Raw genomic sequence first — 57,671 nt, 5'->3', positions numbered from 1 at the left:
TCGAGGGACAGGGCGTCCGGCGCGGACCGGGTCAGGCGTACGCGCAGCACGGCGGCACCGGCCGCGTGCAGGCGCAGCCCGTTCCAGCCGAACGGGAGGTGGACGCCGGTGCCGTCGTCGGTGCGGTTCTCGCCCTCGGGGTCGGCGAGCGCCACATCCAGCATCGCGGGGTGCAGCGCGGCGTCGAGCAGGGCCGGATGGATGCCGAAGCGGGCGGCACCGGCCCGCTGGTCCTCGGGCAGCGCGACCTCGGCGAAGAGATCGTCACCGCGTCGCCACAGGGCTCGTACGCCCTGGAACACCGGCCCGTAGCCGTAACCGGCAGCGGCCAGCAGCTCGTAGCCGCCGGCGACGTCCACCTCTCGCGCGCCGGTGGGCGGCCACACGGCGAGGTCGGGGTCCGGCTCGGCCGAGTCGGCCGGGGCCGGTGCGGTGAGCGTGCCGGTGGCGTGCCGGGTCCAGGCGTCGGCGCCCACGTCTCCGGTGGCGTCGTCGGGCGCCGAGTACACGGCGACCGTCCGGGCCCCCGTCTCCTCCGGTCCGCCGACGGCGACCTGGACGCGCACCCCGCCCTGCTCCGGCAGCACCAGCGGGGCCTCGATGACCAGCTCGTCCAGGACTCCGCAGCCCACTTCGTCACCGGCCCGCACGGCCAGCTCCACGAGCCCGGTGCCGGGAACCAGCACCGCCCCGCCCACCGCATGGTCCGCCAGCCAGGCATGCGTGCGCAAGGACAGCCGGGAGGTGCACAGCACCCCGCCGGTCTCCGGCACTTCGACGACCGCGCCGAGCAGGGGGTGGTCGGCCCCGGCCTGTCCGAGGGCGGTGGCGTCGGTCGCGGGAGCGGTCTTCAGCCAGTAGTGACGGTGGTCGAAGGCGTACGTCGGCAGCTCAAGCCGCACGTCTTCGACACCCTCGGGAAGCACACCCGTCCAGTCGACGGCAACGCCCCGGACGAACACCTCGGCCATCGACGTCAGCAGCCGCCGCAGTCCGCCCTCATCACGCCGCAACGAACCGCTGACAACCGCCTCGGACTCCCTCTCGTCCACGATCTCGTTGATCGGCTGAACGAGCACCGGGTGCGCACTGGACTCGATGAACACCGAGTGCCCCTCGGCGAGGAGAGAAGCGATGGCCGGGCCGAAACGCACCTGACCGCGCAGGTTGCGATACCAGTACCCGCCGTCCAGAACACCCGCCTCACGCACCCACTCACCGGTCACCGTCGAGAAGAACGGCACCACCGGCGCCTGACTGCCAATCTCCGCGAACGCCTCGGCCAACGACGACTCGATCGCCTCGACATGACGCGTATGAGAGGCGTAATCCACCGCCACCCGCCGCACCCGCACCCCATCGGCCCCCAGAGCGGCCAGCGCCTCGTCCAGCGCCTGAGCGTCACCGGCGATCACCACCGACGAAGGACCGTTCACCGCAGCGACCTCAACCCGCCCAGCCCACGCGGCGATCCGTGCGGACGCGTCGGCCTCGGACAGCGCCACCGAGGCCATACCACCCCGACCCGCCAACCCACCGGCGATCACCCGACTGCGCACCGCAACGATCCGCGCCGCGTCCTCCAACGACAACGCACCCGCCACACACGCAGCGGCGATCTCACCCTGCGAGTGCCCGACCACCGCGTCCGGTACGACCCCCACGGACGCCCACACAGCGGCCACACCGACCATCACCGCGAAGCTCGCCGGCTGCACGACATCCACCCGGGCGACGAGATCGGCGTCGGCGTCCCCGCGCAGCACCGCCGTCAGGTCCCAGTCCACCCAGGGTTCGAGGGCGCGGGCGCACTCCGCGATCCGCTCCGCGAACACCGGTGACGTCTCCAGCAGTTCGCGGCCCATACCGGTCCACTGCGAACCCTGTCCCGGGAACACCAACACCGTCCGACCGGAGGAACCCGCGGCACCACTCACCACACCAGCCCCGGCCTCGCCCCGAGCCAGCCCCGCGAGCCCCGCCACCGCCTCCGCACGCGAACCCGCGACCACCACGGCCCGCTCCGACAACACCGCCCGCCGAGCCGACAGCACACCCGCGGCCTCGACGAGCGACACAGCCGCGTCACCGACGAACGCAGCCAGCCGCTCCGCCTGACCCGCAAGCGACCCCGCCGACGCAGCCGACACCACCACCGGCACCACACCGTCGTACGCCTCAGAAGCCGTGGCCGGCTCCTCGGGTGCCTGTTCGAAGATGAGGTGGGCGTTGGTGCCGCTCAGTCCGAAGGAGGAGACGCCGACCCGGCGCGGCCGGCCGGTCTCGGGCCATTGGCGAGCTTCGGTGAGCAGTTCGACGGCACCGACCGACCAGTCGACCTGGGGGGTGGGCTCCGCCACATGCAGGGTCGGGGGCAGCACACCGTGGCGCAGTGCCTCGACCATCTTGATGACACCGGCGACACCGGCCGCGGCCTGCGTGTGACCGATGTTGGACTTCACCGAGCCCAGCCACAGCGGCACTTCGCGGTCGCGGCCGTAGGTGGCGAGGAGCGCCTGGGCCTCGATCGGGTCGCCGAGGGCCGTGCCGGTGCCGTGCGCCTCCACGGCGTCCACGTCCGACGCGGTCAGCCCGGAGGCCGCCAGGGCCCGGCGGATCACCCGCTGCTGCGAGGGGCCGTTCGGGGCGGTCAGGCCGTTGGAGGCGCCGTCCTGGTTGATGGCGCTGCCGCGCAGCACGGCGAGGACGTGATGCCCCTTGCGGCGCGCCTCCGAGAGACGCTCCAGGACGATCACGCCGACGCCCTCGGCCCAGCCGGTGCCGTCCGCTGTCGAGGAGAAGGCCTTGCAGCGGCCGTCGGGGGCGAGGGCCCGCTGCCGGGAGAACTCCACGAAGGTGCCCGGGGTGGCCATGACGGTCGCGCCGCCCGCGAGGGCGAGGGAGCACTCGCCGTTGCGCAGGGCCTGGGCCGCGAGGTGCATCGCGACCAGGGACGAGGAGCAGGCGGTGTCGATGGTGACCGCCGGGCCCTCGAAGCCGAAGACGTACGAGACGCGGCCCGAGGCCACGCTCACCGCGGATCCGGTGGCCGTGAAGCCGCCCAGCTCGGGCGGGATGTCGCCGCCGATGCCGTAGCCCTGGGTCATCACGCCGGAGAAGACACCGACGTCGGTGCCGTGCAGCGCGGCCGGGTTCACGCCGGCCCGCTCCAGGGCCTCCCAGGACGTTTCCAGGAGCAGGCGCTGCTGCGGGTCCATCGCCAGGGCCTCGCGCGGCGAGATACCGAAGAAGCCAGCGTCGAACTGGCCTGCCTCGTGCAGGAAGCCGCCCTGGTCGACGTAGGACGTGCCGATGTTGTCGGGGTCGTGGTCGAAGAGGTCGTCCACGTCCCAGCCGCGGTCGGCGGGAAAACCGGAGATGGCGTCGCGGCCCTCGGACACCAACTGCCACAGTTCCTCGGGGCTGTTGACGCCGCCCGGGAGCCGACAGGCCATGCCGACTACGGCGATCGGCTCGTCCGGGTCGGCCAGGACGACCGTGGGTGCGACCGCGCCGGTGGCGTCCCCGCTCAGCCCGTCCAGCTCGGCGCGCAGGAAGCGGGCGAGCGCGAGCGGGGTGGGGTAGTCGTAGACGAGGGTCGCGGGGAGGCTCAGCCGGGTGGCCTCGCGGAGCCGGTTGCGCAGCTGTACGGCGGTGAGGGAGTCGAAGCCGGCGTCCTTGAACGCCTTCTCGGCCTTGACCTTCTCGGGGCCGGCGTGACCGAGCACGGTCGCGACATGGGTGCGGACCAGGTCCAGGAGCAGGGCGTCCTGCTCGGCCGGGGTCAGACCGGCGAGCCGGCCGGCCAGGCCGCTGCCGCGGCCCGCGGCGATGCGGGCGGCGGCGCGGCGGCTGTGCGGGATCAGGGTGCGCAGCAGGGACGGTATGTCACCGCCGGCCGCGGCCTCGGCGCGTATGGCGCGCAGGTCCAGTTTGATCGGGACGAGCAGGGGGTCGCCGGTGTGCAGGGCCGCGTCGAAGAGGGCCAGGCCCTCGTCGGAGCCGATCGCCTGGAATCCGCCGCGGTTGATGCGGGCTTGGTCCACGGTGTCGAGGTGGGCGGTCATGCCGGTGGCCTGCTCCCACAGGCCCCAGGCCAGCGAGACACCCGACAGCCCGGCCGCCCGCCTGCGCTGCACCACCGCGTCCAGATACGCGTTCGCCGCCGCATAGTTGCCCTGACCGGCCGACCCGAACACCCCGGCAGCCGACGAGAACACCACGAACGCGGCCAGTTCCGGGGCCAGTTCACGGGTCAGCTCATCCAGGTGCGCGATCGCGCCGGCTTTGGGTGCGAACACACCCGCCAGCCGCCCGGGCGTCAGCGCGCCGATCACACCGTCGTCCAGAACACCAGCCGTGTGCACCACACCCGTGAGCGGACGCTCCCGCGACACCGCCCCCAGCAACTCCGCCACAGCACTTCGGTCAGAGACATCACAAGCCACGACGGACACGGACTCCGCACCAAGACCCGACAGTTCAGCCGCCAACTCCGCGGCACCCTCCGCCGCCGAACCCCGACGACTGGCCAACACCAGATGCCGCACCCCGTACCGCACCACCAGATGCCGCGCCACCAACGCGCCCAGCGCACCCGTACCACCCGTGACCAGCACCGACCCCTGCGGGTCGAAGACGGCGGGCGCGGCGGCCGGTTCGGGACGGGCGGGGCGGGCAGGGCGGGTGAGGCGCGGCGCGGACAGTGTCGTGCCGCGGGCGGCCAGCTGCGGTTCGCCGGTCGCGAGGGCGGCGGCGAGCAGGGAGGCGAAGGTCTCGTCGTCCTGCGGCCCGTCCGTGTCGAGCAGGACGATCCGGTCGGGGTTCTCCGCCTGGGCGACCCGGACCAGACCCCAGACGGCAGCCGCCGCCGGGTCCGTCACCGCCCCCTCACCACCGGCGGGCACCGCACCCCGCGTACGCACGACGAGGCGCGTTGCTTCGAGCCCAGGTTCAGCGAGCCAGGACTGGAGGATGTGCAGGGCCGTGCCGGTCAGGGTGAGCGCCGCCGAGTCGTCAGCGCCGTCAGCGCCGTCGGCGCGGCAGTCGAACACGGCGACGGCCGGCGGTGCGGCGCCGGCCGCGAGGGCCGTGACACCGCTCGGGTCGGACAGTGTGACCCACTCCGGTGCCGCCGCTGCCTGCCGGGGCGTGGGCAGCTCGGTCCACTCCACCTGGAACAGTGCGTCGGCCGCACCCGGTGCGGTGTCCCCCGTCGCCAGGCGGTCGGCGGAGACGGGCCGCAGGGTCACGGCGTCGGCCGTCAGAACGGGGCCGCCGGTCTCGTCGGCGGCCTCGATCGACAGGACGCCGGGGGCGGACCGGACGAGCCGGGCGCGCAGCACGCTGGCGCCCGTGGCGTGCAGGACGACCCGGTTCCACTCCAGCGGCTGCCACACCTCGGCGTCGTCACCCGCGACGGCCTCCCGGACGGCCGGGTGCAGGACGGCGTCCAGCAGCGCCGGGTGCACGCCGTACCGGTCGGCCTCGGCCTGGTCCTCCTCCGCGAGAGCCGCCTCGGCGAACAGCTCGTCGCCGCGCCGCCACAGCCCGCGCAGGCCCTGGAAGAGCGGGCCGTAGGCGTGGCCGTGGGCGATCAGATCGGCGTACAGATCATCCGTGCCGGCCCGCTGCGCTCCGGCCGGGGGCCAGGCGGTGAAGTCGAAGGCGCCGGTGCCGAGCGCTCCGGTCACGGCCTCGCCGGTCGCCGGCGCGAGGATGCCGGTGGCGTGCCGGGCCCAGGCGGCCTGACCGCCCTCGGTGTCGTCGGGGGCCGCGTACACCTCCACGCTGCGGGATCCGGTCTCGTCCGGCCCGCCGACGGTGATCTGCACACGTACGGCGCCCTGCTCGGGCAGGATGAGCGGAGCCTCGATGACGAGTTCGTCCAGCACTCCGCAGCCGACCTCGTCACCGGCGCGGACGGCGAGTTCGACCAGTCCGGCACCGGGCACGACGACCGCGCCGCCGACGGCGTGGTCGGCCAGCCAGGGGTGGGTGCGCAGGGAGAGCCGGGAGGTGAGGACAAGGCCGTCCGACTGCGGCAACTGGACCACAGCGCCGAGCAGCGGATGCCCGGCACCGACCAGCCCCAGGGCCGCCGCGTCGACGACCGACTCCGACATGCGGAGCCAGTAGTGCTGGTGGTCGAAGGCGTACGTCGGCAGGTCCACATGAGCCTCGGTGACGCCCTCGGGGAGAACAGCCGCCCAGTCGACCTTCGCCCCGCGCACGAACAGCTCCGCCACGGAGAGCAGCAGCGTCTGCACCTCGCCACGCTCGTCCCGCAGAGCCGGGACACTCACCGCGTCCTCGGCGGCCGACTCAGCGATCGCACCGGTCAGCGCACCACCGGGGCCCAGTTCCACGAACACAGACCCCTCGGACGCCGCGATGCCCTCGGCGAAACGGACGGGACGGCGGACGTGGTCCACCCAGTAGGCGGGGTCGGTCAACTGGCCCGGCTCGGCGAGCCGGCCCGTCACGTTCGACACCACCGGAATCGACGGCTCGTTCCAGGCCAGCCCCGACAGAGCAGCCGCGAAGTCGGCCAACATCGGCTCCATCAACGCCGAATGGAAGGCATGCGAGACCGTCAATCGCTTGACCCGGCGGCCCTGCTCACGCAGCTTCTCCGCCACAGCCAGAACGGCCATTTCCTCCCCGGACAGGACGACCGAACCAGGCGCGTTCACCGCGGCCAAGTCCACCCCATCACCGAGGTGTTCAGCGATCTCCGCCTCGGTCGCCGCGACCGCGACCATGGCGCCACCCGAGGGCAGCGCCTGCATCAACCGACCACGCGCGGCCACCAACGCCGCCGCATCCTCCAGCGACAACACACCAGCCACATACGCGGCAACTACCTCGCCGATGGAGTGCCCGGCCACCACATCCGGCCGTACGCCCCAGGACTCCACCAGCCGGAACAGAGCCGACTCCACCGCGAACAGTCCGGCCTGGGTGAACACCGTCTGATCAAGCAGACCGTCACCCTCACCCCCGCCGAAGATCACATCCTTCACCGAGTGCTCCACCGAGCCGCTCAGCCGCGCGTCCAACGCCGCGCACGCCTCGTCCAACGCCCGCGCGAACACCGGATACCGGCCATACAACTCCCGGCCCATCCCCACCCGCTGCGAACCCTGACCCGGAAACACGAACACCGTCCTGCCCCCGGCATCCGACCCCGAGACCACGACCGGGGACGACTCCCCCGCCGACAACGCCTCAAGACCCGCCACCGCCTCCTCACGCGAACCAGCGACCACCACAGCACGCTCAGAAAGCACCGCCCGCCGGGCAATGAGCGCCCCCGAGACAACCGTCAACGGTGCCTCGGTCCCACCGACGAAAGCGGCCAGCCGCCCGGCCTGCCCGGCCAACGCGCCCTTGCTCCGCGCCGACACCAGCACCGGCACCACCCCGTCGACCAAAACCACCGGCTCGACAGCGGACTCCTCCGGCGCCTGCTCCAGGATCAGATGGGCGTTGGTGCCGCTGACTCCGAAGCCGGACACGCCGGCCCGGCGCGGGCGGTCGGTCTCCGGCCAGGGGCCGGTGTGGTGGAGGAGCCGGATCGCGCCCGCGTCCCAGTCGACGCGGGTGCTGGGCTCTTCGGCGTGCAGGGTGGCGGGCAGGATGCCGTGGCGCAGTGCCTGCACCATCTTGATCACGCCGGACACGCCGGCGGCGGCCTGGGTGTGGCCGACGTTGGATTTCAACGAGCCCAGCCACAAAGGCTGTTCGCGGTTCTGGCCGTAGGTGGCGAGGAGGGCCTGCGCTTCGATGGGGTCGCCGAGGACCGTGCCGGTGCCATGGCCCTCGACCACGTCCACGTCGGCGGGGGTGAGACCGGCCGCGGCCAGGGCCTTGCGGATCACCCGCTGCTGCGAGGGGCCGTTCGGCGCGGTCAGGCCGTTGGAGGCGCCGTCCTGGTTGACCGCGCTGCCCCGCACCACCGCGAGCACGCGGTGGCCCTTGCGCTGTGCCTCCGAGAGACGTTCGAGGACGACGACACCCGCGCCCTCGGCCCAGCCGGTGCCGTCGGCGGAGTCGGCGTAGGACTTGCAGCGGCCGTCCGAGGCCAGGCCCCGCTGCCGGGAGAAGTCCACGAAGGTGTGCGGGGTGGCCATGACGGTCGCGCCGCCGGCCAGGGCCATCGAGCACTCGCCGCGCCGCAGGGCCTGCGCGGCGAGGTGGATGGCGACCAGGGAGGAGGAGCAGGCCGTGTCCACGGTGACGGCCGGGCCCTCGAAGCCGAAGACGTAGGAGATGCGGCCGGAGGCGACGCTGGAGGCGCCGCCCGTTCCGGCGTAGCCCTCCAGTTCCGGCGGGAGGTTGCCGCCGATGAAGTAGTCGACGCCCATGATGCCGTTGAAGACGCCGACGTCCGCGCCCTTCAGCGAGAGCGGGTCGATGCCGGCCTGTTCGAGCGCTTCCCACGAGGTCTCCAGCAGCAGCCGCTGCTGGGGGTCCATCGCCAGCGCCTCACGCGGCGAGACACCGAAGAACTCGGCGTCGAACAGGCCGGCATCGCGCAGGAATCCGCCCTGGCGGGCGTAGGTGGTGCCGGTCTTGTCCGGGTCGTCGTCGAACAGCGCGTCCAGGTCCCAGCCACGGTCGGCGGGGAAGTCGGACACGGCGTCCCGGCCCTCGGCGACCAGACGCCACAGCTCCTCCGGCGTCGTCACGCCGCCGGGCAGCCGGCAGGCCATGCCGACGATCGCGACCGGCTCGTCCGCGCTCCGCCGGACCTGCTGGCGCAGGTCGTGCAGTTCGGTCGTGACGCGCTTGAGGTACTTGAGGAGTTCCTGCTCTGTGGCCATCTTCCATTCCTCACCGAAGGTGTGACGGTCCGCGAAACGTGACGGTCAGGAGATTCCGAGTTCGTCGTTGATGAAGTCGAGGACCTCATCGGCGGAGGCGGATTCCAGTTGGTCCGCGACGGCGGAACCCTGGGTCTCCTCGACGGTTCCGTTGCACTTCGCGACCAGGCCCTGGAGGCGAAGCACGATGTCGGCCTTCTTGGACTCGTCGGCAAGCAGTCCGGCGATCAGCGACTCGATGTCTTCGATCTTTTCGTGCACCAGTGTCAGGGCATCGTTGGTGGTGCCCAGTTCCGCGTGGAGGTGGCGGGCCAGGGCGAGCGGGTTCGGGTAGTCGAACACGACCGTCGCGGCCAGCTTGAGTCCGGTGGTCTCGCGGAGCCGGTTGCGCAGTTCCACGGAGGTGAGCGAGTCGAAACCGGTGTCCTTGAACGCCGTCTCGGGGCCGACGTTCTCCGCGCCCGCGTGGCCGAGGACGGTGGCGACATGGCCGCGTACGAGGTCCAGGAGCAGGGCCTCCTGCTCGGCCTGGTCGAGCCCGGCGAGCCGGCGGGTGAGTCCGCCGGTGCCGTCCCCCGCTGTGGCGCGGACCGGCTGGCGGCCGGTGCGGACCAGTCCGCGCAGCAGGGGCTGCACGGGGCGTCCCGCTGCCGCGTCGGCGCGCAGGGCGCGCAGGTCCAGCTTGATGGGGACGAGCAGGGCCGCACCGGTGTCCAGGGCCGAGTCGAGGAGCCGCATGCCCTCGTCGGGGCCGATCGGCAGGACGCCGCCCCGGCTCATCCGGGCCTGGTCGGCCGCGCCCAGGTGGGCGGTCATGCCGCTGGACTGCTCCCACAGGCCCCAGGCCAGCGAGGTGGCGGGCAGGCCGGCCGCGCGGCGCTGGTGGGCGACCGCGTCCAGGTAGGCGTTGGCGGCGGCGTAGTTGCCCTGGCCCGCCGAGCCGAACAGGCCGGCGCCGGAGGAGAAGACGGCGAAGGCCGTCAGGTCCAGGTTCCGGGTCAGTTCGTCCAGGTGCCGTACGGCGCTCACCTTGGGTGCGAACACTCCGCTGAGACGCTCGGGGGTGAGGGCGCTGATCACGCCGTCGTCCAGGACACCGGCCGTGTGGATGACACCCGTGAGGGGGTGTTCGGCCGGGACCGAGTCCAGCAGCTCGGCCACCGCCGCACGGTCCGAGACATCACAGGCCACGAGGGACACCGACTCGGCACCCAGAGCGGACAGTTCCGACGCCAGCTCCGCGGCACCCTCCGCCGCCGGACCCCGACGGCCGGCCAGCACCAGATGCCGCACACCGTGCCGCACCACCAGATGCCGCGCCACCAGCGCGCCCAGCGAACCGGTACCACCCGTGACCAGCACCGTCCCCCCAGCCCTGAACTCCACCGCGGGACCGCCCTCGGCCGCCCGCACCAGACGCGGCACCGACAGCACCGGCCCCCGCACCGCCACCTGGGCCTCGTCGGAGGCGAGGACCGTGGCGACGAGGTCGTCGACGGGTTCATCGGCGGCCGGGTCCAGGTCGATCAGGACGATCCGGCCGGGGTTCTCGGCCTGGGCCGCCCTGACCAGACCCCAGACGGCCGCACCGGCCGCGTCGGTCACCGCGCTGTCGCCGCCCGCGGGCACCGCGCCCCGGGTGACCACCAGCAGCCGCGCGTCCTCGAACGCCTCGTCGGCGAGCCACGCCTGGACGACCTCCAGTGCCGTGGTGGTCCGGGCGAGCGCCTCCGTGTCTCCGTCGGCGTCGCCCCGCAGCTCCAGGACGGCCGCCTCGGGCACCTGGTCGCGCAGCGCGGTGACCTCGGCGGCGGTGGCGACCGGCGTCCAGGCGGGTGCCGTGCCGGTTGCCCGGGCGGGTGCGGGCAGTTCGGTCCAGTCGACGGCGAACAGCGCGTCGCGGTCCCCGTCGGCCGTCGCCGCGGCGTCCAGCCGCTCGACGTCGACCGGGCGGAAGGTCACCGAGTCGACGCTGAGGACGAGATCGCCGCCCGCGTCGGCGGCGACGAGGGAGAGCGCGTCGGTGCCGCGCGGTGCGATGCGCAGCCGGAGGGCGGCGGCGCCCGCCGCGTGCAGGACCAGTCCGTTCCAGGAGAACGGCAGGACGTTGTGTCCGTCGTCGGGCTGGGCGAAGGCGTCGGTGTGCAGGGCCGCGTCCAGCAGGGCGGGGTGGAGGCCGAACCGGGACGCCTCGTCGCGCTGCTCGTCCGGCAGGGCGACCTCGGCGAAGATCTCCTCGCCGCGCCGCCACACCGCGCGCAGGCCCTGGAACGCGGGGCCGTAGGCGTAGCCGTGGCTCAGCAGATCCGCGTAGAAGGAGCTGATGTCGAGGTCGACCGGTTCGGCGCCGGCCGGCGGCCAGACCGCGGTGTCGAAGGCGGGGGCTTCGGCCGCGGCCGCGGTCAGGGTGCCGGTGGCGTGGCGGGTCCAGGAGTCGGTGCCGATCTCGCCCGCGGTGTTCTCGCGGGCCGAGTAGACGGCCACGGTGCGCAGGCCGTCCTCGTCCGGTCCGCCGACGGCGACCTGGACCCGGACACCGCCCTGCTCGGGTACGACCAGGGGTGCCTCGATGACCAGTTCGTCGAGTGCCGCGCAGCCGGCCTCGTCGCCGGCCCGGACGGCGAGTTCGACCAGGCCGGTGCCGGGTACCAGGACGACTCCGCCGATGGTGTGGTCGGCGAGCCAGGGGTGGGTGCGCAGGGAGAGCCGGGAGGTGAAGAGCACTCCGCCGGTCTCGGGCACCTCCACCACCGCGCCGAGCAGCGGGTGGTCCGCCGTGCTCTGGCCGAGGGCGACCGCGTCCGTGGTGGCGGCCGTCCGCAGCCAGTAGTGCTGGTGCTCGAAGGCGTACGTCGGCAGGTCCACAGGGGTCTTCGTGGCGCCCTCGGGGAGAACAGCCGCCCAGTCGACCTTCGCCCCGCGCACGAACAGCTCCGCCACGGAGAGCAGCAGCGTCTGTGCTTCGCCGCGCTCGTCCCGCAGGGCCGGGACGCTCACCGCGTCCTCGGCGGCGGACTCGGCGATCGCACCGGTCAGCGCACCACCGGGGCCCAGCTCCAGGAACACAGACCCCTCGGACGCCGCGATGCCCTCGGCGAAGCGGACCGGACGGCGGACGTGGTCCACCCAGTAGGCGGGGTCGGTCAGCTGGCCCGGCTCGGCGAGCCGGCCCGTCACGTTCGACACCACCGGGATCGACGGCTCGTTCCAGGCCAGCCCCGACAGGGCAGCGGCGAAGTCGGCCAGCATCGGCTCCATCAACGCCGAGTGGAAGGCGTGCGAGACGGTGAGCCGCTTGGTCCTGCGGCCCTGCTCGGCGAGCTTCTCCGCGACGGCCTGGACGGCTCCCTCGTCACCCGAGAGGACCACCGAGCCGGGCGCGTTGACCGCGGCGAGGTCGACGCCGGCGCCGAGGTACTCCGCGATCTCCGCCTCGGTGGCGGCGACCGCGACCATCGTCCCGTCCGGCGCCAGGGCCTGCATCAGCCGGCCGCGGGCCGCGACCAGCGCCGCCGCGTCCGCCAGGGACAGCACCCCGGCGACATGGGCGGCGACGACCTCGCCGATGGAGTGTCCGGCCACGACGTCGGGCCGTACGCCCCAGGACTCGACGAGCCGGTACAGGGCCGACTCCACGGCGAACAGCCCGGCCTGGGTGAAGACCGTCTGGTCCAGCAGGCCGGCGCCCGCGTTGCCGACGTCGCCGAAGACCACGTCCTTGACGGGGTGGTCCGCCCAGCCGGCCAGCCGCGCGTCCAGTGCGGCGCAGGCGTCGTCCAGCGCGCGGGCGAAGACCGGGTAGCGGTCGTACAGTTCACGGCCCATGCCCAGGCGCTGCGAGCCCTGGCCGGGGAAGACGAACACCGTGCCGCCGGTGCTCTCGGAGCCGGTGACGACGACCGGCGACGGCTCGCCGGCGGCCAGCGCCGCGAGTCCCGCCACCGTCTCCTCCCGGGTCTCGGCGACGACCACGGCCCGCTCGGGCAGCACCGCGCGCCGGGCGACGAGGGCGCCCGCGACGGCCGCCGGCGACGCGCCGGTCCCGCCGACGAAGGCGGCGAGCCGTCCCGCCTGTCCGGCCAGCGCGCCCGTGCTGCGCGCCGACACGACCACCGGCAGCACCCCGTCGGCCGAAGGCACCGGCTCGACAGCGGGCTCCTGCGGGGCCTGTTCCAGGATCACGTGGGCGTTGGTGCCGCTGACGCCGAAGGCGGAGACACCGGCGCGGCGCGGGCGACCGGTCTCCGGCCAGGGCCGGGCCTCGGTGAGCACCTCCACCGCGCCCGCCGACCAGTCCACTTCGGTCGACGGCTGGTCGACGTGGAGGGTGGGGGGCAGGGTCGCGTGCCGCATCGCCTCGACCGTCTTGATGACACCGGCGACACCGGCGGCGGCCTGGGCATGGCCGATGTTGGACTTCACCGAGCCGATCCACAGCGGCTCTTCACGGTCCTGGCCGTAGGTGGCGAGCAGGGCCTGGGCCTCGATCGGGTCGCCGAGGACCGTGCCGGTGCCGTGCGCCTCGACCGCGTCGACGTCGCCCACCGCGAGCCCCGCGCTCGCCAGCGCCTTGCGGATCACCCGCTGCTGGGAGGGGCCGTTGGGGGCGGTCAGGCCGTTGGAGGCGCCGTCCTGGTTGACCGCGCTGCCCCGGACCACCGCCAGCACCTGGTGGCCCTTGCGCCGCGCCTCGGAGAGGCGTTCGAGGACGATGACGCCGGCGCCCTCGGCCCAGCCGGTGCCGTCGGCGGACGAGGAGAACGCCTTGCACCGGCCGTCGGGCGAGAGGGCCTGCTGCCGGGAGAACTCCACGAAGGTGTACGGGTTGGCGAGGATGGTCGCGCCGCCGGCCAGGGCCATGGAGCACTCGCCGTTGCGCAGGGCCTGCGCGGCGAGGTGGATGGCGACCAGGGAGGAGGAGCAGGCCGTGTCCACGGTCACCGCGGGGCCTTCCAGGCCGAAGACGTACGACACCCGGCCGGAGGCCACGCTGCCGGCGGAGCCGGTCGCCGTGAACCCGGCGAGTTCCGGCGGGAGTTCGCCGCCGAACCCGTAGCCCTGGGTCATCACGCCGGAGAACACGCCGACATCGGTGCCCTTCAGCGTCAGCGGGTCGATGCCCGCCCGCTCCAGCGCCTCCCAGGACGTCTCCAGCAGCAGCCGCTGCTGGGGGTCCATCGCCAGCGCCTCGCGCGGCGAGATCCCGAAGAAGGCCGCGTCGAACAGGCCGGCGTCGTAGAGGAAGCCGCCCTGGTCCACGTAGGAGGTCCCGACGCGTGCGGGGTCGGAGTCGAAGAGGCCCTCCAGGTCCCAGCCGCGGTCGGACGGGAAGCCGGACATCGCGTCGCGGCCCTCGGACACCAGTGTCCAGAGGCCCTCGGGGCTGGTGACGCCGCCGGGCAGCCGGCAGGCCATGCCGACGATCGCGATCGGCTCGCCGGGGTCGGCGGTGGCGAGGGCCGGTTCCGGCGCGGCCGGTGCGGCGGTCACCTGGCCGAAGTGGGTGTGCAGATGGCGGGCGAGGGCGAGCGGGGTCGGGTAGTCGAAGACGACGGTCGTCGGCAGGCTGAGGCCGGTGGCCTCTCGGATGCGGTTGCGCAGTTCGACGGAGGTGAGGGAGTCGAAGCCGGCGTCCTTGAACGCCTTGTCCGCCCTGACCTGGTCGGCTCCGGCGTGGCCGAGGACGGTGGCGACCTGGCCGCGGACGACGTCCAGCAGCAGCGCCTCCTGCCCGGCCGGGTCGAGCCCGGCGAGCCGGTCGGCCAGGCCGCCGCCGCGGGCCGCCGCCGTGGTCCGGGCGGCCTGCCGGGTGACCCGGATCAGGCCGCGCATCAGGGGCTGTACGGTGCCGCCGGCGGCGGCGTCGGCGCGGGCGGCCCGCAGGTCCAGCTTGATCGGGACGAGGAGCGCCTGGCCGGCGCCGAGGGCCGTGTCGAAGAGGGCGAGGCCCTCCTCGGGGGTCAGGGCGCGTACGCCGCCCCGGCCCATCCGGGCCTGGTCGGTCTCGCTGAGGTGGGCGGTGAGGCCGCTGCTCTGCTCCCACAGGCCCCAGGCCAGGGAGACGGCCGGCAGTCCGGCGGCGTGGCGGCGGGCCATCAGGCCGTCGAGGTAGGCGTTGGCGGCGGCGTAGTTGCCCTGGCCCGCCGAGCCGAACAGGCCGGCGCCGGAGGAGTAGACGGCGAAGACCGTCAGGTCCAGGTGCCGGGTCAGCTCGTCCAGGTGTGCGGCGGCCTCGGCCTTCGGGCCGAAGACGGCCGCCATGCGGTCGGGGGTGAGGGCGCTGATCACGCCGTCGTCCAGGACACCGGCCGTGTGGATGACGCCCGTGAGGGGGTGTTCGGCCGGGACCGAGTCCAGCAGCTCGGCCACCGCCGCACGGTCCGAGACATCACAGGCCACGAGGGACACCGACTCGGCACCCAGAGCGGACAGTTCCGACGCCAGCTCCGCGGCACCCTCCGCCGCCGGACCCCGACGGCCGGCCAGCACCAGATGCCGCACACCGTGCCGCACCACCAGATGCCGCGCCACCAGCGCGCCCAGCGAACCGGTACCACCCGTGACCAGCACCGTCCCCTCGGCCCTGAACTCCACCGCGGGACCGCCCTCGGCCGCCCGCACCAGACGCGGCACCGACAGCACCGGCCCCCGCACCGCCACCTGCGGCTCGCCCGAGGCGAGGACCGTGGCGAGCAGCGGTTCGACGGCCGTGCCGTAGGCGATGTCCAGGTCGGTGTCGGTGTCGAGCAGGACGATCCGGCCGGGGTTCTCGGCCTGGGCCGCCCTGACCAGACCCCAGACGGCGGCACCGGCCGGGTCCGTCACCGTGCTGTCGCCGCCGGCGGGCACGGCCCCCCGGGTCAGCACCACCAGCCGGGAGTCCTCCAGGGTGGGTGCGGCGAACCAGGCCTGGAGCATGGCCAGCATGCGGTCGGTCCCGGACCGGGCGGCGCCGGCCGTGCCGTCGGCGGTGACGGCCTCGACCACGGCGACCAGGGGGCCGGTCGCCGCGCCGGCGAGGAGGTCGATCTCGTCCGCGTGGAACAGCGGCACCCACTGCGGTGCCTGCTGGGCCTCGGCGGCGGGTGCGGGCAGTTCGGTCCAGTCGACGCGGTACAGGGAGTGGCCGCCGTCCCTGGCGGTCACCGTCAGCTGGTCGGCGGAGACGGGCAGGAAGCCCAGGGCGTCCATGGTCACGACGAGACCGCCGGCCTCGTCGGCCGCCTCCAGCGCGAGCCGGCCGGACGCGGCCGGGGCGAGCCGGACGCGGAGCGTGGTCGCGCCGGTGGCGTGCAGGGTCAGCCCCTGCCACTGGGCGGGCTGCCACAGCCGCTGCCCGGCGCCCTCGGTGTCGGCCGCGGCCGCGTGCCGCAGCCCGGACTGGACGGCGGCGTCGAGCAGCGCGGGGTGGATCCCGAACCGCTCGGCGCCCGCCCGCTGGTCCTCGTCGAGGGCGACCTCGGCGAAGACCTCGTCACCGCGCCGCCACAGGGTCCGTACGCCCTGGAAGGCGGGGCCGAAGGGGTGGCCGAGGCGGAGCAGGTCGGCGTAGAGCTCGTCGGTGCCGGCGGGGCGGGCGCCGGTGGGCGGCCACAGCGTCAGGTCGGCGCTCGCCGCGGGGGCGGTGGCCGGGGCGGGCGACAGCCGTCCGGTGGCGTGCCGGGTCCATACGGCGGCCCCGGCGGACTCGGCGGCCGCGTAGATGTCGACGGTCCGCGCGCCGGTGTCGTCGGGGCCGCCGACGGCGACCTGGACGCGCAGGCCGCCCTCCTCGGGCAGCACCAGCGGTGTCTCGACGGTCAGTTCGTCCAGTGCGGCGGTGCCGGCCTCGTCGCCCGCGCGCAGGGCCAGTTCGACCAGGGCGGTGGCGGGGACGACGACCGCCCCGCCGACGACGTGGTCGGCCAGCCAGGGGTGGGTGCGCGGGGAGAGGCGGGAGGTGAGGACGAGGCCCTCGGACTGGGGCAGCGGGACGACCGCGCCGAGCAGGGGGTGGTCGGCCGCGGCCTGCCCGAGCGAGGCGGCGTCCACGGCGGGGGCGGTCTTCAGCCAGTAGTGGCGGTGGTCGAAGGCGTACGTCGGCAGGTCCACGTGGGTGTCGCCGGCGCCCTCGGGCAGCACGCCGGTCCAGTCGACCGCGACGCCCCGGACGAAGACCTCGGCCATGGACGTCAGCAGCCGGCGCAGTCCGCCCTCGTCGCGGCGCAGGGAGCCGGTGGTCACGGCTTCGGCGCGCGTCTCGTCGACGATCTCGTTGATCGGCTGGACGAGGACGGGGTGGGCGCTGGACTCGATGAAGACCGTGTGGCCCTCGGCGAGGAGGGTGGCGACGGCCGGTCCGAAGCCGACTCGGCTCCGCAGGTTGCGGTACCAGTAGCCGCCGTCGAGGACGCCCGCGTCGCGGACCCACTCGCCGGTGACGGTGGAGAGGAACGGCACCAGCGGCGCCTGTCCGCGTACGTCGGCGAGTGCCTCGGCGAGCGTGTCCTCGATGGCTTCCACGTGCCGGGTGTGGGAGGCGTAGTCCACGGCGACCCGGCGCACCCGGACGCCGTCGGCCTCCAGGGCGGCCAGTGCCTCGTCCAGTGCCTGGGCGTCACCGGCGATCACCACCGAAGCGGGACCGTTCACGGCGGCGACCTCGACCCGCCCAGCCCACGCGGCGATCCGTGCGGCCGCGTCGGCCTCGGGCAGGGCCACCGAGGCCATCCCGCCCCGGCCCGCCAGCTGAACGGCGATCACCTGGCTGCGTACGGCCACGATCCGGGCCGCGTCCTCCAGCGACAGCGCGCCCGCCACGCAGGCGGCGGCGATCTCGCCCTGCGAGTGGCCGACCACCGCGTCCGGTACGACCCCGACGGAGGCCCAGACGGCGGCGACACCGATCATCACCGCGAAGCTCGCCGGCTGCACGACATCCACCCGGGCGACGAGATCGGCGTCGGCGTCCCCGCGCAGCACCGCCGTCAGGTCCCAGTCCACCCAGGGTTCTAGGGCGCGGGCGCACTCCGCGATCCGCTCCGCGAACACCGGTGAGGTCTCCAGCAGTTCGCGGCCCATCCCGGTCCACTGCGAACCCTGGCCGGGGAAGACCAGGGCGGTCCGGCCGGCGGGGCCGGCGCTGCCGGTGACCAGTCCGGCCGCCGGCTCGCCCCGGGCCGGCGCGGCCAGTGCGGCCACCGCCTCCTCCCGGGAGCCGGCGACGACCACGGCCCGCTCGGACAGTGCCGCCCGGCGCGTCACCAGGGCGGCTGCGATGTCCGCGAGGGACGCGTCGGTGGCGCCGGCGAACGCGGCGAGCCGTTCGGCCTGTCCGGCGAGCGAGCCCTCGGACGCGGCGGAGACCACCAGCGGCACCGGGCCGTCGGCCGGGGCGGCCGGCTTCGCGGCCGGGTCCTCCGGTGCCTGTTCGAGGATGAGGTGGGCGTTGGTGCCGCTGATACCGAAGGAGGAGACGCCGACCCGGCGCGGCCGGCCGGTCTCGGGCCACTCCCGTTCCTCGGTGAGCAGTTCCACGGCTCCGGCCGACCAGTCGACCTGGGGGGTCGGTTCGGTGACGTTCAGGGTGGGCGGCAGGACGCCGTGGCGCATGGCCTGGATCATCTTGATGACGCCGGCGACACCGGCGGCGGCCTGCGTGTGGCCGATGTTGGACTTCAACGAGCCGAGCCACAGCGGCTGTTCGCGGTCGCGGCCGTAGGTGGCGAGCAGGGCCTGGGCCTCGATCGGGTCGCCGAGGGCCGTGCCGGTGCCGTGTGCCTCCACGGCGTCCACGTCCGACGCGGCGAGCCCGGCCGACGCCAGCGCCCGGCGGATCACCCGCTGCTGCGAGGGGCCGTTCGGGGCGGTCAGGCCGTTGGAGGCGCCGTCCTGGTTGACCGCGCTGCCCCGGACCACCGCGAGCACCTGGTGGCCGTTGCGGCGGGCCTCGGACAGGCGTTCCAGGACGACGATGCCGACGCCCTCGGAGAGGATGGTGCCGTCGGCGCCCTCGGAGAAGGCCTTGACCTTGCCGTCGGCGGCGAGGCCCCGCTGCCGGGACATGCCGAGCACTCCGATCGGGGAGCCCATGACGGCGACACCGCCGGCCAGCGCGAGGGAGCACTCGCCGGCCCGCAGGGCCTGGGCCGCGAGGTGCATGGCGACCAGGGAGGAGGAGCAGGCCGTGTCCACGGTGACGGCGGGGCCCTCGAAGCCGTAGACGTACGACACCCGGCCCGAGGCCACGCTGCCCGCGGTGGCGGTGGTGACGTAGCCCTCCAGCTCGGGGGGCATGTCGCTGAGGGACTCCAGGTAGTCGTGGATGGAGACGCCGGAGAAGACGCCGATGTCGGCGCCGCGGGTGGCGCTCGGGTCGACGCCCGCGCTCTCCAGGGCCTCCCAGGTCGCCTCCAGGAGCAGCCGCTGCTGCGGGTCCATGGCCAGCGCCTCGCGCGGCGAGATACCGAAGAACTCGGCGTCGAACTCGGCGGCCGTGTGCAGGAAGCCGCTCTTGTGGACGTAGGAGGTGCCGGCCTTGTCGGGGTCGGCGTCGAACAGCTCGTCCAGGTTCCAGCCGCGGTCGTCGGGGAACTCGGTGATGCCGTCGCGGCGTTCGCGCACGAGCCGCCACAGGCCGTCCGGGTCGAGGACGCCGCCGGGCAGCCGGCAGGCCATGCCGACGATCGCGATGGGCTCGTCCGGGTCGGTGGCGACCACGACCGGTGCGGCGGCGTCCGCCGTGCTCTCGCCGAGTTCCTCCCGCAGATGGCGGGCGAGCGCCACCGGGGTGGGGTAGTCGAAGATGAGGGTGGCGGGGAGCTTGACGCCGGTGGCGGCGGAGAGCCGGTTGCGCAGTTCGATCGCGGTGAGCGAGTCGAAGCCGATGTCGCCGAACCCGCGTGTTCCCTGGGCGAGTTCGGGGCCGCTGAAGCCCAGGACGGCGGTGGCCTCGGCCTGGATGATGCCCAGCAGGACGGCGTCCCGGTCGGCCTCGGGCAGTCCGGCGAGGCGGCGCAGGAGTCCGCTGCCGTCGCCCGCCGCGGCCCGGGCGGAGCGCCGGCCGGCCCGGACCAGGCCGCGCAGCAGATGCGGCACGGTGCCGCCGGAGGCCGCGTCGGAGCGCAGTGCGCGCAGGTCCAGCTTGATCGGGACCAGCAGGGCGCGTTCGCTGTGCAGGCCGGTGTCGAGGAGGGCGAGGCCCTCCTCGGGGGTGAGGGCGAGGACACCGCCGCGGCTCATCCGGGCCTGGTCGGTCTCGCTGAGGTGGGCGGTGAGGCCGGTGCTCTGCTCCCACAGGCCCCAGGCCAGGGAGACGCCGGGCAGTCCGGCCGCCCTGCGGTGGGCCATCAGGGCGTCCAGGAAGGCGTTGGCGGCCGCGTAGTTGCCCTGGCCGGCCGAGCCGAGCAGCGCGGCGGCGGAGGAGAAGACGACGAACGAGCGCAGGCCGGGCGCAAGTTCCCGGGTCAGCTCGTCCAGGTGCCGTACCGCGGTGGCCTTGGGGCCGAAGACGCCGGCGATCCGTTCCTCGGTCAGCGCGCCGATCACACCGTCGTCCAGGACACCGGCGAGGTGCACCAGGCCGGTCAGCGGGTGCGCGGCGGGGACGGCGTCCAGCAGCGCGGCGACGGCGTCCCGGTCGGAGACGTCGCAGGCGACGACGGAGACGGCGGCGCCGAGGCCGGTCAGTTCGGCGGTCAGCTCGGCTGCCCCGGCGGCGTCGGGTCCGCGCCTGCCGGCCAGCACCAGGTGGCGTACGCCGTGCCGGGCGACGAGGTGCCGGGCGACGAGCGCGCCGAGCGAGCCGGTGCCGCCGGTGATCAGGACGGTGCCTTCGGTGTCGAAAGCGGCGGGCCGCTCGGCGGCGGGTTCGTCGGTGCCGGCGGGCTCGTCGGTGCCGGCGGATTCGGCGCGGACCAGGCGGGGCGCGGACAGGGCGGTGCCCCGGACGGCGAGCTGCGGTTCGCCGGCGGCGAGGAGCCGGGCGAGGACGGGGCCCGCGCCGGTGGCCGCGGCCGGGTCGAGGTCGACCAGGATCACCCGCTCGGGGTTCTCGGCCTGGGCGGCGCGGACGAGGCCCCAGACGGCGGCGCCCGCCGGGTCGGTGACCGCGCTGTCACCGCCGGCGGCGACCGCGCCCCGGGTGGCCACCACAAGGCGGGCGGCCTCCAGGCCGGGCGTGGCCAGCCAGGCCTGGAGGACGTTCAGGACGCGCCAGGTGAGGGTCTGGGCGTCGGCGCCGTCGCTGTAGGCGTCGAGGATCGCGGCGCCGGGGGCGCTCTCGCGGGCGGCGAGGGCGGTGACGGCGGCGGCGTCGGTGACGGGCACCCAGGCGGGGGCGGCGGTGACGTCCTCGGAGGCGGGCAGCCGCACCCAGTCGACGGCGAACAGGGCGTCCCGGTCGCCGCCGGCCGCCGCGCCGAGCTGTTCGGCGGAGACCGGGAGGGACACCAGGGAGTCCATGGTGAGAACGAGGGCGCCGGTCTCGTCGGTGGCCTGGAACGAGAGGGCGTCGGGGCCTGCGGGCGCGACCCGCACCCGCAGGGCGGAGGCGCCCTCGGCGTGCAGGACGAGCCCGTTCCAGGCGAACGGCAGGACGTTGCGGTCGTCGTCCGGGTTGGCGAAGGCGTTGGTGTGCAGCGCGGCGTCGAGCAGGGCCGGGTGGATGGCGAACTTGTCGGCGTTGCCCCGGTGGTCCGCGGGCAGGGCGGCCTCGGCGAAGAGTTCGTCGCCGCGCCGCCACACTCCGCGCAGCCCCTGGAAGGCGGGGCCGTAGGAGTAGCCGCGGGCGACGAGCCCGGCGTAGAAGTCGTCGATGCCGACGGGGTCGGCGCCGGGCGGCGGCCAGGCGGCGAAGTCGACTGCGGGGGTGGTGAATTGGGCGGGCGCGCTGGAGAGCAGGCCGGTGGCGTGCCGGGTCCACTCGCCGTGGCCGTCGTCGGCGCCGCCCTCGCGCAGCGAGTACACGTCGACGGTGCGGGACCCGTTGGGGCTCGCGCCGCCGACGGCGACCTGGACGCGGACGCCGCCCTGTTCGGGCAGGACCAGCGGGGCCTCGATGACGAGTTCTTCGAGGGTGCCGCAGCCGAACTCGTCGCCGGCGCGGACCGCGAGGTCGACGTAGACGGTGCCGGGGACGATGACGACGCCCTGCATGGCGTGGTCGGCGAGCCAGGGGTGGGTGCGCAGGGAGAGGCGGGAGGTGAAGACGAGACCGTCGGTCTGCGGCAGCGGGACGACCGCGCCGAGCAGCGGGTGCTCGCTGCCGGTGACGCCGAGGGAGGCGGCGTCGCCGTTGGCGGTCAGCTGGATCCAGTAGTGGCGGCGGTCGAAGGCGTAGGTCGGCAGGTCCGCGTGGGCGGAGCGGGCGGCCTCGGGCAGGATGCCCTGCCAGTCGACGGCGACGCCGCCGGCGAAGACCTCGGCGAGGGAGGTGAGCAGCCGGCGCGGTCCGCCGTCGTCGCGGCGCAGCGAGCCGGTGACCACGGCGTCGGTCGCGTCAGCGAGTTCGGAGATGGGCTGGACGAGGACGGGGTGGGCGCTGGACTCGACGAAGACGGTGTGGCCCTCGGCGAGGAGGGTGGCGACGGCCGGCCCGAAGCGGACCTGCCGGCGCAGGTTGCGGTACCAGTAGCCGCCGTCGAGTACGCCCGCGTCGCGGACCCACTCGCCGGTCACGGTGGACAGGAAGGGGATGGCGGGGGCGGCGCCGCTGATGTCGGCGAAGGCCTCGGTCAGGGCCTCCTGCACGGACTGGACGTGCCGGCTGTGCGAGGCGTAGTCCACGGCGATGCGGCGCACGCGCACGCCCTGGTCCTCCAGCGTGTCCAGGACCTCGTCCAGGGCCTCGGCGTCGCCGGCGATCACCACGGAGGAGGGGCCGTTGACGGCGGCCACCTCGACCCGGTCCGCCCAGCGCTCCAGCCGGGCGGTGACGTCGTCCTCGGTGAGGGCGACGGAGGCCATGCCGCCGCGTCCGGCGAGCCGGGCGCGGATGACCTGGCTGCGGACGGCGACGATGCGGGCCGCGTCGTCCAGGGACAGCGCGCCCGCCACACAGGCGGCGGCGATCTCGCCCTGCGAGTGGCCGACCACGGCGTCCGGTACGACCCCGACGGAGGCCCAGACGGCGGCCAGGCCGACCGCCACGGCGAAGCTCGCGGGCTGTACGACGTCGACCCGGGTGAGCAGGTCGGCGTCGGCCTCGCCGCGCAGGACGGCCGTCAGGTCCCAGTCCACCCAGCGTTCCAGGGCCCGGGCGCACTCCGCGACGCGGGCGGCGAACACCGGTGAGGTGTCCAGCAGTTCGCGGCCCATGCCGGTCCACTGGGTGCCCTGGCCCGGGAAGACGAGGACGGTCTTGCCGGCGCCGGCCGCGGTGGCGGCGCCCCGGACGACACCGGCCGTCTGCTCGTCGCGGGCGAGGGCGGTCAGCGCGGCCAGGGCCTCCTCGCGGGTGTCCGCGATCACCACGGCGCGTTCGCCGAGGACGGCACGCCGGGTGGCGAGGGTGCCCGCGATGTCGGCGAGCGGGGTGTCCGCCGCGTCCTCCAGGAAGGCGGCGAGGCGGCCGGCCTGGCCGGTGAGTGAGGCTTCGGAGGCCGCCGTCACCACCAGGGGCAGCACACCGCCCGGTGCCGCGGGCGCCTCGTGCGGGGTCTCCCGCTCGGGGGCCTGCTCCAGGATCAGATGGGCGTTGGTGCCGCTGGCGCCGAACGAGGAGACGCCGACCCGGCGCGGCCGGCCGGTCTCGGGCCACTCCCGCGCCTCGGTGAGCAGTTCCACGGCACCCGCCGACCAGTCGACCTGCGGGGAGGGGGCGTCGATGTGCCGGCTGGCCGGCATCAGGCCGTGGCGCAGCGCCTGCACCATGTTGATGACGCCGGCGACACCGGAGGCGGCCTGGGTGTGGCCGATGACGGACTTGACGGAGCCGAGGCGCAGCGGCTGCCCCGCGGGGCGGTCCTGGCCGTAGGTGGCGAGGATGGCCTGCGCCTCGATGGGGTCGCCGAGGACGGTGCCGGTGCCGTGGCCCTCCACCATGTCGACGTCGGTGGTGGTGAGTCCGGCGCCGGCCAGCGCCTTGCGGATGACGCGCTGCTGGGAGGGGCCGTTGGGGGCGGTGAGGCCGTTGGAGGCGCCGTCCTGGTTGACGGCCGAGCCGCGGATGACGGCCAGGACGCGGTGGCCGCGCTCCTGGGCCTGCGTCAGCGTTTCGAGGAGGACGACGCCGACGCCCTCGGCCCAGCTGGAGCCGTCGGCCGCCGCGGCGTAGGACTTGCAGCGGCCGTCGAAGGCGAGGCCGCGCTGGCGGGCGAAGCCGACGAAGCCGCCGGGGGTGGACATCACGGTGGAGCCGCCGGCCAGCGCCATGGAGCACTCGCCGCGGCGCAGCGCCTGCATGGCGAGGTGGATGGCGACCAGGGAGGAGGAGCACATGGTGTCGACGGTGACCGCGGGGCCCTCGACGCCGAGGGTGTAGGCGACCCGGCCGGAGGCGACGCCGCCCGCGGTGCCCAGGGCGCGTTCGAGGCTGAGGTAGCCCTCGTGGCCGCTGAGGTCGGGGGCGTAGTCCTGGTGGACGATGCCGGCGAAGACGCCCATGTCGCTGCCGCGTACGGAGTGCGGGTCGATACCGGCCCGTTCCAGGGTCTCCCAGGACACCTCGAGCAGCTGGCGCTGCTGCGGGTCCATGGCGAGGGCCTCGCGCGGGGAGATGCCGAAGAACGCGGCGTCGAAGTCGCCGGCGTCGTGCAGGAAGGCGCCCTCGCGGACGTAGGTGGTGCCGGGATTGTCCGGGTCGGGGTGGTAGAGGCCCTCCAGGTCCCAGCCGCGGTTCTCGGGGAACGCCGTGTAGACGTCGGTGCCGTCGGTCACCACGCGCCACAGGTCCTCCGGGGTGCGGATGCCCCCCGCGTACCGGCAGGCCATGGAGACGATGGCGATGGGCTCGGCAGCGACCGCCGCGAGTTTGCTGTTCTCCTGCTGCAGGCGCGCGTTCTCCTTGAGGGAGGCGCGCAGCGCGTTGACGATCTGGTCGTCCGGGCCCGGCATATCCGTCCTCCGTGGTGCGTCCGCTGTCATGGGGTCAGCTCGTCCCGCCCAGAGCACGCTGCACGAGATCGGCAACGTCCATGGCGTCGATCAGGGTCTCGTCGTCCTCGGCCGGGGCCGTCGCCGCGGGCGCGGCGTCGTCCTCGGTGTCCACGAGGCCGAGCAGGGTGTCCAGGACGCCGGCTTCCCTGAACCGGGCGAGGGGGACGTCGGCGAGGGCTCGCCTGAGGTCGTCCTCCCGCCCGTCGAGCCCGTCGTCCGCGTCCCGTAGCAGCTCGGAGCGCAGGTAGCCGACGAGGGCGTCCGGCGTGGGGTAGTCGAAGATGAGGGTGGCGGGCAGCCGCAGGCCGGTCGCCACATGGAGGCTGTTGCGCAGGTTGACCGCGGCGAGCGAGTCGAAGCCGACCTCCTGGAAGGCCTGGAGCGGTCCGATGCTCTCGGCGCCGCTGTGGCCGAGGACGGTGGCGGCGTGCCCGCACACCAGGCGGAGCAGGACGCGGTTCTGCTCGGCGTCGGGGACGTCGCGCAGGGAGTCGACGAGGCCGGCGGTGGTGTCGCCGTTCTCGGTGTCCGGCTGGGTGGCCCGCAGCGCGGCCTGCGCCTCGGGCAGGTCGGCGAAGAGCGGGCTCGGCCGGACGGAGGTGAACGCCGGGACGAAGGCGTCCCAGTCCATGTCGACCACCGTGACGGCCTTCTCCTGGGCCCGGACGGCCTGTTCGAAGGCGGTGACGGCGATCTGCGGGTCCATCGGCAGCACACCGCGCCGGCGCAGCTGGACGAGGGTGTCCTCGTCCATGCCGACGCCGGTCTCGTCGAGGGCGCCCCAGGCGATCGCGGTGGCCGGGTGGCCCTGGCCGCGCCGCCACTCCACCAGGGCGTCGAGGACGGCGTTGGCCGCACCGGACGGGCCCTGTCCGCCGCCGCCCCAGATACCGGCGATCGAGGAGAACACCACGAACGCGTCGAGCGGGGTGTCCGCGAACCGCTCGGCGAGCCAGCGGGCCGTGTCCACCTTGGCCGTGAACACCTCGGTGAGTTCGGGGATGCCGGTGTCGTCCACGGTGGCGGTCCTGGCGATGTCGGCGGTGTGCACGACGGCGGTGAGCGGCTGGTCGTCCGGGGACGCGGCGAGCAGGCGTTCGATCGCGGTCCGGTCGGTGTCGGCGCACGCCTCGACGGCGGTGCCGGTGCCGAGCGCGGCCACCTCGGCCGACAGCGCGGCGAGCGCGCCCTCGGGTGCCTCGGCGGTGGTGGTGACGACGAGCCGCCGGGCACCGGACCGGGCGAGCCACAGGGAGGCGTGCCGGCCGAGGCCCTCGGCGCCGCCGGTCACCAGGACGGTGCCGCCCGGCTGCCAGCCGGCGCCGGCGGCCGGGTCGGGGGCAGCCTTGCGCAGCAGCCTGCGGGTGTGCACGCCGGACCTGCGCACGGCCAGCTGGTCGTCGTCGCCGGTGGTGCCGAGCGCGCCGAGCAGATGGCGGACGGCCCGGGCGTCGAGGACGGCGGGCAGGTCGATCAGTCCGCCCCAGCGGTCGCCGCGTTCCAGGGCGGCGGCCCGGCCGACGCCCCAGACGGCCGCCTGGGCCGGCGCGGTGACGGTGTCCTGGATACCGGTGTTGACGGCGCCCCGGGTCAGGGCCCACAGCGGCTGGCCGGCCCCGGCGTCGCCGAGCGCCTGCACCAGCGCGAGGGTGGCGGCGGTCAGCGGGACGGGGTCCTGCGGCCCTTCCTGGCCGCCCGGGTCGAGCGCGAGCAGCGACAGCACGGCGGTGACGTCGTGCGCGGCGAGGGCGGCCGTGAGCTGGTCGCCGATCCGGGCGCGGGTGGCGTCGGCCGCCGCGATCTCCACGGGGACGACGTCGAGGCCCTGGGCGGTGAGTTCGCGCAGCAGCTCGTCCGGCGGTGAGCCGGGCTTCCGGTCCGCCGGGACGACGGCGAGCCAGGTGCCGCCGGGGACGCCGGCGCCGTCCTGGTCCAGTGGCCGCCAGGTGACGTGGTAGCGCAGCTTCTGCGCCGCCGACCGCTCGCGCCTCCTGCCGCGCCAGTCGGCCAGCACGGGGACGACGGTGCGCAGCGCGGCGCGGTGCTCGGCGGCGGCCAGGTCGAGCAGCTGGGCGAGGGAGTCGGCGTCGGCCTGTTCGACGGCGGTCCAGAAGTCGTTCTCGGCGCCCTCGGCCACCGGGGCGTCGTCCGTGCCGGTGTCCGCCTCCCGGAGCCAGAAGTGCTGGCGGTCGAAGGCGTACGTCGGCAGGTCCACCCGGGCGTCGCCGGCCCCGGCGGGCAGGACGCCCGTCCAGTCGACGGCCACGCCCCGGACGAACACCTCGGCCATCGACGTCAGCAACCGGCGCAGACCGCCCTCGTCGCGCCGCAGCGATCCGGCGGCGACGGCGCGGAGCCGGACGTTGTCGTCGGCGGTCTCGTCGAAGATCTCGTTCACGGGCTGGACGAGGACGGGGTGGGCGCTGGACTCGACGAACACCGTGTGCCCCTCGGCGAGGAGCGAGGCGACGGCCGGCCCGAAGCGCACCTGGCCGCGCAGGTTGCGGTACCAGTACCCGCCGTCGAGGACGCCCGCGTCGCGGACCCACTCGCCGGTGACGGTGGAGAAGAACGGCACCACCGGCGCCTGGCTGCGGATGTCGGCGAACGCCTTGCCCAGCGAGTTCTCGATCGCCTCGACGTGCCGGGTGTGGGAGGCGTAGTCCACCGCGACCCGCCGCACGCGCACCCCGTCGGCCGCCAGCGCGGCCAGTGCCTCGTCCAGCGCCTCGGCGTCACCGGCGACGACGACCGACGTGGGGCCGTTGACAGCGGCCAGTTCGACGCGCCCGTCCCACGGGGCGATCCGCGCGACCACGTCCGCCGCCGAGAGCATCACCGAGGCCATACCGCCCCGGCCCGCCAGTTCACCGGCGATGACCTGGCTGCGTACGGCCACGATCCGGGCCGCGTCCTCCAGCGACAGCGCACCGGCCACGCAGGCCGCCGCGATCTCGCCCTGCGAGTGCCCGACCACCGCGTCCGGTACGACGCCCACGGAGGCCCAGACGGCAGCCAGCGCGACGTTCACGGCGAAGCTGGCCGGCTGCACCACGTCGACGCGGGCCAGCAGGTCGGCGTCCCCGCGCAGCACGGCCGTCAGGTCCCAGTCCACCCACGGCTCCAGCGCCCGGGCGCACTGCGCGATCCGCTCCGCGAACACCGGCGAGGTCTCCAGCAGTTCGCGGCCCATCCCGGTCCACTGCGAACCCTGGCCGGGGAAGACGAGCACGGTCCTGCCGGGTCCGCCGGAGCCGGCGACCGTTCCGCTCACGAGGAGCGGGCTGCTCTCGCCGCGGGCCAGCGCGCCGAGCCCGGTCAGTGCCTCGTCGCGGGAGCCGGCGATGACCACGGCCCGCTCGGAGAGCAGGGCGCGGCGGGTGACGAGCGCGCCCGCGATCTCGGCCGGGGCCGCGTCGGCGGCGCCGCCGGGGTCCGCGACGAGCGTCGCGAGGCGCCCGGCCTGGACGGTGAGGGAGGCCGTGCTGCGGGCCGACACCACCAGCGGTACGACGCCGTCGGCCGGTGCCGGCCGGGCGGCGGGCCCGGACTCCGGCCGGGTCTCGTGGTCGGGCTCGGGCGCCTCCTCCAGGATGACGTGCGCGTTGGTGCCGCTGGCGCCGAACGAGGAGACGGCGGCCCGGCGCGGCCGGCCGTCGCGGTCCCACTCCCGGGCCTCGGTGAGCAGTTCGACCGCGCCCGCCGACCAGTCGGCCTGGGCGGTGGGCTCGGCGACGTTCAGGGTGGCGGGCATGACGCCGTGCCGCATCGCCTCCACCGTCTTGATGACACCGGCGACTCCGGCGGCGGCCTGGGTGTGCCCGATGTTGGACTTCACCGAACCGAGCCACAGGGGCTTGTCCGCGTCGCGGCCCTGGCCGTAGGTGGCGAGCAGGGCCTGGATCTCGATCGGGTCGCCGAGGACGGTGCCGGTGCCGTGGCCCTCCACCAGGTCCACGTCGGCGGGTTCGAGCCCGGCGGCGGCCAGGGCGCTGCGGATCACCCGCTGCTGCGAGGGCCCGTTGGGGGCGGTCAGGCCGTTGGAGGCGCCGTCCTGGTTGACCGCGCTGCCGCGCAGCACCGCGAGCACCCGGTGGCCGTTGCGCCGCGCCTGCGAAAGCCGCTCCAGCAGGACCACGCCGACCCCTTCGGCCCAGCCGGTGCCGTCGGCGGTGGAGGAGTACGCCTTGCAGCGGCCGTCGGCGGACAGGCCGCGCTGCCGCGAGAACTCCAGGAAGGCGTCGGGGCTCGCCATGACGGTGGCGCCGCCGGCCAGGGCGAGGGAGCACTCGCCGCCGCGCAGGGCCTGGGCCGCGAGGTGCATGGCGACCAGGGAGGAGGAGCAGGCCGTGTCCACGGTGACGGCCGGGCCCTCGAAACCGAACACGTACGACACCCGGCCCGAGGCCACGCTGGCGGCCGTACCGGTCATGGTGTAGCCCTGGACGTCCTCGGGCACCTGGCGCAGCCGGGTCACGTAGTCGTGGTGGACGATGCCGGTGAACACGCCGATGTCCTGGCCGCGGGTGGACAGCGGGTCGATGCCGGCCCGCTCCATGGCCTCCCAGGAGGTCTCCAGCAGCAGCCGCTGCTGGGGGTCCATCGCCAGCGCCTCGCGCGGCGAGATGCCGAAGAGCGGGGCGTCGAACCGGCCGGCGTCGTGCAGGAAGCCGCCCGCCCGGGTGTAGCTGGTGCCGGGGTGGGCCGGGTCCGGGTGGTAGAGCTTGTCGATGTCCCAGTCGCGGTCGACGGGGAATCCGGTGATGGCGTCACGCCGGTCCATGACGAGCTGCCAGAGTTCCTCGGGGCTGGTGACGCCGCCGGGCAGCCTGCTGCTCATGGCGATGATGGCGATCGGCTCGTCCGGGTCGGCGGTGCCGCGCCGGGTGACGGCGGGGATCTCCGGGCGGGTGCCGAGGAGTTCGCCGCGCAGATGGTCCGCGAGCAGGGCCGGGGTCGGGTGGTCGAAGACCAGGCTGCTGGGCAGGCTGACGCCGGTGAAGTCGTGCAGCCGGTTGCGGAGTTTGACGGCGGTGAGCGAGTCGAAGCCGAGGTTCTTGAACGGCTGGCCCTCGTCGAAGCCGTCCGTGTCGCGGTGGCCGAGGACGACGGCGGCGCTCTCCCGGACCAGGTCCAGCAGGACCCGGCGCTGTTCCGCGTCGGCGAGTCCGGCCAGCCGGGCGGCCAGCTCGTTGCCGTCGGCGGCCGGTTCCCGGCGGATGACCCGCCGGGCCGGGGCGGCACCGGGGGCGCGGGCCGGAACCGGGACGGAGTCGTCCCCCGCGCCGGTGCGCGGCTCGGGGCCCGCCGCGGTGCCCGGCCCGTCGGCCGGGACGGCGCCTTCGGCCGCCGTGGCCGCGAGCGTCACCGGGCCGAGCAGGGCGACGGGCCGCCCGGCCGGGTCGGCCAGCTCGACCAGGTGTCCGCCGGCCGCGGCCGGGGTGACGCGCGCCCGCAGTTCGGTGGCGCCGACCGCGTACACCGCGAGGGCGGCGCAGCCGGTCAGGACGGTGCCGGCCGCGCCGGGGTGCGCGGCCTCGGCCGCCACCCGCAGGGCCGTGTCGAGCAGCACCGGGTGGAGGGTGAACGCCGCCGCCTCGCCGTCGAGTTCGGCGGGCAGCGCGAGTTCGGCGAGGACTGCGCCGTCGCGCCGCCACAGGGCGCGCACCCCGGCCGGGGCGCCGGTCCCGGCCGGGGCGCCGGTCCCGGCCGGTTCGTCGGGCCGGCCGATCGGGTCGAAGGCGTGCTGCGGGACGCCGGGCACCAGGGTGGCCGCGGCGTGCCGGAGCCACGGCTCGCCCTCCTGCCCGGCCGGCCGGCTGTGCACGGCGGCGCCGCGCACCCCGTCGGGGCCGGGGGCGTCCGCGAAGACGCGCAGCTGGAGGTCGCCGTGCGCGGGGACGACGAGGGGGGTGTCGACGGTGATCCGCTCGACGGTGCCGCCGCCGGCCTCGTCACAGGCCCGGACGAGCAGCTCCAGCAGCACGGCGGCCGGTACGGTCGCCGCGCCTCCGGTGTGCGCGCCGGGGAGCAGGCCGGGGCTGCGCGCGGACAGCCGGCCGGTGAGGACGACGCCGGTGCCGCCGTGCGCGCCGGGGACCTCCACGACGCCGCCCAGCAGCGGGTGGCCGGCGGACCGGGCGCCGAGCGCCTCGGCGTCGGAGGCGGTGCCGGCCTCCACCCAGTACCGCTGGTGCTGGAAGGCGTAGGTGGGCAGGCGGGGGCCGACGGCGGGCGCCGGGCCGCCGGGCAGGGCGGTCCAGTCGACCGGTACGCCCCGCACATGCAGTTCGGCGAGCGCGCCGCGCACCGCGGTGTCCTCGGCGGTGTCCCGGCGCAGTGTGCTGACACAGCCGCGGGTGTCCGGTCCGAGGGTGCCGAGGGCCATGGCGCTGAGGACTCCGCCGGGGCCCAGTTCGAGATGGGTCACGACGCCCTGGTCGCGCAGGGTGGTGACGGCGTCGGCGAACCGGACGGCGTGCCGGGCCTGGTCGACCCAGTACTCGGGGCTCGCGAGCAGCCCGTCGGCGGCGAGGGCGCCGGTGAGCGTGGAGACGACCGGCAGGGTGCCGGGCCGGTAGCGGAGCCGGGCGGCGACGGCGCGCAGCTCGTCGAGCATCGGCTCCATCAGGGCGGAGTGGAAGGCGTGGCTGACGGGGAGCCGCCGGGTGCGGTGGCCGTCCTGGGCGAGGCGTGCGGCGACGGCGAGGACGGCGTCCTCGGCGCCGGAAAGGACCAGCGCCCGCGGCCCGTTGACCGCGGCGATCCCTACGGTGCCCGCGCTCCCGGCGAGCAGCGGGGCCGCCTCGGCCTCGGTCGCCTCGACGGCGATCATCGCGCCGCCCTCGGGCAGGGCCTGCATCAGCCGGCCGCGGGCCGCGACCAGTTCACCGGCGTCCGCGAGGTCCAGGATGCCGGCCGCGTGGGCGGCGGCGATCTCGCCGACGGAGTGGCCGGCGAGCAGGTCGGGCCGTACGCCCCAGGAGGTGAACAGGCGGAACAGCGCGGTCTCCAGGGCGAACAGCGCGCCCTGGGTGTAGAGGGTCTGGTCGAGCAGGGCGGCCAGGTCGGTGCCGGGCTCGGCGGACACCACGTCCGTCAGGGAGTGGTCGAGACCGTGCAGGTGGCGTTCCACGGCGGCGCAGGCGGCCTCGAAGGCGTCGCGGAACACCGGGTGGGCCGCGGCGAGTTCGCGGCCCATGCCGGCCCACTGGCTGCCCTGCCCGGTGAACAGGAAGGCGAGCTTGCCGTCGGCGGGAGAACCGGTGACGGTGTCCGCGTCGGCACCGCCCCCGGCGAGCGCGCGCAGCGCGTCGGTGAGCCGCTGCCGGTCGGCGGCCAGGACGACCGCGCGGTGGTCGAGGTGGGCGCGGGCGGTGGCGAGCGCGTGGGCGGTGGCGCCGAGCGGTGTGCCGGTCCGGTCCTCGACCCAGTCGGCGAGCCGGGCCGCCTGGCCGCGCAGACCGGCGGCGGTGCGGGCGGAGACGGGGAAGAGAAGGAGGCCGTCCCCGCCCTCCGGGGCATCCGGGGCGTCCGGGGCGTCCTGTAGGGCGTCGTGCGCCGGGGCTCCGGCGGACGCGGGCGCCTGTTCCAGCACCAGGTGGGCGTTGGTGCCGCCGATGCCGAAGGCGGAGACGCCGGCGCGGCGCGGGCGCCCGTTCTCCGGCCAGGGCCGGGCCTCGGTGAGCACCTCCACCGCGCCCGCCGACCAGTCGACGTGCCGGGAGGGCCGGTCCACGTGCAGGGTGCGGGGCAGCAGGCCGTGACGCATCGCCATGACCATCTTGATGACGCCGGCGACTCCGGCGGCGGCCTGGGTGTGCCCGAGGTTGGACTTCACCGAGCCGAGCCACAGCGGCTTGTCCGCGTCGCGGTCCTGGCCGTAGGTGGCGAGCAGGGCCTGGGCCTCGATCGGGTCGCCGAGGACCGTGCCGGTGCCGTGCGCCTCCACGGCGTCGACGTCCGTCGTGGTCAGCCCGGAGGCGGCCAGGGCCCGGCGGATCACCCGTTGCTGCGAGGGGCCGTTGGGGGCGGTGAGCCCGTTGGAGGCGCCGTCCTGGTTGACCGCGCTGCCCCGGATCACGGCGAGCACCTGGTGGCCCTGCCGCTCGGCCTCCGAGAGCCGCTCGACCAGCAGCAGGCCGACGCCCTCGGACCAGCCGGTGCCGTCCGCGCCGTCCGCGAACGCCTTGCACCGGCCGTCGGGGGCCAGGCCGCGCTGCCGGGAGAACTCGACGAACGTCTCCACGTTGCCCATCACCATCACGCCGCCGGCGAGCGCCATCGAGCACTCCCCGTTGCGCAGGGCCTGGGCCGCGAGGTGCAGGGCGACGAGGGAGGAGGAGCAGGCCGTGTCGAGGGTGACGGCCGGGCCCTCGAAGCCGAAGTGGTAGGCGACGCGGCCCGACACGACGCTGCCGGAGCCGCCGGTGAGCCGGAAGCCCTCGGCGTCGGCCGAGTGGTGCAGGCGCACGGTGTAGTCGTGGCTGTTGACGCCGACGAAGACCCCGATGTCCCGGCCGCCGAGCGCGGTGGGATCGATCGCGGCGCGTTCGAACGCCTCCCAGGACGTCTCCAGCAGCAGCCGCTGCTGCGGGTCCATGGCGAGGGCCTCGTTCGGGGAGATGCCGAAGAAGGCGGCGTCGAAGCCGGGCGCGTCGTCGAGGAACGCGCCGTGCCGCACGTAGGTCGTCCCGGCCTTGTCGGGATCGGTGTCGTACAGCCGGTCGATGTCCCAGCCGCGGTCGTCCGGGAACTCCGTGACGGCGTCGACCCCGTCGGCGACGACCCGCCACAGGTCCTCGGGGCTGTGCACTCCGGCGGGGAAGCGGCAGGCCATCGCGACGATCGCGATCGGCTCGTCGGCCGCGGCGGGCGCCGCGGCGGCGCCCGCGGCGGCGTCACCGGTGGTGGCGGCGCCGGTGAGGCGGTCCCGCAGGTGTTCGGCGAGCGCGGTGGGCTTCGGGTAGTCGAAGACGACGGCCGAGGGCAGCGTGAGGCCGGTGGCGGTCGCCAGCCGGTTGCGCAGCTCCACCGCGGTCAGCGAGTCGAACCCGGCGTCCTTGAAGGCCCGGTCGGCGCGGACGGCGTCGGCGGTGCCGTGGCCGAGCACGTCGGCGGCGTTGCGCCGGACCAGGTCGAGCAGCAGCGCGCTCCGGGCCGCCGGGTCCAGCGGGACGAGGCGGTCGCGCAGGCTGCCCTGGCCTGCGGCACCGGCGGCGCGGGCCGACGAGCGCGGTGTGGGCGCGAGGCCGCGCAGCAGCGGCGCCACGGGTGCGGTGCGGGCCGCCGCGCGGAGGGCCGGCAGGTCCAGCTTGGCGGCCACCGGGGCGGCGGGCAGCGTGCCGCCGGGGCGCAGGGCGAGGTCCAGCAGCGCCATGCCCTCGGCCGTGGAGAGCGCGGCCATGCCGAGCCGCCGGTTGCGGTGCAGGTCGGCTGCGCCCAGGTGCCGGGTCATGCCGCTGGCCCGCTCCCAGTAGCCCCAGGCCAGCGAGACACCGGGCAGGCCCTGGGCGCGGCGGCGCCGGGCGAGCGCGTCCAGACCGGCGTTGGCGGCGGCGTAGTTGCCCTGGCCCGGGTTGCCGAACACGTTGGCGGCCGAGGAGAACAGCACGAACGCCGCGAGGTCGTGGTCCCGGGTCAGCTCGTCCAGCAGCAGGGCCGCGTCCAGTTTGGGCCGCAGTACGGTGTCGACGCGCTGCGGGGTGAGCGCGGTGAGCACGCCGTCGTCCAGGGTCCCGGCGGTGTGCAGGACGGCGGTCAGCGGGTGGTCGGCGGGCACCGCGGCGAGGGCGGCCGTGAGCTGGTCCCGGTCGGCGGTGTCGCAGGCGACGAGGGTGACGGTGGCGCCGAGCGCGGTCAGCTCATCGGACAGCGCGGCGGCGCCGTCGGCCGCGGGGCCGCGCCTGCTGAGCAGGAGCAGCCGGCGGACGCCGTGCTCGGTGACCAGGTGCCGGGCGGTCAGCGCGCCGAGGGTGCCGGTGCCGCCGGTGATCAGGACGGTCCCGGCGGGATCGAGCGCGCGTCCCGGCGCCGGGGTGCCGTGCTCCTCCGCCGGGACGTCGGCGCGGGCGAGCCGGGGCACTTCGGCGCCCGTGGCCCGGACGCGTATCACCGGTTCGCCGGAGGCCAGCAGGCCGGGCAGCGCGGAGCGGGCCGCCGCGTCGAGGTCCCGCGCGCCGGCCGGGCCGTCGAACTCGGCGAGCAGGATCCGGCCGGGGTGCTCGGACTGCGCGGAACGCAGCAGGCCCCGTACGGCGGCCGTGGCGAGGTCCGTGCCGTCGGCGGTGGCGGCCACGACCAGCCGGGTCCGCTCCAGGGCGGGCTCGGCGAGCCACGCGTGCAGGACGCCGAGCGCGTCGGTGAGCGCCGTGCGCGGATCGGTCACTGCGGGGTCGAGGGCGTACAGCAGGACGTCCGTGTCCGCGGCGCCGTCGGTCACGTCCTGCCCGGCCGTGACGACGTCCTGCGCGGTCTCGACGCTGACGGCGGCGGGCGTGCCGTCACCCGCCGGGAGGACCAGCTCCGTCCAGTCGACGCGGAACAGCGCGTCGTGGGTGAGCGCCTCGGCGAGTCCGGCGCGCACCGGGTCGAACGGCTCCGCCAGCACCGCGTCGACGGCCAGCACGGGCCGCCCGGCCGGGTCGGTCAGGTCGAGCCGGGTGCCTTCCCCTGCCGCGTCCGCCGACCGCACGGTGACGGCGGTCGCGCCGGACGCGCGCAGTGCGACGCCGCGCCAGGTGACCGCGAGGGTCCCGGCGGGCAGTGCGGTCCGCACGGCCGCGTCGAGCAGGGTGGGGTGGACGCCGTACCGGTCGGCGTCCCCTGCGGCCTCGCCGAGGGCCACCTCGGCGCCGGGCCCGTCGGCGGCCCGCTCGTCGTCCGCCGGGGCGGGCGCCAGTGTGCCGCGGGCGTGCCGCGTCCAGACGGCGTCCAGCGCGGAGTCGTCCGCGCGCGAGTACACCTCGACCGTGCGCCGCCCGGTGCCGTCGGCCTCGCCCACCACCGTCTGGACGGCTCGGCCGCCGCGCACGGGCAGGACCACGGGCCGTTCGACGGTCAGCTCCGCCACGACCGGTGCGCCGGCCTCGTCACCGAGCCGGAGCGCCAGCTCGACCAGCGCCGCGTTCGGCACCAGGACCGCGTCCCCGACGAGGTGCTCGGCCAGCCACGGCTGGGAGCGCGGTGACCAGCGCGAAGTCGTCATGAAGCCACCTGAGTCCGGCCGCCCGACGACGGCACCGACCAGGGGATGGTCGGCACCGCCCTGCCCGAGCGAGGCGGCGTCCGCCGCGGGAGCGGTCTTCAGCCAGTAGTGGCGGTGCTCGAAGGCGTACGTCGGCAGGTCCAGGTGCGCCGCACCCGCACCGACCGGCAGCACACCCGTCCAGTCGACGGCCACACCCCGGACGAACACCTCGGCCATCGACGTCAGCAGCCGCCGCAGTCCGCCCTCATCACGCCGCAACGAACCGCTGACAACCGCCTCGGACTCCCTCTCGTCCACGATCTCGTTGATCGGCTGAACGAGGACGGGGTGGGCGCTGGACTCGATGAACACCGAGTGCCCCTCGGCAAGGAGGGAAGCGATGGCCGGGCCGAAACGGACCTGACCGCGCAGGTTGCGATACCAGTACCCGCCGTCCAGCACACCCGCCTCACGCACCCACTCACCGGTCACCGTCGAGAAGAACGGCACCACCGGCGCCTTACTGCCAATCTCCGCGAACGCCTCGGCCAACGACGACTCGATCGCCTCGACATGACGCGTATGAGAGGCGTAGTCCACGGCGACCCGCCGCACCCGGACGCCGTCGGCCTCCAGGGCGGCCAGCGCCTCGTCCAGCGCCTGAGCGTCACCGGCGATCACCACCGAAGCGGGACCGTTCACGGCGGCGACCTCAACCCGCCCAGCCCACGCGGCGATCCGTGCGGACGCGTCGGCCTCGGACAGCGCCACCGAGGCCATACCACCCCGACCCGCCAACCCACCGGCGATCACCCGACTGCGCACCGCAACAATCCGCGCCGCGTCCTCCAACGACAACGCACCCGCCACGCACGCGGCGGCGATCTCACCCTGCGAGTGCCCGACCACCGCATCCGGCACCACACCCACGGACGCCCATACGGCGGCCACACCGACCATCACCGCGAAACTCGCCGGCTGCACGACATCCACCCGGGCCAGCAGATCCACATCACCGCGCAGAACAGCCGTCAGATCCCAGTCCACCCACGGCTCGAAGGCCCGCGCACACTCCGCGACCCGCTCCGCGAACACCGGCGACGACTCCAACAACTCCCGGCCCATACCCAGCCACTGCGAACCCTGGCCGGGGAAGACCAGGACGGTCCGGCCGGCGGACACGGCGCTGCCGGTGACCAGCCCCGCCGCCGACTCACCCTGGGCCAGCCCCGCGAGCCCCGCCACCGCCTCCGCACGCGAACCCGCGACCACCACGGCCCGCTCCGACAACACCGCCCGCCGCGCCGCCAGCACACCCGCGGCCTCGACAAGCGACACAGCCGCGTCACCGACGAACGCAGCCAGCCGTCCCGCCTGACCCGCAAGCGACCCCGCCGACGCAGCCGACACCACCACCGGCACCACACCGCCGTCCGGCACCACGGCCGCCGCCGGCTCCTCCGCGGGCTGTTCCAGGATCACGTGTGCGTTCGTGCCGCTGACGCCGAAGGAGGACACACCGGCCCGGCGCGGGCGTCCGGCGGTCTCGGGCCACCGGCGGGACTCCGCGAGGAGTTCGACGGCGCCGGCCGACCAGTCGACCTGGGAGGAGGGGGCGTCGACGTGCAGCGTGGCCGGCAGGACGCCGTGGCGCATGGCCTGGATCATCTTGATGACGCCGGCGACACCGGCGGCGGCCTGCGTGTGGCCGATGTTGGACTTCAACGAGCCCAGCCACAGGGGCTGTTCGCGGTCCTGGCCGTAGGTGGCGAGGAGCGCCTGGGCCTCGATCGGGTCGCCGAGGGTCGTGCCGGTGCCGTGGCCCTCGACCGCGTCCACGTCGGCCGTGGCCAGCCCGGCGTCGGCCAGTGCCCGGCGGATCACCCGCTGCTGGGCGGGGCCGCTCGGTGCGGTCAGGCCGTTGGAGGCGCCGTCCTGGTTGACCGCGCTGCCCCGGACCACCGCCAGCACGCGATGGCCGTTGCGGCGGGCCTGCGACAGGCGCTCCAGGACGAGGACACCCGCGCCCTCGGCCCAGCCGGTGCCGTCGGCGGCTTCGGCGTACGACTTGCAGCGGCCGTCCGAGGCCAGCGCCCGCTGCCGGGAGAACTCCACGAAGGTGTGCGGGGTGGCCATGACGGTCGCGCCGCCGGCCAGGGCCATCGAGCACTCCCCGCGCCGCAGGGCCTGCGCGGCCAGGTGGAGGGCGACCAGGGAGGAGGAGCAGGCCGTGTCCACGGTGACGGCCGGGCCTTCGAGGCCGTACACGTAGGCGATACGGCCGGAGGCCACGCTGGAGGCGGTTCCGGTGGTGACGAAGCCTTCGAGTTCCGCGGGGAGGGCGCCGCCGGATCCGTAGTGCTGGCCCATGACTCCGGCGAACACGCCGACGTCCGTGCCCTTCAGCGCCCGCGGGTCGACGCCGGCCCGCTCCAGGGCCTCCCAGGACGTTTCCAGGAGCAGCCGCTGCTGCGGGTCCATGGCCAGGGCCTCGCGCGGCGAGATACCGAAGAAGTCCGCGTCGAAGCCGCCGGCGTCGGGCAGGAAGCCGCCCTGGTCGACGTAGGAGGTGCCGGCCTTCTCCGGGTCCGCGTCGAAGAGGCGGTCGAGATCCCAGCCGCGGTCGGTGGGGAAGCCGGAGACGGCGTCGCGGCCCTCGGCCAGCAACTCCCACAGTTCCTCGGGGGTGTTGACGCCGCCGGGCAGCCGGCAGGCCATGCCGACGACGGCGATGGGCTCCTGCGGGTCGGCGTCGGCGGCCGGCGGTTCCGGCCGCGCCCGGGTGTCGCCGTCCAGGCCGAGGACGGCGGAGCGCAGGTGGGCGGCGAGGTCCCGCGGGGTGGGGTGGTCGAAGGTCACGGTGGTGGGCAGCCGCAGCCCGGTGTGTTCGGTCAGCCGGTCGCGCAGGGCGACGACGGCCACCGAGGTCAGGCCCAGGTCGCGGAAGGCGCGGCCGGCCGGCAGGGGGGTCGCGTCCGGGCCGTGCAGGACGGCGGCGGCCTGCTCGCTGACCAGCCCTTCCAGGAGGTCCCGTTGGGCCCGCTCGTCCAGGCCGGCCAGGCGGGCGCGCAGGGCGGCGGTGACGGCGGCGTCGGGGCGGGCCTGCCGGGCGGGCGGCTCGGCCAGGGCCCGCAGCAGCGCGGGGACCGGCCGACGGGGGTCCCCCCGGTCGAGCCCGTTCGGGGCCGGGAGAAGGTCGGGCAGGGCGGGGCGCGGTGCGAGGAGGGCCGGGGCCCGGCCTGCGAGGAGTACGTCGAACGCGGCCCGGAGGTCGGGGAGGCGGGTGTCGTCCTCGTCGGCGGCCCATACGAGGGTGGCGGCGGCTCGGCCGCGCAGTCTGCGGGTGTGCGCGACCGCCTCGGTGAGGGCGGCGCGCACCGCGCGGTCCGGGTCGCCGGGAGCGCCCAGGGTCGCGGAGCCGTCGGTGACGGTGAGGAACACGTCGGTGTCGTCGAGGAGTTCGTCGAGGGTGCGGGCCAGGGCGGGATCGTCCGCGGTGTGCACCACCGCGGTCACCGGCCGGGCGTCCGCAAGGGCGGCGCGCAGGACGGCCGCGTCGGCGGTGACCCGGGTGGCGCGGGTGCCGGCGGGCCAGGCGTCCGGGTCGGTGCCGTCGGCGGTGCCGGGTGCGCGGACGAGCAGCAGGCGGGTGGCCCGGTGCTGGTCGGCGAGGTGGTGGGCGAGCGCGGCGCCCACGGGTGTGTCCGTACCGGTGACCACGACGGTGCCGGGGCGGCCGGGGTCCGCCGCGGGCCGCGGCCTGCCGTCGACCGGGGTGCGCAGCAGCCGGGGAACGAGCAGTTCGCCCGCCCTGACGGCCAGTTGGGGCTCGCCGGAACCGAGGGCGGCGAGCAGCGCCGCCGCCGTCTCGCGCGGTCCGCCGCCGTCGGTGTCGATGATCGTGGGCCGCGTGTGCCCGGCCGCCTGGAGCGACCGTACGGCGGCCCACAGCGCGGCGCCGACGGGGTCGGGCGCGGTGTCGCCGGCCGGGGTGGCCGACCGGGTGAGGACCACCGGTTCGGCGGGGGCGTCCGCGCCGGTCAGCTGGTCGGTGAGGAGGCGGGCCCGCGCTGCCGGGTCGGCCTGGGCGGGCGGCGGCAGCAGGACGACGGGGCCGGCGGGCGGGGCGGCCGAGGAGGCGAGGTGGGGGTGGAGTTCGGCGTGCACACCGGCCGCGCGCAGGGCGGCGGCGAGCCCGGTGGTGTCCTCGCCGACCAGGGTGAGCGCCGTCGGCGGCGCGTCGCCGGTGCCGGCCGGTGCCGGCACCCACGCGGGCGTCAGCAGTGCGTCGTGGTGGCCGTCGGCCGTGTGGCGCGGCCAGTACGGCTGGGCGGGGAGCAGCCGGCGGACGATCTTCCCGGAGGGGGTGCGCGGGATGCCGGAGACCTCGTGGATCCGCTCGGGGAGCTTGTAGGCGGAGAGCCGGGCGCGGCAGTGGTCGAGCAGGGCGGCCGGGTCCAGGCCGTCCGGTGCGGGGACCACCCAGGCGACGGGCACCTCGCCCAGGGTGTCGTGGGAGACTCCGGCGACCCCGGCGTCGGCGACGCCGGGGGCGGTGCGCAGGACCGCTTCGACCTCGTCGGGGTGGATGTTCTCGCCGCCGCGGATGATCAGGTCCTTGAGCCGGCCGCAGACGGTGAAGTAGCCCGCCTCGTCGCGGCGGGCCAGGTCGCCGGTGCGGAACCAGCCCTCGTGCAGCGCGGCCCGGGTCGCCTCGGGGCTGTTGTGGTAGCCGACCATGACATTGGGCCCGCTGACCCAGACCTCGCCCTCCTGTCCGGCGGGCACGTCCTGTCCGGTGTCGGGGTCGACGATGCGGACGTCGACGCCGGGCACGGGCAGCCCGCAGGAGCCCTCGACCCGGGCGCCGTCCGGCGGGTTCATGGTGATCGCGCCGCAGGTCTCGGTGGAGCCGTAGGCGTCGACCAGGGGGACGCCGAAGGTCTCCTCGAAGGAGCGGCGCAGCTCGGAGCCGGTGACGGCGCCCCCGACGAGCCCGATGCGCAGATCGGGCAGCAGGAGCCCGGTGCGGCGGGCGGTGCCGACCAGGTGGTGGTAGGTGGTGGGGACGCCGGCGAGGAAGGTGGCCCGCTCCGAGCGGAGCAGCTCCAGCACGTCGTCGGCGGAACTGCCGTCCGTGATGCGGGCGGTGGCCCCGACGGAGGTCACGGACAGCACACACGCGATGTGGGACAGGCTGTGGAACAGCGGAAGCGGCCACAGCACCCGGTCGTCCTGGCGCAGGTCCGGGATGGGTACGTAGCTGGCGGCGACCGACCACAGGCAGTTGCGCTGGGTGGACAGCACGCCCTTGGGGCGGCCGGTGGTGCCGGACGTGTAGAACATCCAGGCCACCTCGTCCAGGCCGAGGTCGTCCGGGGCGGCCGTGCCGGGGTCGGTGACGGCGAGGTCGTCGTAGGAGTGGGTGCCCGGCGGGACGGACGCGGTGCCGGCCACCAGCACGGTGGGGGCCGGGGCGGTGGCCGCCACCCCTTGCAGAAACGTCACTGCACTACTCGCCCCCGCGAGCACGAATCCCGCGCCGCTGTCGGCGAGCAGATACTCCAGCTCGGCCGGAGCGGACCGCGGGTTCATCGGCACGCCGATGCCGCCGGCCCGCACGACCGCGAGATAGCCCTCCACCATCGCCACGGAGTTGCCGAGGCAGAGCGCCACCCGGTCGCCGCGGCGCAGTCCGAGACGGACGAGATGTCCGGCGAGCCGCCGCGTCCGCGCCTCCAGCTCCGCGTAGGTGACCGCGCGCCGGTCGTCGGCGAAGGCGACCTTTTCCGGGATGCGGACAGCGTGCTCGTGCAACGTGACCGCGAGCGGTGTGACCAGGTCGGGACGCACGCCTCGGACTCCTTCCACAGGGCGGCAGCGGTGAGCGGCAGCGGGTCGAGGGCGGCTGCGGGCACGGCACGGACGGCTGTACGCCTTCGGACAGCCGACGTCGTGCGGAACTACGGGGCAGACATCCCCGCGCCGCGGCGTGCGCGGCGTTCAGACGCCCGGAAAGAGCGGGAGCGGCCGGCCCCGGCCGCCGGGGCGGCAGGGGGGCCGTTCCCACCGCCGGGGACGGCCCTGAGGCCGGTCCGGGGCGGCCGGAGCGAGCGGCCGTGGCCCGCCCGCGCTCCGTCGCGCGGGCGGCCGTCGTGCCGTCGTGCGTGGCCGGCGGGCTCCTACCAGGTGACCGGCAGGCTCTTCAGCCCGAACACCGAGCCGCGGGTGCGCAGCGGGATCTCCTCGGCCGGGGTGGCCGCCTTCAGGTCGGGGAAGGCCCGCAGCAGCGCGCGCAGCCCGACACGGAGTTCGAGGCGGGCCAGGTTCTGGCCGACGCACTGGTGGATGCCGTGGCCGAACGCCAGGTGTCCGGCGGTGTCACGGTCGAGGTCGAGATCGGCGGGGCAGCCGTACTTGGCCGGGTCGCGGTTGGCGGCCGGCAGGGACACCGTGACGGTCTCCCCCTTCTTCACGGTCTGCCCGTCCAGCTCGACGTCCTCCAGCGCGGTCCGGAAGATCTCGTACTGGTTGACGGTGACATAGCGCAGGATCTCCTCCACCGCCGGGTCGATCCGCGACAGATCGGCGCGCAGGGCGGCGAGTTGCTCCGGGTGGTGCAGCAGCGCCAGCACACCGACACTGAGAGCGCTCTCGGTGGTCTCGTACCCCGCGAACAGGAGCAGCGCGACGATATTGCCGAGTTCCTCGTCGGACAGCTCTCCGGTGGCCAGGAGCCGGCTGATGATGTCGTCGCCCGGCTGCTTGCGCTTGCGCTCGATGGTCTCCCCGATGAGCGCGCCGACCTGCTGGAAGACCGCCATCGACTCCTCGGCGTCACCGTCCGGGTCGTGAGTGATGGCGGGCGCGTCGGCGTACCGCTCCTTCTCCTCGTACGGCAGGCCGACCAGGTCGGACAGGACCCGCAGGACGAGCGGCTTGGCGAAGGTGGTGAGCAGGTCGGCGGGGGCGCCGTGGGCGCGCGTCTCCTCGATCTGCTCGGCGGCCACCGACTCGACGTGCGGGGCGAGTTCGGCGATGCGCCGGACGGTGAACTCCCGGGCCAGCAGGCGGCGGAACTTGGTGTGGTCCGGCGGGTCCATGTGGATGAACATGCCGGGCATCGCCGGGAACTGCGGTACGGGCGCACCGTACTTGGTGACGGGGAAGTGCCCGATCTCCAGGCTGTGGCTGAAACGGGGGTCGCTGAGGACGTCCCGGACGATCTGGTGCCCGGTGGCGAACCAGCCGATGTGACCGTCGGGGTAGGTCATTCTGGCGAGCGGGCGTTCCTCGCGGAGCTTGTCGAAGATCGCGGGAGGGTCGAAGTGATGGGTACGCGACCAGACATCTTCATAAGAGAGCATCTCGCTCATGGAGCACCTTCCCCACAACGTGTACGAACGGTGGTGCCTGAGGTCAGAGGGCCAGCTTGCGCAGGGTCTCCCGGGCGTCCGCGAGGGACTTCTCGCCCAGCGGCCTCAGCTGTTCCATGGCGGGAACGATGGCCGCGAAGGTCAGTTCGGCATGCACGAACTTCAGGTTGTCGGCGAGCCCGATGGCGCTCAGCACCGCCCGCAGGTACGGCTCCTGGTAGTCCCAGCCCTCGCGGGGGGTGCCGGGGGCGTAGGAGCCGCCGCGCGCGGTGACGACGATGACGGTCTTGCCGCTCAGCGCGCCGGACTCGGCGCCCGGGAGCAGCATGTGCGCCGGGGTGACCAGCCGGTCGATCCAGGTCTTGACGGACGACGGGATCGTGTAGTTGTACATCGGGACGCCGAGCACGATGGTGCTCGCCTCGCGGACCTCGGCGGTGAGCGCCTCCGTGAGCGCCTGTTCCTCGGGGCTGACACCGTGCAGGTCACCGGTCGGGTCGAAGAGCCACTCCCGCACCTCGTGCGTGATGTGCGGGACCGGTTCGGCGCCGAGGTCGCGGTAGGTGTATCCGGCGTCGGGGTGGTTGTGCCGCCACTGCGTGACGAACTCGGCGGTGAGCTGCCGGGTCACGGACTCGCCGGAGCGGATGCTCGCGTCGATGTGCAGAAGATGAGTCATGTCATAACTCCTGGCCACTTGGTGGGGCTGCTCGGCAGACCCGCCCGGACTTCGGGCCGGCGCTCGCCGACGGAACGGCACAGCACGGTGATAAGTGGTGTTTCCCTTCGAGCAGGCTACGGGGACGGACCGGCGCCGCGGCATCCCTCAGGTTGGTAGGGCGGGCGACGGGGGGCGGGCGCGGGGCTGTCACCTGCGCTGACGGCTCCGCGCCCGTGGGGGCTACCCGGCTTGACGGGCCATCGAGGCGCGGACGAGGAAGTCGGGCTCGGACACGCGCGGGGAGCCGTCGCGTTCCTCCACGAGGATCCGGTTCCAGGAGCGGGCCAGTTCCACGCGGGAGGTCACGTCGAGTTTGCGGAAGATCTTCTTCAGATGGAACGCGACCGTGTGCGGCGAGATGTACAGCTGGCTGCCCACCCGCCCGTTGGTGAGTCCCTGGCTGACCAGTTCGGCCACCGCGAACTCGGTGTCGGTGAGCCGGCTGACCCGGGTCCGGCCGCGGGCCGGCCGGCCGCCGTGGTCGTCGAGTTCGCGCAGCCGGCTCTGGACGCGCGCGAGGTCCCGGGACGACCCGGCGCCCAGGTAGGCCTCGGCCGCGCGCCGGAGCAGGTCGACCGCCTGGTCCCGCTCCGACTCGCGCGCGGCGCGCATCCGGCTCGCGTCCTCCAGGGCGGACGCGCGGGCCCAGGCGTCGAGGTGCCGGTCCGAGGCGGCCTCCAGGGCGTCCGCGTCACGCTCGTACAGCCCCACGGCGTGCTCGGCCGCCGCCTGGACGCTGCGGAAGTCGCGGTTCCGCAGGGCCAGCCGGCTCATCGTGCGGACCGTGCGCTCGACGAGTTCCTGGTCGCCGAGCCGCTGCCCGGCACGGACCAGCCAGGGAGCCGCCGCCGGCTGCGAGACCAGCAGGTCGCGGGTGAGTACGTCGTCGTGGACGATGCCCTTCAGCAGGTGCGCCACGCTCGCCATGCCGTCGCGCGCCTCCAGGGCCTGGGCCGCGGCCCAGACGCACTGTCCCGGCATGAGGTTCTCCTGGCCGAGCAGTGCCGCGTCGCGCAGCCGGTTCGCGTACAGCAGGCCGGTGGTCAGGTCCAGGGAACGGACCGAGCACACGGCCAGGACCACATGTCCCCGTGGCGGCAGCCCTCGGTTGCCGGCCTCCCCCGCGAGCCGGATACCCGCTTCGGCGGCCGCCGTAGCCTCGGTGAGCCTGCCCCCGGCGAGATGGATCTCCGCCTCGCACAGCAGCAGCGCCGCCTGGACCTCGGGACGGTGCGGCCCGGTGGGGGCGGGCGCCTCGCCGGCGATGAGCCGTTCGGCGGGCCGGAGACCGCGGACACGCGTGAGCAGCGTCGCGTACCAGATGCGCGCCTCCGGTGCCGCGGCATGGCCGGCCCGTTCCCCCGGGGCCGGTTCCGACGCCGCGGCGGCTAACTCCATGCTTTTGCCGAGCCGTCCGTCGAGCCAGAACAGCGCGGATTGTGCAATGGAACGGCCGGGCTCGGAAGATGATTCCAGAAGAGTTTGCTCGGATATGACTGAATATCGCGGGGGCACTACTACCTCTGACTTGTAATCGGTGGCGTTCTGAACTCGTGGGGTGTCGTTCGAACCCGTCGACCGTTTCTTCCGGATCATGTGCACGCTCCCTCTCGCATCCCCCCGTGGCGTACGCGATCCACCTGTTTTCGGCCATTTAAGGGGGCGCTCTGCCCCCCGGAACAGCAGTCCGGGGCAGGGCCCTGGAATGCCGAAAGACCTCTTGCGTCCGCTCGCTTTCGCCGTCCCGCACGCGTGCGCACCTCACAGCCGGCGCATCAGCGCCCGGTTCGCCTCGCCGCGTGAACGCGTGGTCCGTGAAACCCGCCTCGCCGAAGCAGTCGCCGCCTGGCACGGCCCGATTTGATGAAGACCATCAAGCAACCCCCCTGGCCCGTGATCCAATCGTCCGTTTGCCTACACGTGTGGTGAACCGCAGTCGCGCACGAACGTCACAAGGCTGGCGAGGAAATATGCCCCCGCCACCTACTCACCGATCCTTCGCACAACCATACGTATTTAACCGGTGAAGTACTACGAATCGCTGTGACGCTCCCGTTAACGCTCCCCGACGACTCCTGTCGAGAAGGCCCGCCCGCGGCCACCGCTCGCCATTCCCCCAGACAAGTCCCACCCCCGTCCGCACGGCAAGACGGCTCGCCGTCCGCGTGCTCCGAGGACTAGACCTGCCCGCGCCGACACCTTCGTGAACGTGACCAACGCCACCCGGTCCCGGCACCGTTCATCAGGCGGACTCGGCGTCGATGTTCGGCCACGGTGGCCGAACCGCTCAGCGTGCCCGGCCCGTCGCGCGGCCGGCCAGCAGGTCGCGCAGTTCCCGGGCGTTGCGCCGGCTCACGGCGAGGACCCGGTCGCCGATCCGGACGGTCAGGTTGCCGCCCTCCAGCCGGAGTTCCTCGATCCGGCCCAGGGCGACGAGCCGGCTGCGGTGGATCCGCACGAAGCCGTGCGGGCGCCACTGCTCCTCGAGGGTGGACAGCGGGATGCGCACCAGATGGCTGCCCCGGCCGGTGTGCAGCCGCGCGTAGTCGCCGTGCGCCTCGGCGTACGTGATGTCGGCGAGGGGCACGAACCGGGTCACGCCGCCCAGTTCCACGGGCACCTGGTCGATGACCGGTGCCGGTGCCGCGGGCGCCGCGAGCGCGGCCGGGCGGGGCCCCTGCCCGGCCCGCACCAGCTCGGCGACGCGCCGTACGGCCTCGGCGAAGCGCTCCTTGCGGAGCGGCTTGAGCAGGTAGTCGACGGCCTTGAGGTCGAAGGCCCGCACGGCGAAGTCCTCGTACGCGGTGACGAAGACGACGAGCGGTGGAGCGGCGAACCCGCCGAGCAGTCTGGCCAGTTCGAGTCCGCTGAGGCCGGGCATGTCGATGTCGAGGAAGACGACGTCGAAGCCCTCCGTACCGTCCGTTCCCGAGGCCATGGCCCGGCTCAGCCGGCGCAACGCCTCGGTGGCCGCCAGGGCGGGCACGACCGTGCCGACCCGCGGATCCTGCCCCAGCAGGTACAGCAGCTCGTCCAGGGCCGGTTCCTCGTCGTCCACGGCGAGGACGCGCAAGGGCACATCGCTCACCCCCATGTCCGGCAGCTCCTCTCGCCCTCGACCGCACCCCCATGGTGGTCCGGCCGGCCCGCGCCCGTCGAGATCGCGGACCGGGGTGTGTCCAGGCCGTGATCCGGCCACGGAGCCCTCTCGGGGGAATCCGTGTCAGGGCAGGGCGAGGACGCGGAACCCGTGGCCCTCCGGGTCGGCCGGGCAGGTCCACGGGGCGTCGCCCCGGCCGACGTCGGCGGGCGTGGCGCCGAGGGCCGTCGGACGCGGGACCAGCTCCGTCCGGTGGGCCTGCGAGATGGTGGCGAGATCGAGGTGCACCCGGTTCTTCGTCGCCGGCCTGGGTTCCGGGACGGGTACGACGTCGGCGCAGACGGCGACCGGATCCGGCCGGACGATGCCGCCGGCGGGGCCGCGATGCTGCGGGCCGGGGTTCAGTCCGGCAGCACCAGCCTGGCCGTCTCCCCCGGCCCCACCGGCACCGCACGGTCGCGCAGGCGCAGGTCGATGGGCGAGCCGTCGGAGTCCGGTACGGCGATCTCCAGCAGGCCGCTGCGCAGCCGCAGCCGGACACCCCAGTGGCCGTGGTAGCGGACGGTGAACCCGTACGAGGACAGTTCGGGCAGCGGGACCGGGTCGAGGCAGAGGGCACCGCCGCGGGTCGCGAGGCCGGTCAGTCCGCGCTGTACGAGGTCGAGCGTGCCGGCCATCGCGCCGAGGTGGATGCCCTCGCCCGTGGTGCCGCCCTGGAGGTCGGCGATGTCGCCGCGGAGCGCCTCCTGGACGAAGCTCCAGGCGTCGGCGCGGCGGGCGCGGGCCAGGATCCAGCCGTGGACCAGACCGCTGAGGGTGGAGCCGTGGCTGGTGCGGTGCAGATAATGGTCCACGGTCGCGGACCAGGTGTGCTCGTCCAGCGGGTGGCCCAGCTGCTGGAACAGGGACCGGAGTTCGGGGGGCGAGAAGAGGTAGCCGAGCATCAGCACGTCGGCCTGTTTGGACGCCTTGTAGCGGTTGACGGTGTCGCCCTCCGCCTCCAGGATCCGGTCGAGCCGCCGGATGTCGTCGTACCGCCCCCGATAGTCCTCCCAGTCCAGTTCGGCGAGGTCGCCGTAGCCGTCGAACTGGCTGATCACCCCGTCGTGGAAGGGGATGTGCAGCCTGCGGGCGACCTCCTCCCAGCGGGCCGGCTCGTCCTCGGCGAGTTCGGTGTGCTCGGTGAGTTCGCGGCGGCGCGGCTCGGGCAGGCCGTGCAGCAGCTCCAGGGCGCGGGTGAGCACCCAGGCGGCGGTGACGTTGGTGTACGCGTTGTCGTCCAGGCCCGGCCGGCCCGCGCCGGGGTAGGCGTCGTGGTACTCGTCGGGGCCGACCACACCCCGGATCCGGTACCGGCCCAGGTGGTCGTCCCAGGTCGCCGAGTCCGCCCAGAAGCGGGCGATCTGCAGCAGCATCTCGGCGCCCTCGCCGTGCCGGAAGTCGGTGTCGCCGGTCGCCTCGCAGTACTCCCAGATGTTGTACGCCACGGCCGAGCCGACGTGGTGCTGGAGCCGTGAGTGGTCCGGCAGCCAGCGGCCGGAGCGCGGGTTGAGGTGCAGCTGCTGGGTCTCCTCGCGGCCGTCGCTGCCGCTCTGCCAGGGGTAGAGCGCGCCGCGGCGGCCGATCTCGCCGGCCGCGTGGCAGGCGGCGTCGAGGCGGCGGTGGCGGTAGCGCAGCAGGGCGCGGGAGACCTCGGGGAGGTGCAGGTTGAGATAGGGCAGGACGAAGAGTTCGTCCCAGAAGACATGGCCCCGGTAGGACTCGCCGTGCAGTCCCCTCGCGGGCACCCCGACGTCCAGGTCGGCGGTGTGCGGGGAGAGGGTCTGCAGCACATGGAACAGGTGCAGGCGCAGGATGCTGCCGGCCTCGCCCGGCACGTCGGGCGCGGTGCGCCGCCACAGCTGCTCCCAGGCGGCGCGGTGCGACTCCGCCAGGTCGTCGAACCCGGGCGCGGCGCCGACCCGGTCCACGGCGGCGCGCAGCGGGTCGCTGATGGCCGGGTCGCGCGAGGTGTGCAGGGCGACGGTCTTGTCGACGGTGGCGGTCCGGCCGGGCGGCAGCCGCAACCGCAGCCGCTGTACGGCGCGGTGGGCCTCGTTCGCGTGGGTGACCTGGGCGTTCGCGGTCAGCCGGCCGGCCAGTCCGAAGCGGATGTCGGAGGTGCGGGTGCGGCAGCGCAGCCAGACCGTGCCGGGTGCGGAGGTGCCGACGTGGACATGGGTGAGGTGTCTGCCGTCCAGGTCCCGGTAGCGGGCCACGCCGGAGTTGGTGACGCCCCCGTCGAGCGCGGCCTCGACGTCCAGGTCGAGGGTGCGGACCTCGGCGGTGAACTCGGTGCGCAGGGCGGCGATATGGGGGTCGGCGAGATGGACCAGGCGCAGCTGCCGGACGAGGAGGGTGCCGGCGCCGGTCCGGTAGCGGGTGCGGCGCTCCAGCAGGCCGGGATCGAGGTGGAGCATCTGGTGGTGCTCGGTGACGGGTGCGCTGTCCGGGGTGAGCCAGTCGCCGCCGGCGGGCCGGAACCGCAGGGGCAGCCAGTTGGGCAGATTGACCATGTCCTCGTTCTCGACGCGGCGGCCGGCGACCTCGGAGGTGAGCCGGTTGTAGCAGCCCGCGGCGTAGGTGCCCGGGTAGTGGACGTCGTCGGCGGCGCATTCGGGCAGCGCGCCCCGGGTGGCGAAGTAGCCGTTGCCGAGGGTGCACAGGGACTCCCGCAGGCGCTCCTCGGCGGGTCGGTAGCCGTCGTACTCCCAGGTGGGCCCGGTCACCGTCACCCCTTCGGCAGCGGGCGCGCGGACCGCACGGCCGCACCGCCCTGGCTCGGGGTGTCCACGATGGGTCGCCGGCCGTCCCGGCGGGCCGCGCTGGTGTGCCGCTGCGTCATGAGGTGATGATGCGTCGGCGGCACCCGCCGGAGTGCCGCCGACACGGCCGGGGACCGGGACGGTCTGGTCAGGGCGGGGACGGCCGTCCCTCCGAACGGCCGTCCCGCCGGATCACGGGTAGCTGGTCAGGTTGGCCACGTTGCTGCCGGAGTTGGACGGTCCTCCGGTGTTGTTGATGACGTGGGAGATGGTGCCCGTGCCGCCGAGGGAGACGGTCACCATGCTGGTGAAGCGGACACCGGCCTTGTTCGGCGCCTCGATGGCGTGCGCGGCGACGACACCGGGGTTGACGTTGAAGTAGCAGTAGCTGCCGAGGCCGTACGCCTGGTGGCTGGTGACGGAGTCGGCGACCTTGTAGGCGGCGTAGCCCTGGGTGGAGCCGTTCATCCAGGCCGCCTGGTTCGGCGGGTCGTACGGCATCTCGTTCTGGTAGAAGTACGTGCGCCCGCCGTTGCCGTTCCAGACGGTCTGGTACTTCTGGAAGTGCTCCACGAACAGGCCGTACATGGTGACGTCGTCGCCGTTGACGATCAGGCCCGTGTCCGCGGTGTTGCTGTTCCAGCCGACGCCGCTGCCGTGGTCGGCACGCCAGATCCACATGTGGTCGCCGATGACGTTGTCGCTGTTGACGACGAGGCTGGTGGCCGCCTTGCCGACACCGGCGCCGCCGACGCGGAAGTACACGTCGTGCAGGGAGGTCGGGTCGGCGGCGTGGGAGGCGGCGGAGCCGGCCGGTCCGACCTCGACCAGGGTCTTCGAGCTGGTGGTGCCGGCGTCGAAGAGCAGGCCCGCGATCTTGACGCCGTCGACGTCGGCGACGGACATCGCGGTGACGCCGTTGTCCGGGACGAAGGAGGCGAGCCCGAGGCCGAGGACGACCGTGTCCGGGCGGGTCACCTTCAGGGTCTGGTCGAGGTGGTAGACACCCGGGGTGACCAGCAGGTTCTTGCCCGCGGCCAGGGCGGCGTTGAGCTGCGAGGCGGTGGCGCCCGGCTTCACGATGTAGAAGGCGTCCAGCGGGAGCGAGCTGCCGGAGGGGCTGTTCGCCCAGCTGGTGCCCGTGGAGTTGGTGCGCACGGACGGCACGAACACCTGGTAGGCGCCGGCCCCGTCGACGTACAGGAACGGCTTCTCCCGGCTGACCGGGCTCTGGGCGACCGTGGTGTACGGGGGGCTGGGGAAGCTGGTGGCCGGAACGCCCTGGCTGCCGGCGAAGACCATGTTCCAGTTGGCGCCGGTCCAGCTGCCGACCTGCGAGTTACGGGTGAGCCACTGCTGCTGGCTGCCGGAGTTGACCTGCCCGTCGATCTTGCTGTCGGCGAGGAGGCCGCCGCTGGACCAGCCGCCGTCGTCCAGGGCGAGGTTGCCGCGCAGATGCATCCGGCGGTACGCCGCCGCCTGCGAGACCGCCCAGCGGTCGCCGCCACCGGTGGGGTTGACCGACAGGTTCTCGGCGCCGCGCCAGAAGTTCTGGGTGGCGTTGCCCTGGAACCAGTCGGCCTCGGCGTGCACCGCCCCGTTGATCGTCACCGCGTCGGGCGTGAGGCCGAGGCCCAGCACCTGGGTGTAGAAGCCGACGTTGACGTCGGCGCTGTAGGCGCCCGGCTTGAACAGCACGGCGTAGCGCTGGGAGCCGAACTGGTTGGTCTCCTGCTGCTGGAAGACGGTGTTCAGCCTGCTCTGGATCGTCGAGGCCGGCATGGAGGGGTCGAAGACGAGGACGTTCGGACCGAGATCGGGGTTGCTCGCGGACTGGTTCACCGGAACCACCTGGAACCGCTGGGCCGCGCTGCCGTTGCAGGTGTACTGCACGAACTGCACGCTGTCGGCGATCGAGGCGCCGGGGTCGTCCAGGCACTTGCCGCTGTTGCGGTTGACGAAGTGGTAGGCGCCGCCGCCCTCGTCGACCGGCAGCCACTGCTGGTTGGCGCCGCCGCCGTAGGTCCACAGGTGGACCTGCGCGCCGTCGGCGGTGGAGACGTCGGCGACGTCCGCGACCTGGTTGGTGTCGTTCCCGTTGTTGATCCGGACGTATCCGTCGCTGGTGGCGGTGAAGCTCCACCGCTGCGCCGTGGAGCCGTTGCACGCGTACTGCTGCACGACGGTGCCGTTGGCGGTGGCGGCGGCCTTGGCGTCCAGACAGCGGCCGCTCGCGGCGTTCATGACGGTGGCGAAGCCGCTGGGCAGGGCGACCGCTGCGGTGCCGGCCGCCGGCGCGGGGGCCGCCGTGAGCAGAGCGGCGGCTAGGGACAGGGCGGCGAGCGAGCCCGCCGCCGGGAGGGGTCTGGCCATGTACGCGGGTGGCCTTTCGAGTGGGGGGTGGGTGTGGGTCCCAACGGCCGGGGGACCAGCGGCCGTTGGGACCCGTGCGGCTTTGTTTAAGGCGTGAAACTAGAGGTCCGGACCACTGGCGTCAAGAGGCGGCACAGGAAACCACCCCAGGCCGGGACGCAACGACACGGGCGCCGGGGGGATCCACCCGGCCCCGCCGACCACCCCGGCACCCGGGCACCCGCCACCGGCGGGCCCGCGGCCCGGGACGAGGCCGTCCACACACCCACCGGGAGGCCCCCTCACCGCCCACGGCCCGCCGGCCCGCCCCGCCCCCGCCAGTCGCGCCCCGCCGGGCCGGAACCGGCACGGGCCAGGATCCGACAGCACCACGGCAGAGGTATCCGACCCGGACCGATCACACCGACGCGGACCCACGTGCGCGGCACCCGGCACCCGGCACCCGACGGGACCGCGATCGGAGCCGGGCCGCCCCGGCCGAACACGCCGACGCGGTCCGGCGCAGCGCCGCCCCGCACCTCGCGGGGCCACGCCCGGGACAAGGCCGCCTTACGCCCCCCCGCCCCTCACCGCCCACGGCCCGCCGGCCCGCCCAGCCCCCGCCAGTCGCGCCCCGCCGGGCCGGAACCGGCACGGGCCAGGATCCGACAGCACCACGGCAGAGGTATCCGACCCGGACCGATCACACCGACGCGGACCCACGTGCGCGGCACCCGGCACCCGGCACCCGGCACCCGACGGGACCACGACCGGAGCCGGGCCGCCCCGGCCGAACACGCCGACGCGGTCCGGCGCAGCGCCGCCCCGCACCTCGCGGGGCCACGCCCGGGACAAGGCCGCCTTACGCCCCCCCGCCCCTCACCGCCCACGGCCCGCCGGCCCGCCCAGCCCCCCGCAGCCCCCGCCCCGCCGCTCTGCCCGCCCCCCACCACCCACCCCGCGCCGGGCCGCCCCGTCCCGGGCGGAGCGTGCCCCTGTGGGTGTCGGCGTCCGTACTCGCGTGGGGCGCCGGAGTCGGCGCCCCGGGTGGCTCCGGGCCGTCACCCCGCCGTGGGCAGGGCCGGTTCCGCCGTGTCGTCCCGTTCGGTGAACTGGGTCCGGTACAGCTCGGCGTACCGGCCGGCCGCCGCGAGGAGTTCCTCGTGCGTGCCGCGCTCCACGATCCGCCCCGACTCGACCACCAGGATCTGGTCGGCGGCCCGGACCGTGGACAGGCGGTGGGCGATGACCACGGCCGTACGGCCCTCCAGGGCCTCGGCGAGCGCCTCCTGGACGGCCGCCTCGGAGGTGTTGTCCAGATGGGCCGTGGCCTCGTCGAGGATGACCACCCGCTGGCGGGCCAGCAGCAGCCGGGCGATGGTCATGCGCTGGCGCTCGCCGCCGGAGAGCCGGTACCCGCGCTCGCCGACGACCGTGTCCAGGCCGTCCGGCAGGGACCGTACGACCTCGGCGAGGCGGGCCCGGCCGAGGGCGTCCCACAGTTCGGCCTCGGCGGCCCCGGGGCGGGCCAGCAACAGGTTGGCGCGGACGGTGTCGTGGAACAGATGGCCGTCCTGGGTCACCATGCCGGCGGTGGCCCGCAGGGACGCGGCGGTCAGGTCCCGTACGTCGACCCCGCCGATACGGACCGCGCCCGCGTCGACGTCGTACAGACGCGGCAGCAGCTGGGCGATGGTCGACTTGCCGGCGCCCGAGGAGCCGACCAGGGCGACGGTCCGGCCGGGTTCGGCGCGGAAGGAGATGCCGTGCAGCACCTCGGCGCCGCCGCGGGTGTCCAGGGCGGCGACCTCCTCCAGGGAGGCGAGGGAGACCTGGTCGGCGGAGGGGTAGGCGAAGCGGACGTCCTCGAACTCGACCGCGACCGGTCCCTCGGGCACCTCGACGGCATCCGGCTTCTCCTCGATGAGCGGCTTCAGGTCGAGTACCTCGAAGACCCGCTCGAAGCTGACCAGCGCGCTCATCACCTCCACACGGGCGCCGGCGAGCGCGGTGAGCGGGGCGTACAGCCGGGTCAGCAGCAGGGCGAGGGAGACGATCGCGCCGGCCTCCAGCGTGCCGCGCAGCGCGAACCAGCCGCCCAGGCCGTAGACGAGGGCCAGGGCCAGGGCGGAGACCAGGGTGAGCGCGGTGATGAACACGGACTGGGCCGTCGCGGTGCGCACCCCGATGTCCCGCACCTGGCGGGCCCGGGCCGCGAACTCCGCCGACTCCTCCTCCGGCCGCCCGAACAGCTTGACCAGGGTGGCGCCGGGTGCCGAGAACCGCTCGGTCATCCGGGTGCCCATGGCCGCGTTCAGCGCCGCCGCCTCCCGCTGCATCCGGGCCATCCGGCTGCCCATGCGGCGGGCGGGCAGCACGAACACCGGCAGCAGCGCCAGCGCGAGCAGGGTGATCTGCCAGGACAGGGTCAGCATCACCGCGAGCGTGAGCAGCAGGGTGACCAGGTTGCTGACGACTCCGGAGAGGGTGTTGGCGAAGGCCCGCTGGGCACCGATCACGTCATTGTTGAGACGGCTGACCAGGGCGCCCGTACGCGTACGTGTGAAGAACGCGACAGGCATGTGCTGCACATGATCGAACACAGCCGTTCTGAGGTCGAGGATGAGTCCCTCCCCGAGCGTCGCCGACAGCCGCCGGCCGAGGATGCCGAGCCCGGCCTCCGCGACCGCGACGAGCGCGATGAGCAGCGAGAGCCGGACCACCGTGCCGGCGTCGTGCCCCGCCACGATCGCGTCGACGACGCGGCCGGCGAGCACGGGGGTCGCGACCGCGAGCAGCGCGGTCACCACCCCGAGCAGCACGAACCGCACGATGCCGGCGCGGTGCGGACGGGCGAAGGCGGCGATTCGGCGGAGGGTGGCGCGGGCGAAGGGGCGACGTTCGGACTGCGCGTTCATCACGCTGTGCAGCTGCGTCCAGGCGGTGGTCTCCATGCTCATGAGGGAGAACGTAGAACCTCAAGCTTCGTTGAGGTCAATGTCCGCGCTTTTTCACCCGCACCGGCGTCCCGCCACCCGAAGGCTCTGATGACCCTCCCCTGTAAGCCGCCGTCCCCGATTCCGCCACCCGCCGTTAGGGCGGCACGGAAAGCCTGTGCCGATGTGACCTCCGTCCCTGTCCCCCCGCTCCCCCGCGGACGCCTCCCCCGGCGGTTCCCCCGCCGCGTCCCCGGCCGCGTCCCGGTCCGCCAGGTGCTGTGCCTGGTCCCGCTCGCGCTCGTCGCCGTCATCGCCGTCCGGCACCGCGCGGTGCTGGCCGAGGGCTTCGGCCAGCTGCGTACCGCCTCCTGGCCCTGGCTGCTCGCCGCGGCCGGGGCCACCTGCCTGACCTGGGTGGCCGCCGCGTGCACCCGGCAGGGCGCGGTGCTGCAGCCGCTGCCCAAGGGGCGGCTGCTCGCCACCCAGTTCGCGGCGGGCGCCGCCAATCATCTGCTGCCCACCGGGCTCGGCGCGGGCGCCGTGAACCTGCGCTTCATGTCCGTGTGCGGGGTGCCGCTCGCCCGTTCCTCGGCCGCGCTCGCCCTGTACCTGCTCGCCGAGTGCGTGGGCCGGCTCGGTCTGCTGGCCGTGCTGCTGATCGCCTTCCCCGACGCGCTGCGGCTCGGCCCGCTGCTGCCGGACGGCTCGGTGCTCCCGCTGCTGCTGGGCGCCGCCGGGCTGCCTGCCGTCGCCGCTGCCGTGCTCGCGCTCGTGCGACCGGTACGCAGGCGCGTGTCCGCGTTCGTGCGCGACGCCCTGGGCGAGGCGCGGTCGGTGCACGCCCGGCCCGCCCGCGCCCTGGCGTTGTGGGGCGGCTCGCTGGCCTTCCCCGCGCTCCAGGCGGGCGGTCTCGCGGCGGTCGGCCTCGCGCTGCGGCTGCCGGTGCCGGTCGCGCACATGGCGCTGGCCTACCTCGCCGCGACGGTCGCGGTGGCCGTGGTCCCCACGCCCGGCGGTCTCGGTTCCGTGGACGCGGCGCTGATCGTGGCGCTGATCGCGGTGGGCGGCCCGGCGGCGGTGGCCACCGCGGTGGTGCTGGCCTACCGGATCATCACCATGTGGGTGCCCCTGCTGCCGGGGGCGCTGACGCTGGGGGCACTGGTGCGGCTGAAGGTCATCTGAGGCACAGTGAGGCCTTCGAACCGCCCCCTCCCTCTGCGAAGGAGCACCCCCGTGCCGGTCCGCGTGGAACGCAAGGAGTACGTGACCACGGTCGTCCTGTCCCGGCCCGATGCCCGCAACGCCGTGGACGGTCCGACGGCCGCCGCGCTCGCCGCCGCCTTCCGGGCGTTCGAGGCGGACGACGAGGCGCGGGTGGCGGTGCTGTGGGGCGAGGGCGGCACGTTCTGCGCGGGCGCGGATCTCAAGGCGATCGGCACGGAACGCGGCAACCGGGTGGCCGAGGACGGCGACGGGCCGATGGGGCCGACCCGGATGCGGCTGTCCAAGCCGGTGATCGCGGCGGTGGCCGGACACGCGGTCGCGGGCGGCCTCGAACTCGCCCTGTGGTGCGATCTGCGGGTCGCGGAGGAGGACGCGGTGTTCGGGGTGTTCTGCCGCCGCTGGGGCGTGCCGCTGATCGACGGCGGCACGGTCCGGCTGCCCCGGCTGATCGGCACCGGCCGGGCCCTGGACATGATCCTCACCGGCCGCCCGGTGCCGGCCCGTGAGGCGCACGCGATGGGGCTCGCCGACCGGGTGGTGCCGACCGGGACCGCCCGCGCCGAAGCGGAGGCGCTCGCCGCGGCCGTCGCAGGCTTCCCGCAGGACTGTCTGCGCGGCGACCGGGCGTCGGTGCTGGACCAGGAGGGGCTCGACGAGGAGTCGGCCCTGCGCGGCGAACTCCGGTACGGCATGGCGGTGCTGGCGCAGAGCGCGCAGGGCGTCGCCCGCTTCACCGCCGGGTCCGGGCGGCACGGCTCCTTCACCGACCACTGATCCCCGGGCACGCCCCGTCAGCCGGTGCTCACCCGTACCTCCCCGCCCGCGGGGTCGACACGGTCGTGCCAGCGGGCGGTGAGGGCCAGGGTGCGGTGGGGCAGCGCGGTGCCGGGGCCGAGCCGCTCGCGGTGCAGCAGCCGGCCGTCCTGGCGGACGTACAGGACGGGGCGGCGCAGCGGGACGCCGGTGCGCAGGACATGGCCTTCGGGCGCGGCGCCCGGTGTGACGCGGTTCGGCGCGATCCAGCGCAGCGGCGCCGCCACGACGAGGGGTACCCCCGGCTCCGGC

13 protein-coding genes and 1 pseudogene (2 of these 14 cut by a window edge) are annotated in these 57,671 nt (G+C 74.7%); 2 read left to right on the top strand and 12 right to left on the bottom strand.

Features of this window, described 5'->3' with window-relative positions; genetic code table 11:
- The 11 genes and pseudogenes from ACF073_RS34880 to ACF073_RS34830 all read right to left on the bottom strand — a co-directional run.
- Nucleotides 1-8,828: part of an SDR family NAD(P)-dependent oxidoreductase coding region (locus ACF073_RS34880; protein ID WP_392075487.1), annotated on the bottom strand (this coding region is incomplete at its 3' end). Its footprint begins 2,548 nt before the window's first position; the window shows 8,828 of its 11,376 annotated nt.
- Nucleotides 8,829-8,873: 45 nt separating this feature from the next.
- Nucleotides 8,874-24,917 carry an SDR family NAD(P)-dependent oxidoreductase gene (locus ACF073_RS34875; protein WP_392075486.1) on the bottom strand — a complete coding sequence of 5,348 codons (16,044 nt, stop codon included), beginning with the start codon at nt 24,915-24,917 and terminating at the stop codon, nt 8,874-8,876.
- Nucleotides 24,895-41,943 carry a type I polyketide synthase gene (locus ACF073_RS34870; RefSeq protein WP_392075485.1) on the bottom strand — a complete coding sequence of 5,683 codons (17,049 nt, stop codon included), beginning with the start codon at nt 41,941-41,943 and terminating at the stop codon, nt 24,895-24,897. The genes ACF073_RS34875 and ACF073_RS34870 overlap by 23 nt, the downstream gene beginning before the upstream one ends.
- 329 nt (nt 41,944-42,272) lie before the next feature.
- Nucleotides 42,273-43,466 carry a cytochrome P450 gene (locus ACF073_RS34865; protein ID WP_392075484.1) on the bottom strand — a complete coding sequence of 398 codons (1,194 nt, stop codon included), beginning with the start codon at nt 43,464-43,466 and terminating at the stop codon, nt 42,273-42,275.
- Nucleotides 43,467-43,509: 43 nt separating this feature from the next.
- Nucleotides 43,510-44,145 carry an FMN-dependent NADH-azoreductase gene (locus ACF073_RS34860; RefSeq protein ID WP_392075483.1) on the bottom strand — a complete coding sequence of 212 codons (636 nt, stop codon included), beginning with the start codon at nt 44,143-44,145 and terminating at the stop codon, nt 43,510-43,512.
- A gap of 222 nt (nt 44,146-44,367) precedes the next feature.
- Nucleotides 44,368-45,585, bottom strand: a complete 1,218-nt coding sequence (locus tag ACF073_RS34855; protein ID WP_392075482.1) for a LuxR C-terminal-related transcriptional regulator — start codon at nt 45,583-45,585, stop codon at nt 44,368-44,370.
- An 889-nt stretch (nt 45,586-46,474) separates the two neighbouring features.
- Nucleotides 46,475-47,281 carry a LytR/AlgR family response regulator transcription factor gene (locus ACF073_RS34850; protein WP_392075481.1) on the bottom strand — a complete coding sequence of 269 codons (807 nt, stop codon included), beginning with the start codon at nt 47,279-47,281 and terminating at the stop codon, nt 46,475-46,477.
- 141 nt (nt 47,282-47,422) lie between these two features.
- Nucleotides 47,423-47,668: pseudogene (locus tag ACF073_RS34845) on the bottom strand (VOC family protein); the annotation flags it as partial.
- A 20-nt stretch (nt 47,669-47,688) separates the two neighbouring features.
- On the bottom strand, nt 47,689-50,061 hold the full coding sequence (locus ACF073_RS34840) for a glycoside hydrolase family 65 protein (protein WP_392075480.1): 2,373 nt from the start codon (nt 50,059-50,061) through the stop codon (nt 47,689-47,691).
- A gap of 222 nt (nt 50,062-50,283) precedes the next feature.
- Nucleotides 50,284-52,464: an RICIN domain-containing protein gene (locus ACF073_RS34835; protein ID WP_392075479.1), complete on the bottom strand. Its 2,181-nt coding sequence runs from the start codon at nt 52,462-52,464 to the stop codon at nt 50,284-50,286.
- Between the two features lie 1,040 nt (nt 52,465-53,504).
- The gene (locus ACF073_RS34830; RefSeq protein WP_392075490.1) at nt 53,505-55,397 is read right to left on the bottom strand and encodes an ABC transporter ATP-binding protein; all 1,893 of its coding nucleotides are present in this window, start codon (nt 55,395-55,397) and stop codon (nt 53,505-53,507) included.
- A gap of 168 nt (nt 55,398-55,565) precedes the next feature.
- Here ACF073_RS34830 and ACF073_RS34825 point away from each other — a divergent pair, with 168 nt between their 5' ends.
- Together ACF073_RS34825 and ACF073_RS34820 are read left to right on the top strand one after the other, a co-directional pair.
- A complete protein-coding gene (locus tag ACF073_RS34825) occupies nt 55,566-56,564 on the top strand; it encodes a YbhN family protein (RefSeq protein WP_392075478.1) in 999 nt (332 codons plus the stop codon).
- A gap of 51 nt (nt 56,565-56,615) precedes the next feature.
- Complete coding sequence (locus ACF073_RS34820; RefSeq protein WP_392075477.1) at nt 56,616-57,380, top strand: crotonase/enoyl-CoA hydratase family protein; 765 nt, start codon at nt 56,616-56,618, stop codon at nt 57,378-57,380.
- A 17-nt stretch (nt 57,381-57,397) separates the two neighbouring features.
- Here the strand turns inward: ACF073_RS34820 and ACF073_RS34815 are convergent, their stop codons facing one another.
- On the bottom strand, nt 57,398-57,671 hold the 3' portion of the coding sequence (locus ACF073_RS34815; protein ID WP_392075476.1) for an NAD(P)/FAD-dependent oxidoreductase. The gene runs 1,088 nt beyond the window's last position; only the last 274 of its 1,362 coding nucleotides appear in the window; the start codon falls outside the window, past its right edge — the gene reads right to left on this strand; its stop codon occupies nt 57,398-57,400.

It is taken from the genome of Streptomyces sp. NPDC015171, from assembly GCF_043079545.1.
Lineage (GTDB): Bacteria > Actinomycetota > Actinomycetes > Streptomycetales > Streptomycetaceae > Streptomyces.
This window is presented reverse-complemented; position numbering and strand designations above follow the sequence as displayed.

Bases quoted from the DNA above. Each gene is read 5' to 3' on its own strand.
- ACF073_RS34865 (WP_392075484.1), bottom strand. From the start codon at position 43,466: ATGAGCGAGATGCTCTCTTATGAAGATGTCTGGTCGCGTACCCATCAC.
- ACF073_RS34860 (WP_392075483.1), bottom strand. From the start codon at position 44,145: ATGACTCATCTTCTGCACATCGACGCGAGCATCCGCTCCGGCGAGTCC.
- ACF073_RS34855 (WP_392075482.1), bottom strand. From the start codon at position 45,585: ATGGAGTTAGCCGCCGCGGCGTCGGAACCGGCCCCGGGGGAACGGGCC.
- ACF073_RS34850 (WP_392075481.1), bottom strand. From the start codon at position 47,281: ATGGGGGTGAGCGATGTGCCCTTGCGCGTCCTCGCCGTGGACGACGAG.
- ACF073_RS34835 (WP_392075479.1), bottom strand. From the start codon at position 52,464: ATGGCCAGACCCCTCCCGGCGGCGGGCTCGCTCGCCGCCCTGTCCCTA.
- ACF073_RS34830 (WP_392075490.1), bottom strand. From the start codon at position 55,397: ATGGAGACCACCGCCTGGACGCAGCTGCACAGCGTGATGAACGCGCAG.